Origin of the sequence: Rhodopirellula baltica SH 1, assembly GCF_000196115.1 — a bacterium.
In the GTDB taxonomy this organism is placed as follows: domain Bacteria; phylum Planctomycetota; class Planctomycetia; order Pirellulales; family Pirellulaceae; genus Rhodopirellula; species Rhodopirellula baltica.
This window is the reverse complement of sequence record NC_005027.1, coordinates 4,440,706-4,498,376: the sequence shown is the minus strand read 5'-3', so window position 1 is coordinate 4,498,376 and position 57,671 is coordinate 4,440,706. Positions and strand designations below refer to the sequence as shown.

At 55.6% G+C, this 57,671-nt stretch carries 41 protein-coding genes (2 of these 41 only partly in view); 26 read left to right on the top strand and 15 right to left on the bottom strand.

Going from position 1 to position 57,671, the window contains the following annotated elements:
• On the top strand, nt 1–245 hold the 3' portion of the coding sequence (locus RB_RS17220; protein ID WP_007329482.1) for a hypothetical protein. 382 nt of this gene lie to the left of the window's left edge; 245 of the gene's 627 nt are visible here — the last part of the coding sequence; the start codon falls outside the window, past its left edge; its stop codon occupies nt 243–245.
• Entirely contained in the window at nt 242–1,249 is a 1,008-nt protein-coding gene (locus tag RB_RS27895) for a hypothetical protein (RefSeq protein ID WP_193427740.1), read from the top strand. Before RB_RS17220 ends, RB_RS27895 begins: the two co-directional genes overlap by 4 nt.
• Here RB_RS27895 and RB_RS17210 read toward each other — a convergent pair.
• Nucleotides 1,197–2,240, bottom strand: a complete 1,044-nt coding sequence (locus tag RB_RS17210) for a helix-turn-helix domain-containing protein (protein ID WP_164922145.1) — start codon at nt 2,238–2,240, stop codon at nt 1,197–1,199. The two genes, RB_RS27895 and RB_RS17210, sit on opposite strands and share 53 nt — an antisense overlap.
• Nucleotides 2,241–2,903: 663 nt before the next feature.
• Here RB_RS17210 and RB_RS17200 point away from each other — a divergent pair.
• Nucleotides 2,904–3,677 (top strand): endonuclease/exonuclease/phosphatase family protein, encoded by a 774-nt coding sequence (locus RB_RS17200; protein ID WP_231845727.1) that lies wholly within the window; start codon nt 2,904–2,906, stop codon nt 3,675–3,677.
• A gap of 140 nt (nt 3,678–3,817) precedes the next feature.
• The gene (locus RB_RS17195) at nt 3,818–4,777 is read left to right on the top strand and encodes an SRPBCC family protein (protein ID WP_164922143.1); all 960 of its coding nucleotides are present in this window, start codon (nt 3,818–3,820) and stop codon (nt 4,775–4,777) included.
• Here RB_RS17195 and RB_RS17190 read toward each other — a convergent pair.
• From RB_RS17190 to RB_RS17180, 3 genes are all read right to left on the bottom strand, one after another.
• On the bottom strand, nt 4,759–5,478 hold the full coding sequence (locus RB_RS17190) for an SIR2 family NAD-dependent protein deacylase (RefSeq protein WP_011121842.1): 720 nt from the start codon (nt 5,476–5,478) through the stop codon (nt 4,759–4,761). The genes RB_RS17195 and RB_RS17190 overlap by 19 nt on opposite strands.
• A 211-nt stretch (nt 5,479–5,689) precedes the next feature.
• Nucleotides 5,690–7,984 carry a ribonuclease R family protein gene (locus RB_RS17185; protein WP_011121841.1) on the bottom strand — a complete coding sequence of 765 codons (2,295 nt, stop codon included), beginning with the start codon at nt 7,982–7,984 and terminating at the stop codon, nt 5,690–5,692.
• Nucleotides 7,985–8,062: 78 nt separating this feature from the next.
• On the bottom strand, nt 8,063–8,698 hold the full coding sequence (locus RB_RS17180) for a thymidine kinase (RefSeq protein ID WP_007334933.1): 636 nt from the start codon (nt 8,696–8,698) through the stop codon (nt 8,063–8,065).
• 82 nt (nt 8,699–8,780) lie between these two features.
• Between RB_RS17180 and uvrB the strand changes: the two genes are divergently transcribed.
• The 6 genes from uvrB (at nt 8,781) to RB_RS17150 (ending at nt 18,148) form a co-directional block, all read left to right on the top strand.
• Nucleotides 8,781–10,907 (top strand): excinuclease ABC subunit UvrB, encoded by a 2,127-nt coding sequence (uvrB, locus tag RB_RS17175; RefSeq protein WP_007329492.1) that lies wholly within the window; start codon nt 8,781–8,783, stop codon nt 10,905–10,907.
• Nucleotides 10,908–11,066: 159 nt separating this feature from the next.
• Nucleotides 11,067–12,248, top strand: coding sequence for a DEAD/DEAH box helicase (locus RB_RS17170; RefSeq protein ID WP_011121840.1), 1,182 nt, complete (start codon nt 11,067–11,069; stop codon nt 12,246–12,248).
• A gap of 189 nt (nt 12,249–12,437) precedes the next feature.
• Complete coding sequence (locus tag RB_RS17165) at nt 12,438–13,562, top strand: DUF932 domain-containing protein (RefSeq protein WP_011121839.1); 1,125 nt, start codon at nt 12,438–12,440, stop codon at nt 13,560–13,562.
• Between the two features lie 125 nt (nt 13,563–13,687).
• Complete coding sequence (locus RB_RS17160) at nt 13,688–16,462, top strand: hypothetical protein (RefSeq protein WP_231845726.1); 2,775 nt, start codon at nt 13,688–13,690, stop codon at nt 16,460–16,462.
• A gap of 91 nt (nt 16,463–16,553) precedes the next feature.
• Nucleotides 16,554–17,417 (top strand): hypothetical protein, encoded by an 864-nt coding sequence (locus tag RB_RS17155; protein WP_007329496.1) that lies wholly within the window; start codon nt 16,554–16,556, stop codon nt 17,415–17,417.
• A gap of 215 nt (nt 17,418–17,632) precedes the next feature.
• A complete protein-coding gene (locus RB_RS17150; RefSeq protein ID WP_011121836.1) occupies nt 17,633–18,148 on the top strand; it encodes a DinB family protein in 516 nt (171 codons plus the stop codon).
• A 304-nt stretch (nt 18,149–18,452) separates the two neighbouring features.
• Here the strand turns inward: RB_RS17150 and RB_RS17145 are convergent, their stop codons facing one another.
• The 6 genes from RB_RS17145 to guaA form a co-directional block, all read right to left on the bottom strand.
• Nucleotides 18,453–19,733, bottom strand: a complete 1,281-nt coding sequence (locus RB_RS17145; protein ID WP_076611259.1) for an IS701-like element ISRba4 family transposase — start codon at nt 19,731–19,733, stop codon at nt 18,453–18,455.
• Between the two features lie 173 nt (nt 19,734–19,906).
• Nucleotides 19,907–22,399 (bottom strand): glycogen/starch/alpha-glucan phosphorylase, encoded by a 2,493-nt coding sequence (locus tag RB_RS17140; protein ID WP_011121835.1) that lies wholly within the window; start codon nt 22,397–22,399, stop codon nt 19,907–19,909.
• A 420-nt stretch (nt 22,400–22,819) separates the two neighbouring features.
• Nucleotides 22,820–27,016, bottom strand: coding sequence for a hypothetical protein (locus tag RB_RS17135; protein ID WP_007334944.1), 4,197 nt, complete (start codon nt 27,014–27,016; stop codon nt 22,820–22,822).
• Nucleotides 27,017–27,143: 127 nt separating this feature from the next.
• Nucleotides 27,144–27,491 (bottom strand): hypothetical protein, encoded by a 348-nt coding sequence (locus RB_RS17130; RefSeq protein WP_007329502.1) that lies wholly within the window; start codon nt 27,489–27,491, stop codon nt 27,144–27,146.
• Nucleotides 27,492–27,577: 86 nt separating this feature from the next.
• Nucleotides 27,578–29,257, bottom strand: a complete 1,680-nt coding sequence (gene ettA, locus RB_RS17125) for an energy-dependent translational throttle protein EttA (protein ID WP_007329503.1) — start codon at nt 29,255–29,257, stop codon at nt 27,578–27,580.
• 192 nt (nt 29,258–29,449) lie between these two features.
• Entirely contained in the window at nt 29,450–31,042 is a 1,593-nt protein-coding gene (gene guaA / locus RB_RS17120; RefSeq protein ID WP_052028878.1) for a glutamine-hydrolyzing GMP synthase, read from the bottom strand.
• Between the two features lie 266 nt (nt 31,043–31,308).
• On the opposite strand from guaA, the gene RB_RS17115 reads away from it, so the two are divergent.
• From RB_RS17115 to RB_RS17095, 5 genes are all read left to right on the top strand, one after another.
• On the top strand, nt 31,309–33,357 hold the full coding sequence (locus tag RB_RS17115; protein WP_164922915.1) for a c-type cytochrome domain-containing protein: 2,049 nt from the start codon (nt 31,309–31,311) through the stop codon (nt 33,355–33,357).
• A gap of 18 nt (nt 33,358–33,375) precedes the next feature.
• Nucleotides 33,376–34,347 (top strand): oxygen-dependent tRNA uridine(34) hydroxylase TrhO, encoded by a 972-nt coding sequence (gene trhO, locus RB_RS17110; RefSeq protein WP_011121830.1) that lies wholly within the window; start codon nt 33,376–33,378, stop codon nt 34,345–34,347.
• A 126-nt stretch (nt 34,348–34,473) separates the two neighbouring features.
• Nucleotides 34,474–34,746: a hypothetical protein gene (locus tag RB_RS17105; protein WP_011121828.1), complete on the top strand. Its 273-nt coding sequence runs from the start codon at nt 34,474–34,476 to the stop codon at nt 34,744–34,746.
• 38 nt (nt 34,747–34,784) lie between these two features.
• A complete protein-coding gene (locus tag RB_RS17100; protein ID WP_011121827.1) occupies nt 34,785–35,990 on the top strand; it encodes a M20/M25/M40 family metallo-hydrolase in 1,206 nt (401 codons plus the stop codon).
• A 266-nt stretch (nt 35,991–36,256) separates the two neighbouring features.
• Nucleotides 36,257–37,690: a PP2C family protein-serine/threonine phosphatase gene (locus RB_RS17095; RefSeq protein ID WP_007329509.1), complete on the top strand. Its 1,434-nt coding sequence runs from the start codon at nt 36,257–36,259 to the stop codon at nt 37,688–37,690.
• 233 nt (nt 37,691–37,923) lie between these two features.
• Here the strand turns inward: RB_RS17095 and gatC are convergent, their stop codons facing one another.
• The gene (gene gatC, locus RB_RS17090) at nt 37,924–38,247 is read right to left on the bottom strand and encodes an Asp-tRNA(Asn)/Glu-tRNA(Gln) amidotransferase subunit GatC (protein WP_007329511.1); all 324 of its coding nucleotides are present in this window, start codon (nt 38,245–38,247) and stop codon (nt 37,924–37,926) included.
• Nucleotides 38,247–38,519 carry a 50S ribosomal protein L28 gene (rpmB, locus tag RB_RS17085; RefSeq protein WP_007334954.1) on the bottom strand — a complete coding sequence of 91 codons (273 nt, stop codon included), beginning with the start codon at nt 38,517–38,519 and terminating at the stop codon, nt 38,247–38,249. Before rpmB ends, gatC begins: the two co-directional genes overlap by 1 nt.
• Before the next feature lie 699 nt (nt 38,520–39,218).
• Between rpmB and RB_RS17080 the strand changes: the two genes are divergently transcribed.
• Together RB_RS17080 and RB_RS17075 are read left to right on the top strand one after the other, a co-directional pair.
• Nucleotides 39,219–40,439, top strand: a complete 1,221-nt coding sequence (locus tag RB_RS17080; RefSeq protein ID WP_164922914.1) for a porin — start codon at nt 39,219–39,221, stop codon at nt 40,437–40,439.
• Nucleotides 40,440–40,793: 354 nt separating this feature from the next.
• On the top strand, nt 40,794–42,137 hold the full coding sequence (locus tag RB_RS17075; protein ID WP_011121818.1) for a porin: 1,344 nt from the start codon (nt 40,794–40,796) through the stop codon (nt 42,135–42,137).
• Nucleotides 42,138–42,242: 105 nt separating this feature from the next.
• On the opposite strand, the gene purB is transcribed toward RB_RS17075, so the two are convergent.
• Nucleotides 42,243–43,679 carry an adenylosuccinate lyase gene (purB, locus tag RB_RS17070; protein WP_164922913.1) on the bottom strand — a complete coding sequence of 479 codons (1,437 nt, stop codon included), beginning with the start codon at nt 43,677–43,679 and terminating at the stop codon, nt 42,243–42,245.
• A gap of 150 nt (nt 43,680–43,829) precedes the next feature.
• Here purB and RB_RS17065 point away from each other — a divergent pair, with 150 nt between their 5' ends.
• Complete coding sequence (locus tag RB_RS17065) at nt 43,830–45,929, top strand: hypothetical protein (protein ID WP_011121814.1); 2,100 nt, start codon at nt 43,830–43,832, stop codon at nt 45,927–45,929.
• A 1,112-nt stretch (nt 45,930–47,041) separates the two neighbouring features.
• Here RB_RS17065 and queC read toward each other — a convergent pair.
• Together queC and RB_RS17055 are read right to left on the bottom strand one after the other, a co-directional pair.
• On the bottom strand, nt 47,042–47,779 hold the full coding sequence (gene queC, locus RB_RS17060) for a 7-cyano-7-deazaguanine synthase QueC (protein ID WP_164922142.1): 738 nt from the start codon (nt 47,777–47,779) through the stop codon (nt 47,042–47,044).
• Nucleotides 47,776–48,741 (bottom strand): 3'-5' exoribonuclease YhaM family protein, encoded by a 966-nt coding sequence (locus tag RB_RS17055; protein ID WP_007334964.1) that lies wholly within the window; start codon nt 48,739–48,741, stop codon nt 47,776–47,778. Before RB_RS17055 ends, queC begins: the two co-directional genes overlap by 4 nt.
• A gap of 28 nt (nt 48,742–48,769) precedes the next feature.
• Between RB_RS17055 and RB_RS17050 the strand changes: the two genes are divergently transcribed.
• The 8 genes from RB_RS17050 to RB_RS17015 all read left to right on the top strand — a co-directional run.
• Complete coding sequence (locus RB_RS17050) at nt 48,770–49,039, top strand: hypothetical protein (RefSeq protein ID WP_011121809.1); 270 nt, start codon at nt 48,770–48,772, stop codon at nt 49,037–49,039.
• Nucleotides 49,014–51,230 (top strand): serine/threonine-protein kinase, encoded by a 2,217-nt coding sequence (locus RB_RS17045; RefSeq protein WP_231845724.1) that lies wholly within the window; start codon nt 49,014–49,016, stop codon nt 51,228–51,230. The genes RB_RS17050 and RB_RS17045 overlap by 26 nt, the downstream gene beginning before the upstream one ends.
• A gap of 117 nt (nt 51,231–51,347) precedes the next feature.
• Nucleotides 51,348–52,238: a hypothetical protein gene (locus RB_RS17040; RefSeq protein WP_011121807.1), complete on the top strand. Its 891-nt coding sequence runs from the start codon at nt 51,348–51,350 to the stop codon at nt 52,236–52,238.
• A 211-nt stretch (nt 52,239–52,449) separates the two neighbouring features.
• Nucleotides 52,450–54,501: a flagellar biosynthesis protein FlhA gene (flhA, locus tag RB_RS17035; protein WP_007326477.1), complete on the top strand. Its 2,052-nt coding sequence runs from the start codon at nt 52,450–52,452 to the stop codon at nt 54,499–54,501.
• A complete protein-coding gene (flhF, locus tag RB_RS17030; RefSeq protein WP_164922141.1) occupies nt 54,501–55,892 on the top strand; it encodes a flagellar biosynthesis protein FlhF in 1,392 nt (463 codons plus the stop codon). Before flhA ends, flhF begins: the two co-directional genes overlap by 1 nt.
• A gap of 178 nt (nt 55,893–56,070) precedes the next feature.
• Nucleotides 56,071–56,340 (top strand): hypothetical protein, encoded by a 270-nt coding sequence (locus RB_RS17025; protein ID WP_231845723.1) that lies wholly within the window; start codon nt 56,071–56,073, stop codon nt 56,338–56,340.
• 121 nt (nt 56,341–56,461) lie between these two features.
• Nucleotides 56,462–57,280, top strand: a complete 819-nt coding sequence (locus RB_RS17020) for a FliA/WhiG family RNA polymerase sigma factor (RefSeq protein WP_007326480.1) — start codon at nt 56,462–56,464, stop codon at nt 57,278–57,280.
• An 8-nt stretch (nt 57,281–57,288) separates the two neighbouring features.
• Nucleotides 57,289–57,671: the 5' portion of a glycosyltransferase family 4 protein gene (locus RB_RS17015; RefSeq protein ID WP_011121802.1), read on the top strand. 862 nt of this gene lie beyond the right edge of the window; 383 of the gene's 1,245 nt are visible here — the first part of the coding sequence; the start codon lies at nt 57,289–57,291; the stop codon falls past the right edge of the window.

Sequence of the window (57,671 nt, the reverse complement as noted above, 5' to 3'; positions counted from 1 at the left end):
TCTATCGGCGGATGGGATTCACTTACCTGCCGGGCTTTGATTTTATCCATCCAGAATTGAAAACGCAGAGCATCGTGTTGCTGATGGCGGCGGATGCGAGGGGGCGTTCGTATTGCCAGGACATGTTTGCAGAGCTTGCCAAACAATCCGATCAGCCGGCACTCGTTGAGATGTGTTGCGGTTCGTTTGGCGAAACAGGCTCGCGACCACGGGTCGGCTCACTTGGATTGGCGGCGGTAGCATGAACGGCAAAATCCTTTCCTATTCAGCTGGTTCCACCTCGTTGGACCCCTTTAAGTTTCGCGTCATCGACAGCCAGAAACCGACGGACAAAATGAAACGTCTGGCGACCATCTTCCCGGACCTTCAACCATTTTTTGTCGATCCGTCTCAGTCATTGGTGGTGGATGCTTATCCGGCGGCGTTGGGTGGCATGGAAGCGATGACTCGTGTCATCACTTATCTGCATCCACCAACCTGCATTCGTGCTTTGCGTTTGGCGGCGGCAGAGAATCGGCGGGTGGTGTTCATCGCTCAGCCTTTGGCGGGAGCTGACTTATTATTGCAGGCCATGGAAACTCAAATGGATTGGCCAACCGAGTTGCTCTGGGCAACAGGCGGCTACCCCTTGCCGGCTTCTTTGGAAAGAAGTGTCGAAGCTTGGTTGGCAAATCGTGGTTGCCGGCTCACGGTCTTGCAGGCTTACGGGGTCGCTGAGCTGGATCACACGCTGATGGCGTCGATGCATCGTGGTTCCGATTCTCATCCCATCTATCAATTGATCGATCCACGATTGGAATTGGATTCATTTGAAGATGGTTGTTCATTGAACAAACACGTTCGGTTCCAAGGGATCAGAACGGCCAACCAGGATCGCATCGAATCATGCGGCAGTGGCTATCGAATCCACGGCAACCCATCGTTGTATGGTGACGGTGCTCTTCGATGGCTCGAGAAATGGCAACCGAATGACTGGTGGAATTGCACCGGCTATTTGAGCGATCGTGACGGTGCCATTGCGTTGCAGCAGCGTCGCGGACGAACCACGAACGCTGAGGTTTCGATTAATTGTTTGAGCTTACCGGCGATGGCTTCGTTGCCGCGTGGAGTTGCCTGTTTGCCGGTTGAACACTTTGACTTCATGTCAGACGATGGCATGTCTTGGATGGAAAAGCCAAAGTGGAATCCGGCAGCGTTCAAGCAGCTTGACGCGAAATCGATCGCTCGGCGGGCCGCTGCAGTCGCTTGACCATCGACAGTAGGTTTCGAATCATTCGACGGCGAAGGCCAGCCTTGTCGACGGATTTGATCAACATCGCGAAGTGCTTGAATGTGGCCCAGTTGGAGTATTCTTCTTTGGCCAGTATTCGTGGGTCTTCTCCGAACCAGTAGATCGGGTAACTGAATTCGGGTTCTTTGGTTGGTTCTGGGATGAAGCCGATCGTACCCAATCTGCGTTCGTTCAACGGACTGGCCGAAAACGAAACCATCTCGAAGTCGGATTGATTGGGTGACTGCGCCAATGATGCGACTTGGTTGAACGTGATGAGGCTGAGCGATTTGGTGACTTGGTACCATGGGCGGCGACACTGCTTGGTGAATTCGGTGACCGAATCGAGAAGCAAGTACTGGGATTGATCCGCTAAGTCGTCAGCAGAGATATCGAGCCAGGCCAATTTTCCATCGCGGAATGCATGGAAGGACTCGGCCGTCAGCGGCAGCACAATGCTGACTCCACCGACAGTGTCTTCGAAGCGGTCCAAGCGAATGCACTCTGGGTTTCTGCGCCATAGATCGACGTACCGTTGTTCGTACCGAAAGTAGACCTCATCGATCGCTGAGTTCTTCTGCAACGCTTGTTGCTGGTCGTGGGACGTGCCCCATTTTTGAATCTGAACGCTGAAGTTCTCTCGCAGTTGTCGGACAACCTCAATGACGTCGGCTTCGTTACGGCACATGCTGCCTTCGTCGAAGCCGCGATTGCTTCGGAACTTGTCTGCGACGGACCAAGGGAGTTCCGCGAAACCATCTTGGCCCGTGCCGGGATCGATTCGGACCAATTGGTCCGCTTGCATTCCCAATGCACCGGCGATGCGCCGCATCGTACCGATCGAAACGTTCTGACCGGATTCGGCGAATTGGACGGTCCGAGATGAGACACCTGCCCGCATCGCAAGCTGCAACTGGGACAACCCTAAACTTTGGCGAGCTTGCTTGAGTTGAGCGTTGGCCTGAGCCATTCCAAAACCTATTTTTCTTGTTAAAAACGAAGCCGTTTGCGCCAACTTTGCGCATCAGGAATCCTGACGGCAGCTAACGTTTGATTGCCAGTCGCTCCATCCGAGGCGAATCGTCATTCGCAATGCGATTACGGGGCATCGTCTCGCATGTGAGCGACTGGCTTTCAGAGCTCCCTGCTAACTGGCCAGCGGAGGGGGGCAACGGCCGTCGCGTGGAGCCTTCAGTGTAACTTGGCTGACCTGCGAATCGAAGCCTATTCAATTGCTCTCGCGTCTTCAATGCTCCGATTGATCTCTCACCGGTCCCAATTTTCGGGCTGGTGCGGGATTTTCTGCGATCGCCAATTTTGGATTGAGCATCGCGACTGCTCTGTAGAGAACAAAGCGTCATCTTCGTTGGTGCTCCTCTTCAGCCCGATGCAACGCAAGTCAACGTCGGCAGTCAAGACGCCGGCAGTGAAGACGCCGCAGCGGTCGGTGGATTTCGGTATCGTTCCGAAGTAACCTCCGCCTGAAAAGTCTTGGTGAGTCCAAACCGGACGACGCACCGTCGCAGCCGTCTCGGACGGCTTGCTTTTTGAATCAAACAACGTGCATTGGATGTTGATTTTGTTCGTCAGGAAAATGCTCTTCCTCGCAATTGCTTTTGCATCGTTTGCCTTCATGTTGCGCTCGCCGCTTGTGCTTGCTCAAGAACAAGAAACAAACTCAACGATCCGGTTGAGAGTTCTGAGCTACAACATTCACCACGGTCGGGGAACCGACGGGAAAATTGATCTGGATCGTTTGGCGAACGTCATCCGATCGGTGGATCCTGATTTGGTAGCGGTCCAAGAAGTGGATCAAAACACCCGTCGAAACGGGATGGTCAATCAAGTCGAAACGCTTGCCGTCCAAACCAGTCTGCACGGAAAATTCGCGAAGCAAATCGACTATGACGGCGGCGAATATGGGCAAGCGGTGCTATCAAAGTACCCCATCGAATCGCTCGAAGTGCATTGGTTACCCGGTGATCCCATTCGGGAACGCCGGATTGTCGGGGTGGCAGAAATTTTGATTCACAAAACTCGGCTGCGTTTCGCGACGACGCATCTGCATCACTCGCGTGCTGATTTGCGGGAAAAGCAGGCCACTGAACTCAATCGGCTCCTGGCCTGCGGAAGCACCCCGGTCATCATTGCGGGTGACTTCAATGCGAAACCGGCCTCACTTGCCATGCAAACACTGCAAGCGAAATGGCGGATCGCGACAACTGAATCAATGCACACCTTCCCCGCCCGATCGCCCAACCGACAACTCGACTATGTTGCGATGTACCCCGCCAACTCCTGGCGAATCGTCGAATCGGAGGTTCTGGACGAGCCGGTCGCTTCGGATCACCGACCGTTGCTGGTCGAGATTGAATTGGAAACGCACTCTGGTTCGCTTCCCAAATAAGGGGCGTTCAATCGGGGGGGGCAGGGTTGTTGGCGTGCGTTTGCGAGAAAGTGAAAACTTCTATCGTAATGCTGTTACTAGGCGAGTTTGCTAGGATATCCGCCTCGGTACGTCAGTCACCCTGTAGGGATGAATTCACCATGCCCGCGTTTCATATTCAACGTTCCCAAACCATCGACGCTGATACACGCGATGTTTATGACGCGGTCAGGGACTATTCGACTTGGACTCGCTGGTCGCCTTGGTTGCAAGTCGATCCCGATGCGGAAGTGACCGTCAGCGATCCGTCGAATGAGTTGGGGGCGACGTATCACTGGAAGGGTGAATTGGTCGGCGAAGGTTCGATGACCCATCGCCAACTTCAGGCTCCGAAGAGTTTGTCAGCAAATGCATCGGTGCAAGCCGATTTGGCGTTCGTCAAACCGTTCAAGTCACAGTCAAAGGTGGAGTTCGAAATCGAACCGGTGATGACGGATGGTCGACCGGGATCCAAGATCACCTGGCACATGCGAGGCAAGTTGCCGTGGTTCTTGTTTTGGATGCGATCGATGATGGAAACGTTCGTGGGCATGGACTACGAACGTGGGTTGCTGATGTTCAAACAGTTCGTTGAAACCGGCGAAGTGCTTTCGAAGTTGGAGATCAAAGGTGTGGTCAGCGAGCCCGATCGCATGATCATCGGTCAGCGTGGCGGTTGCACGATGGACGACATTGGTTGTCACATGGCCGCGACGTTGGAACGAGTCAAGTCACACTACAACGCGGACGACGAACGCGTTCACGAATGGGCCAGCCTCTATCACACGACCTCGGATCTTCGCAAACGATGGTTCGATTACACGGCCGGTTATTTGGCCGATGCGGGCACGCCGGTGCCGGATGGCTGCGTTGCGGACACGGTTCCGGCCGGCAAGTTTTTATTGGTCCGGCACATCGGTGAGTACGCGCATCTTGGCAACGCGTGGTCAGGCGGGATTCAATACATCCGATACAAGAAACTGAAGATGGCCAAGGCGATCGGATGTGAGGTGTATCGCAACGATCCAGAAACGACCGAAACCAAAGATCTGATCACAGACGTTTACATCGCGCTGAAGTGATTCAGTAGCTTCGGGATTTCGACACTGGCCGCACCGCGAATGGTTTCATCGAATGCACTCGACGCGGGCGTGTCATCCAGGTTGACTTCGATGCGGCGGCAGTGCGGTGGCGTTTGAGCCACGATGCCGGCGGCGGGATAGACGACACCCGATGTTCCGATGGCGATGAACAGATCGGCTTTCGTCGCGGCCTTCTCAATTTGTGTCAGTCCGATCGGCATCTCGCCAAACCAGACGACATTGGGACGCAAGCAGCCTCGCATGGAATCGTCGTCGGGAGCTTCCGGGTGCGGCGTGTCGACGCTCAGGTCACCGGTCCAGTCGAAGATCTCTTCGGAATACACGCAGCGAACTTGCAGCAATTGACCGTGCATCGCCAGCACGTTTTGGCTGCCAGCACGTTGGTGGAGGTTGTCGATGTTCTGCGTCACCAACAGGAAATCGCCGCGTCCATTTTCAAGATGTTCGCGTTCGAAATCGGCCAGCGCGACGTGCGCTGCGTTGGGTTGAATCTCGGGGTTCAGTAGCGCCCGTCGGCGCTGATTGTAGAACTCGTGCACCAAATTGGGATTGCGAGCGAAACCCTGGGGTGTGGCGACTTCTTCAACGGCGTGCCCTTCCCACAAGCCGTTAGCGTCGCGGAAGGTGGGAATACCGGATTCCGCAGAGATTCCGGCACCGGTGAGAATGAGAACGTTCATGGCAACGATGGAAAAGATTCAAAACCTGTGGCACGGTGGTCCCCACCGTGAATTCAAGCGTTCGGCCGCATGGTGACCAAGCATCACGGACCTAACAGGCTGTTGATTTAGTCGCATACCGAATGACAATCATTAGCCGTTGGGCGTTAGCCCCGGTTGGCGTCTAATCAACCGCTGCTAACGCGGTGCGGCTCAATAAATCAACAGCCTGCTAACGCCGCCGTCGCTTTTTCTTTTCGCGTCGATCGGACTTCTTCTGATGCCGCAGAGGTGACTTCTTTGACTTGCTGCCAGAAGGTCCTCGCGGATCACTTTTGGCGGCCGAGTGATTTTTGACGACTTCGAGATACAACTGTCGGTCTTGCAGGTCGACCTTGCCAATTCGGACCGTCAGGTGGTCACCCAGTCGGAAGCGGTTGCCTGATTTGAAGCCCGTCAAACTTTGCCCGCGACGCTCGAATCGATATTGATCGCTGGGCAGTTCCGTGACCGGTATGAAGCCATCGACGGGAAGTTTTAAGCAGCGAGCATGAATGCCATCGGCAAAGACGCGGCTGATCACCGCCTCAAGTGTTTCGCCTTGCTTCTTTTTCAAGAAGTGAAGCAACTTCAGTTGAATCAATTCACGTTCGGCTTGAGCGGCGTTGCGTTCGGCGTCGCTGCATTCGTGCCCGAGTTTGACCAACTCCGCGAAAGATTCGTCTGGCGTTGATTTTTGCTCGATCAGCCGCTGCACCAAGCGGTGGACGCTGAGGTCGGGGTACCGCCGGATGGGGCTGGTGAAGTGACAGTAATGTTCTTTGTCGAGCGCGTAGTGTCCTTCGCGGTGCGGCCCGTAAACGGCTTTGCTCATGCTTTTCAGCACAGCGAAATTGACAGCGTTTTCGAGCGTCGTGCCGGCGACCTTGTCCAGGACCGCTTGGATTTCAAAGCGGCTTTCCACGTTGTCAAAACCCAATCCGAGGTCTTTGACAAAACTGGTGAGCTGTCGCAGCTTGCGTCGTTCAGGCGGTGCGTGAATGCGGTGCAGGAAATTGAGTTCCTGATCATCCAGCCAAGTGGCAACGGCTTCGTTGCCGAGCAGCATGAACTCCTCGATGATCTGGTGGCTTTCGGTGTTCTCGGTTTGGTAAGCACCTTTGACCTTGCCCGTTCGATCCAGTTCGAGCTTGATGTCTGGCATGTCCATCGACAGCGCGCCATCTTTGAAACGCCGCTTGCGAATTTGCATCGCGAGCGTGTGCATGTGCGTCAGCAGTTCGCAAATGGAATCTCCCCAGTCCTTTTGAAAGGCAGCAGGGGACGCGATGAACTGGTCGATTTGTTCGTAGTTGAATCGTTTGTCACTGCGGATGGCAGCGTTGTGAACTTCGCTGTGAGTGATGGTCAAATCATCCAGCATTTCGATCTCGACCGTCTTCACCAAACGCATGCGTTCGGGTTGCAGTGACGCAAGGTGGTTGCTGATGATCTCGGGGATCATTGGGATCACGCGGTCGGGCAGGTAGACGCTGGTTCCGCGACGACGCGCTTCGACGTCCAGCTTTCCACCGGGCGGAACAAAGTGACTGACATCGGCGATGTGAACCCACAATCGCCATCGGCCATCTTCGCGCTGCAGTGAAATTGCATCGTCGAAGTCGCGTGCATCGAACGGGTCGATCGTGATCGTCAGCATGTCCGTCAGGTCTTTACGATCCGTTGGCACGACATCGTCGTCGAACGCATCGGCTTGCTCACGAGCTTCGTCCAACACGTCTTCCGAGAACTCATCAGGTAACGCGTATTGCCGCATGATCGTCAGGGTGTCGATCGCCGGGTTCTTGCTGCTTCCCAAGCGTTCGAGAATGACGGCTTCTCCGCCGCCGCTTTCTTCATCCGGGAAATCGACAATCTCGACAAAGATCTTGTCGCCATCTTGGAGCGGCAAACCTCGTACGTCGCCGACGCTGACCGGAGCTTCGTAGTGGACACCGTCCAAGTAGACGACGGGACCTTCGATCGTGTCGGATCCAGGTTGGTCGGGCTGCGGTGAGGAAAAGAACGTGCCGGTGAATTGGCGTCGTGCCCGTTGCAGCACTTCAACCACTTTGCCTTCGATGCCACCGCGGCGACTGGGTTCGATCGTCACGGCAACGAGGTCGCCTTCGAGGGCGCCGGCGGTCATCCCCGTGGGCACGAAGACATCTTCGGGGACATCAGCGTCCGCATTGCCACCACCGCTGGAGGGGCGGACGAAACCAAAGCCGCCACCCATCGCGCGTCGAAATGTCCCGCGAATCTGGTCGGTGGGACCACCAACGGCGGCTGCCGCGACGACCAAGTGATTTCCGCCGTAAATCAACCGGCCTTCGAGGACCAATTGTTTGATCACCCGGCGGACTTCGCGATAACCATCCGCGTCCAGCTCGAGAAGGGCGGCGATTTGTTTGGGTTTGCTGGGACGGTATTCCGCCGCGTGAACGAGTCGCAGAACGCGATCGATCAATTCTTGTGAGACTTGCATGGCCCCAGAATAGTCGACCGAGGCTCGCGCGGGGTAGGACGTGTCGTCCGCAGTCGTGGCCGCCAGGATGAGACGTTCTCAGCGTTCGGATTGGCGGGGTTCGTTCGAATCCAGCAAAGGCAGTTCGTCTTCCGCGCGTTGGTAGATCGCTTCTTTGAAATGAAGGCGGCAAACCGTTTGGTACCGTTCGTTGCCTCCGATTTGAACCTGCTCACCGTCACGAATGACCTGGCCGGATTCACTCACTCGCAGCACCATGGTGGCTTTGCGGCCGCAATGGCAAATCGTTTTGAGCTCTGTCAGGGTGTCGGCCCACGCCAACAAGTGTTCGCTACCTTCGAACAGATTGCCTTGGAAATCCGTTCGCAAACCGTAGGCCAGCACGGGAATGTCCAGGTCGTCGCAAACATCGCTGAGCTGTCGGACTTGGGTTCGGGTCAAAAACTGAGCCTCGTCAACCAGCACGCAGTGGAGCGGATTAATGCGTGTCTCGTTGCGAACCAGGTTCAGCAGATTGTCGGACGTGTTGAATGAAACGGACTCCGATTCAATCCCAATTCGCGAGGCGACTTTGCCACTGCCGAACCGGGTGTCGATCTCAGGAGACAAAATCAACGTGTTCATCCCACGTTCGCGATAGTTGTAGCTGGACTGCAGCAATACCGTGGATTTACCGGCATTCATCGTGGAATAGTAGAAATACAGCTTCGCCATGGCAGTGCGTTGAAATTCAGGGGCGAGAATCGAAGACGTTGGGTCTTTGCCGGATGATTCGACAGTTTGCTAAAGTGCTCGCATGAGCATCACCAAACTTGCGCCGGCCGCTTTTGATTTGCATCAACCGTTCCCGCCATCGGGGGACCAACCGGCCGCGATCGCCAAATTGATCGAAGGCATCCAAAGCGGCAAGACCGCTCAAACGTTGCTGGGAGCCACCGGGACGGGGAAAACGTACACGATGGCCAACGTGATTGCGTCGGTCCAGCGACCCGCGTTGATTCTCAGCCACAACAAAACATTGGCCGCTCAGTTGTACGGGGAATTCAAAGAGTTCTTTCCTAACAACGCCGTCCACTACTTCGTCAGCTATTACGATTACTACCAACCCGAGGCCTACATCCCGCAGCGAGATGTTTACATCGAGAAAGATTCCTCCATTAACGAGGAAATCGATCGGCTGCGATTGGCAACGACCAGTTCTTTGGTCAGCCGTCGTGATGTCGTCATCGTGGCCTCGGTCAGCAGCATCTACGGCTTGGGATCCCCGGATGATTACCGGCAATTGGTCGTCGATCTTCATCAAGGCGAACAGACCCGCCGAGATCACTTGCTGTTGAAGTTTGTCGACCTTCAATATCAACGCAACGACATCCAGTTCGAACGGGGCAAATTTCGTGTCCGAGGGGATTCGATCGAGCTTTGGCCCAGCTACGAAGAGTTCGCTTATCGGATTGAAATGTGGGGCGATGAGATCGAGAAGATCTCGCTGATCAAACCAACCTCCGGCGAGACGATTAAAACGGTCGAGCATCTCTACATCTATCCATGCAAGCACTTCGTGATGCCAGAGGACCGCATTCAACGCGCGATTCGACTGCTTCGCGAAGAACTGACGCAGCAACTGGAGATCTTCCAGTCACAAGGCAAGTTGCTGGAAGCTCAGCGTTTGTCGGCACGGACCAAGTTCGACTTGGAAATGTTGGCCGAAGTCGGACATTGTCCTGGCATCGAAAACTATTCTCGCCCACTATCGGGCAAGGAACCTGGCGCGACCCCGGACACGCTCTACGACTTCTTTCCGAAAGACTTCATCACGTTTGTCGACGAGTCGCACGTGACCGTGCCTCAAGTCCGCGCGATGTACGCGGGTGACCGAAGCCGAAAAATCACATTGGTCGAACATGGTTTTCGGCTTCCATGCGCACTGGATAATCGGCCATTGAAGTTTGATGAATGGGAAGAACGGACCGGACAAATTTGCTTTGTCAGTGCAACGCCCAGCGACTACGAATTGGAACGCACCGGCGGCGAAGTGGTGGAGCAAATCATTCGGCCTACGGGATTGCTCGATCCGGAAGTCGAAATCGTTTCGGCTCGCGGACAAGTGACGCATTTGTTGGAACAGGTCCGGATCCGCGCCGAGCGAGACGAACGTGTGCTGGTCACGGCGCTCACCAAACGTTTGGCAGAAGATTTAGCGACCTATTTCCAAGAACAAGGTGTCAAGTGCCGATGGCTGCACAGCGAACTGAATGCTTTTGAACGAGTGGATTTGTTGCAGGAACTCCGGGCCGGCCAGTTCGATTGTTTGGTCGGTGTGAACCTGCTTCGAGAAGGTTTGGACCTTCCCGAGGTTTCTTTGGTTGCAATCTTGGATGCTGACAAAGAAGGGTTTTTGCGGAGTGAGACGAGTTTGATCCAAACGATCGGTCGTGCGGCTCGGAACGCGAACTCACGCGTGATTCTGTACGCCGACAAGGTGACCGATTCCATGCAGATGGCGATCGACGAAACCGAACGTCGTCGCGTGATCCAAATGGAATACAACGCCAAGCACGGAATCGTGCCCAAGACGGTTCGCAAGTCGATCCGGAAAGGCATCGACACCGAGGCTGCCAACCACAAAGAGTCGACTCGCAAGGCTCAGGACAGCGGCGAAGCGATTTACATCACGATCGAGTACGTCGACAAACTCGAGCAAGAGATGTTGGCCGCGGCGGAAGATCTCGAGTTCGAGCGTGCCGCTCGGCTGCGAGACCGTGTGCTGCAACTGAAGGAGCACATAGGCAAACCACTTTCTGAGGTGGAGATTGTCGACGAGAAATCGGCGGGCAAATCGGGCGGTCGAGGACGCGGTCGCCGCGGTGCGAAGAAAAAGGGAGCCAGCAAAGGCACCAAAATTCCAAGGCCAAAACGCGGCTGATTGCTCGCTGCGTCGGCGGATTCACCTCAAGTCCGATCAGTGCCCGTTCGCTTCTGCGAATAGAAGTTTGGGCGTAGCATTCGCTCGGTGACCGAACGTGTCACCGCTTTCCCTATCACTACAGGTGTTCAACTTTGACACCTGCAGAAAGGGAACACGATGTCCACTGCGATCTTACCAGCGATCCCATCCGAACCATCATCCGAGTTGGATTTGGACGGTTTCGCGATTCAGCCTCGCCCGTATCAACACCGTATCATCCGGCGAACTCTCAATGCGTTTGGGTGTGGCGAACACGAGTTTTGTTCCGCGATCGACGGGGCAGGGCAGGGCGTTTCACGCCCATCCAGCGTTCTGATTGAAAGTCCCACCGGAAGCGGTAAGACGGTGATGGGGCTGGCCATCGCCGCGATCATGCAGCGAACGTTCGGTATCCGAGTTGGTTGGGTCGCGATGCGGAGGAATCTGTTGGCCCAGGCTCAAGCCGAAAACATTCGCCGTAAGTTTGGTCTCGACATGCAATTGATCAGCATGTTTGACAAGGACCCGCCGGACGTGGATTTGTTGGTGATCGATGAGGCACAACACGATGCAGCGACCAGCATGGCCAACTTGCACGGGCAAATTCAACCACGATGGACGCTGGGATTGTCCGCGACGCCATATCGCACCGACCGCGTCAAATTGTGTTTCGAAAATGTGATTCGCGACGCTGGCATCGCTCACTTGATCGCGGATGGATTTTTGAGTGCGTACCATCACTACACGATTGAAGAGTACTCGCCGCAGTCATTGTCTGAATTGTTGATTGATGAACCAGAGCGATGGGGCAAGTCGCTGGTGTTCTTTCACAAGCAAACGGAATGTGACGAACTGAAGTCACGTTTGGACCAAGCCGGTATTCGCAGCGATGTGGTGACTGCAAAAACAAATCGCGACCGCCAGTTGGCCGACTTCATCGAAGGTCATACCGACGTTCTGATCAACATGGCCATCCTCACCGAAGGTTTTGATTGTCCAACGTTGAAAACCGTGTTCTGCCGGCCGAGTGGCCAGGGAACCACGATTCAAATGGCTGGACGAGTGCTTCGCAAATGCGAATCGGAACCGATCAAACAGGTTGTCCAGTGTCGGCACACACGACACCCAATGATGCGAACGGCGATCCCCGCTGAGCAGTATCTGTGGACTGAATACGGTTGGCGAAGCATCGCTGGCAACCGTCAGTTGGATGCAATGGCCATGGCAGCACGTCAGCGAGTCGCGAAGGCCAATGTGAGTCTGCCGAAACTCATCGCTGCTCACCGGCCACGTCGTCGTATGCACCGGTTGGCTCGCTAAGCACGTAAGCGGAAGTCATCGGGCTTGATCACGTAGCGGCGTCTCTCCGAGACGCTGTCATTTGCGAGTCTCAAAGAGTCTCGCCTACGTGAGGTTCTACCCGATCATTCCTGCCGACCTGCTTAGCACCGGACTTCGCAGCTCACTGATTCAATCGAAATTTCAAAATCCCACACTCGGAAATCAATCATGTCGACTTCAGCATCTCTCCCAAGCGAATCCCAAACCTCTCCCCGTTTCAGTTATGCACTGGCCAGTGTCGGTGACATCCAAGTCGGGACGGTGCATCGTTCTCCCGGCGGACGGATCAGTCTGCGTGAACTGGAAATCGATGGGCAACCGGTTGTCGCCACCCGTCGGTTCTGGCGATCGTTCTTCACCCGATTCGGAATCGCGGAAAACGTGTTCCGCTACTTCCGTCCGGATGAAGTTTTTTCACGCATCCAGTCGCAACGGGACGATGTGACGTTCCGCTACTGCATCGCTCGGTCGTCGAGTGCTTCATCGAAGCGATCCGATCAATTGTTGGCTGTGACCAATCCCAACCGACCAATCATCCGCTACGACGACATCCGCGGCTTGCTGGATGGAAATGGAGGCGAAGACATTCGGTACCACAACGGAGTTGTGACCAGCACGCATGCACCTCGCGGCGGCAGTCGTCAATTTGCAATTGGTGGTGATCAGTTTCGCGATCGGTTTTGTTTGGAGACTCCGGTCGATGGCTACGGGCATCCCAGATTGTTTTTGTCGATGCTGCGGTTGGTCTGCAGCAACGGCATGATCGGGCACGCCAAAGCATTCCGCAGCGATGTGCCGGTTGGAAAGAACATGGAGCATTGCATCGTGCGAGCGATCGAGTCGTTCGACAACGGAGATGGCTATGCGGCACTCAGGCAGCGATTCGAATCAAGTCAGACTTCTTGGGCGTCGGTGCACGAGTGTCTTCGACTGAACGAATTGCTGGAGTCTCTACGTCGGGACAAGCAGCTGACGCAGGATGGACTGATCGGGCGGTTCCGTTCGCTGGCTGGCGACCTGAACGAGCTATATGGGTTGGCAAATCTGGACGCGCTGAGCGACAAACGTCGCCGGATTCTGCCCAGCAAAGCTCGAGTTTACGATTTAATCAATTACGCCAGCGAAGTTGCAACTCACCACTCGCACGCCGACGGTGCCAATCGGATCCAAGCTTGGTTGGGAACATTGGTGTCCGAAGAGTACGACTTGGAGGGAACCGCTAATTCTGGGGGCGACTTTGACGCGTTCTTTGTCACCAGCGACGACGGACTGCCGGCGCAGAGCCGAAATTGAGTCCAGAATGTGCGTCCTCGGTCGCTGATGCTGGCTTCTTGCAATTGACGGCGGGATTCGAGAGATAGTATCGAACGTTTATGAAATTTTCGTGTTCGATTCGTTCTGTCCATTTGAGTTCCCCCGTGACGAGATTATCGAACACCCGTCAGATCGGCGAAATTCCGGAGAATTCCGACGTGGATACCGGTCTGGATCCGTATCGGTGCCAGTCCGAGGCCCCGGACGACGTGCGCCTGATTCGCACGCTTGGGAACGGGCGAGCTGCCACGGCGGAGTTGGTGGAGGCTTCGTGGAACGACGGACGGCGTCATCTCTACGTAGAAAAGGTCTTCGCCCCTGGTTTATTGACCCGCAGTATCTACCGATTGGCCTTTGCGGCCCCGTTCGCTTATCAATCGAATCAACACGCGATCTTGGCGTGTTTCTATCGCCGGCGAGTGGTTTCGCGAATGTTAGAAGCATCCGCGATCCGCGATGAACGCGATTCTTCTGTTGATGTTGCGCTGCCCGCATACGTTCGCTACGATCGCGATCGCGAAGCCTATGTTCTCGCCGCGAGTTTTGTCGAAGGTCGTGGTCCGATCCCGGCGTGTGCCAATCAGAATCCGGCGACCGTCGAAAACGAGATGGCTGGTTTGGTCGCCGAAATGAGGCGGGTGGAACGGCAGTTGTTTGATTTTGGGTTGGTTGGATCCGGTTGGCAGGTGTCGCCGGGAGCCATGGTTTCGACCGCAAACCTATTGCTGTCAGAGCATGCGGGGCTGCGCGTCGTTCATTCGGATGAATCGGAAGCCGATTCGCCAAGAAGTCTTCGCTATACGATCATTGACCTGGAGTCCGGGATACCGGCGATTCTGGTTTGGCGGTACTTGTGGCAAAGCTGGCGTCGAGGGGCCGTCTTTCCCTTCGATGATTTGGATTCGCAAAAACTTCGAGCTTCCTGCGCTGATTTGGTTGATCAGCTTGTGCAGAGAGGTGAGCAAAATCTGGCTGCTGAACTTTCGGCAGACGTGGAAGCTTTGGTTGCCGCGGACGAGCAATGGAAAGCGGGGGAGATCGCTCCTTTCCGTCGCCCATGGACCTGGTTTTCTGCTCAACGACGAGCCCACTATCGTCGAACCTGTATCGATCGATGGCAGCAACAACGTTTGGTCGATTCGGAAAACGTGCCCGCTCTGGAGACCAGCGTTTGGTTCTTCACATTGATGTGGTTGCTGGGTGTGTGCCCGCCCGGTGCAATTGGCCGATGGTTTCAGTCGTGCCTTGCAAACCGATCTCATCGGGAACGTGTTCGTCGATTTGCAACGGACAAACGTGTACGCTCCGCCTTCTGGATGAAATATCGACGCCGGCAGGTGAAAGCTCTTCGTGAACAGCAACGATGTTCCAATCGGACCCGTCCTGCGTCGAGTTTAGGGTTCATTGGTCACCGCTTGCTTCGCTATACAACCACGGCGGGTGTGCATCGCTATTTGGTCGATCCAACTCGACGTGCCCGCCGAAACAACCAGATGCGAGCTTTGTTGTTCCGCGGCAGCTATCAAATTGCTTTTGGACGCAAGGCATTTCGAGCTGCTACGCGGCGGTGGCAATCTCGCGAATGGTTGACTGACGACGAAGCAATGAGACTTGATTCCCAGTTCAGTGGTCCCCAGTTAGCGATCTATTCGCGCGGTTTGGGAATGCACTTGGCGATCAAGTTTTTCTACCCGCTGATCACCCCTTTGAAGGTTGGTGGAATCGCGATGGCACTGACCGGCGGTAGTGTCTGGTTTGCTATTTTGCCAATCATGATTCTGCCTGCGGCAAGAACTCTGGTCACGCTTTTCAGTTTGCTAGCAAATCGATCTCATGATGTCCCGCATCGGCATGCGATGTTTGTTGGGGCGATCCCGGTAGTTGGTTCGGCCGCATTCATCGTTCAAATGTGGACTGCAAACCCGGCCGTTTCAAAATTTCTATTGCGGGATTTCGCGTCCCGGTTTGCAAGGAAAATTCCAATTTATGGTGGCCCCGACTCTCGCACCGAACATGCCGTACTCGCCATTGGCGAACGGTTGCTTCGTTTGGTCGCCGTTTTCCATCCAACCTCCAATGAAGTAGCCGAAGCGATGCCATCGAGAAGCGAATCAAAAGACGTTCAAACTTCAATCGCCAAAGAGCAATCGCACTGGATGCGGTGGCCATACCTGAAAGTGATGAGAGATTCTTTGTTGGCAACGGCCGTTTGCTGCGGTGGATTGTGGGCAGCGAACTACATGCTGGCTGACTCATTATCGAATCAGTGGTTGACCGGCGAAAATGGGGCCCTTGAGTCTGTCCAATTGTTGGTGCTGGTTTGCACGGCGATCGCAGGTTGTTGGGCGTTACTTCGAGTGAAGGCTTCCAGCTGGCAAAGTATCGCTGTTGCTTTGGTTTGCGTCGCGGTTGCGGGAGCAGCCCGAGAAATCCCATCAGCTGTAAGCCAAGCAAGCCTATCCGATGGCGCCTATCAAACCGCTGAGGCGACCGGCTTTGCAATTTCAGCAGCCTGGAAGCATGGCGTCATTGCTGTTGCAGTTTGCGTTTGGTTGTCGCGTGTTGCATACGCCTGGCTGAAGTTTCCTGAGGATCGCAAGTTGTGGTTTTCGCCGATGTTCGTTTGGCCCGCGATTCCGTTCGCTTCTTGCTTCGTTCTGGCCGAATTGTTCGAGCGATCGAAGTGGGTTACCGCAGAGGAAACGGTTGAGGTTTTTGGTTACACGATGATGATGACGGTTGCGATCTGGATGATTCGAAATGCGAACGTCCTTCAAGACTGGCGTTCTGAAGAAGCGAACCGTGACGGTCGTTCCGCCGATATGATCGTCTCAGAAAGAATGGATCCCTCAGCAGAAGGAATGAAACGTGCAGCATAGAGGGTAGATTTCGGTCTGGATTCCGATTTGCTAGTTGAGTATGGTTCGACGGAAACCTAGAAGGGGAACCGCCCCCCAACTCAACTCAATCATGGATGGCGAAATCATCATGGCGACCGTTGTCTGTACCCGGTGGTTGGACGCGTTCCCAGCATCGTATGTCACAGTGTTGAGGAACGCCGTTGCGGCCAACTTGAATCGTCCTCACCGTTTTGTTTGCGTCACCGATAATGTGGCTGGTTTGACGGATGGTGTCGAAGGAGTCCAAATGCCCGATTTGGGGATTCCTATGCAACGGCAGCAAAAAGGTTGCTGGCCGAAGTTGTCAATCCTTGCACCGGGTGTGTTGCCGGCAGACGAGCCAACGCTGTATCTAGATCTCGATGTGATGGTCAATCAGAACCTTGATGGGTTCTTTGATCGTTTGGAGGCCGAACGAGGCTTTCATGCACTACGAGAGTGGAATCCGACGCTATGGAATTTGGCTCCTTTGAAGATGCGTCCCGATCGCGGCGTTCAGGGATCGATCCTGGGTTTTTTTCCTGGTGAACAAGCTCAGTTGTTCCATCGATTCAACGAGAATCAACAAGAATGCTTCGAGCGTTTTCCACTGGACCAAGATTTCTTGACCGAGAATGTCGAAGATGTTCGTTATTGGCCGTATGAATGGACCGCGAGCTTCAAATGGCATTGCCTGAAGTACTATCCATTCAATCAGCTTTTTCCCGAGATCAAGCGTCCAGCGAAAGCGAAGGTCGTAGTATTCCACGGCAATCCACGGCCAATCGATGTGGTGCCTCAAGGCGATTATTACTGGGGAACGAAACGCAAATTCGGTCGTGGTCCCGTCGATTGGGTCCGCGCTTATTGGTTGCGGCACGACGCCAGTTGGGCTGAGAATCTTTGGTGGCGGAAGTCATCGCACCAACACCAAGCAGAATCTCAGGCTGCTTGATCAACGGCGTGCCCGGCCAAATGCTTGTCTGGGTTCGCAACGGGGTTGTCGTTTGGTAGGTGCCTCGCGAGATCGTCACTTCGAGTCGCACAAAACACCGTCAACGAGAGAGCCACCAAGTGTGCATGCCGCGTCTGGGCGGTGTCGCTGGCTTACCTTCGGTTTGGAAGGTAGCTAAAACAGAAGGATTGATTTGCACCTCTTAGAGAAACAACATGATCGGACAAATGATCGCTGACTCTGGTCAGCTTTGCATCGGATACGCCAAACGACTGATGACGGGAGTGACGCAGGAGCAGTTCGCTCGTTTTGCCGTGGTCGGCGATACTGTTATCGAGTCGAATCATCCGGCATTCATCCTTGGGCATTTGTCGCTGTATCCATGCCAAGTGCTTGAGCAAGTTGGAGCCAACACCTCGGCTGTGAAGCCATCGGAAAAGTACGATGCATTGTTCTCGAAGCACGCGAAGTGTTTGGATGATCCCAATGGCACGCTGTATCCGCCAATGGAAGAAGTGGTGGAGAAGTTCTTCTCGTCGCATGGCGCAGCGATCGAGGCATTGCTGAATGCCGACGACGCGGTGTTTTCAACGCCGAACCCGACTGAACATCTTCGCGAAAAGTTCAGCACGGTTGGATCGCTGCACGGTTTCTACCTGAGCGGCCACATGATGCTTCACATCGGCCAATTCAGTGCTTGGCGACGTGCGATGGGGCTCGGGCCAGCGTAGGTTTGTCCTAGCAGGCTGTTGATTTATTGAGCCGCACCGCGTTAGCGGCGGTTGATTAGACGCCAACCGGGGCTAACGCCCAACGGCTAATGATTGTCAATCGGTATGCGTCTAAACCAACAGCCTGCTAGTACTACAGCGCTAAGTTTTGGGCCATCGGCATCGTGTGATGCTTTCGGGGTCGATACCGAGTTCGGCGTATCTGTCGAGCTTCGTTTGCGTATGGCTGATGCGAGCCGCTACGTTGCGTGATTGATGGTAGTTGATCCGTGAGGCGACCTGATCAAGCAACATGCGACGACTCTCACGAGGGAGTGACCAGCTGACAACGATTGCGTCGACCGCGTCGCGAATTTGCTGAATTGTCCACTCCGGATTTTTTTTCCCGCTCCTGCTGGCAGGTTTGCGAAAGAAACAGATAGCTCAACGACGTGATGATCAAGTGGCGTTTCAGACCCAAGTATCGGCGCCCCTCGTAACAGTCTAAGCCGACCTCTTGTTTCTGATCCTCGAAACAACGTTCCACTCGCCATCGCTGAAACGCAACCTGTAGCAGCATCGCCATCGAAGCGAACTCGCTCGCGTTGCTGACGAAGAATTTCAGTTCGCCGTCAAGCACGTTTCTCGCGACCACCAACCACAGAGACAGCCCCGGTAGTCCGTCGCTGCCTTTGAGTGTGACGCGAACCCGCTTGGCTTCCCAGATGATGGGACCTTTCTCGCCGTCTTTGACGCGGTAGCGTTTCCAGCGTTTCGCTTTCATCGCTTCGCCGTGCCAGAACACTGTTTCAACACTTCGCGGCGAACTTTCCCCGCTCTTGACGCGGGGTGTCTTGCGACCTCGGCCGCGGCCGCCCTTGCGATAGGGCTGCTCGGTCACTTCGGGATGCTTCTCCCAAACCGAAAACGTTCGCGGCACTTCAAGCACAAACTTCTGATCGCGGTCGGCAAGAGCTTCCAGGAATCCAGGTTTACCGCCGTAGCCTTCGTCAGCGGTTAGCCAAGGATATTCAATCCCCTCCTCCTTACTGCGATCAAGCAATTCCAACGCGATCTGCCACTTGGGGCGATAGACCATCTCATCGGGAATGCCGGCGGCGGCACAACGCTCGCGGTCGTTACTCCAGCTCTCGGGGAGGAACAGTTCACCATCGACCATGCAGTGAAAGTCTTCGTTCGCCGCAGCCAGATGAACCGTGACGATACAGTTCTCCTGCTTGCCGACTTTGCCGCACCACTGTCGTTGCACGCCAGGCGTTTTGTCGCCCTTCTTGACGTCGCTGGTTTCGTCAATGATCGCGACAGTGTTCTTGTTGACATGCTCATCACGGACGATGTGGATCAGCCTCCTGCGAAGTCCATCTTCGTCCCACCGATGCTGGGCGATAAATTCCTGCAAGGTTCGCACCGGTGTACCGGCTTGCAACGCAATCGGCTCCACACTCTTGGCGTCCAGGTCGGAAAGTTGACCACGGACATAGGTCGTCAAATGAGCCCTCGTGTCGCTTCGTCGAAAACAATCGCCAAAGCGAGCCAAGTAAGCATTTAACCGATCTTCGAGTTGTTCCAGTTCAGCGACATCCATGCCAAGCTCTCCGTGCAGCAAACAAAATCTCCAGCTGCTATTCTCAGCGAAAAGCCCGGCCCTCTACAACACCAGTTAGCGCTGTAGTACTAGGCAATTCGTTCTCAACAAACAAAAAAGGGCTCGGTGATTTCTCACCGAGCCCTTTTCGTTTGGACCAATCAGGTTGGGGCTTACGACAGTGGTCGCACGTCCCAGATGTCGTCGGCGTATTGCTGAATCGTTCGGTCGCTGCTGAACCAGCCGCTGCCTGCGGTATTTAGGATGCTCATCTGATTCCAGTGATCGACGTCTTGGTATGCCTTGCCAACTTCGGCTTGAGCGTCGATGTACGCACGAAGGTCGGCGATGGTGACCCAAGGATCCTGAGGGTTGCGTAGGCCGCTGGTCAACAAATCGAACAAACCTGGATTGTCAGGATTGAAGTGTCCGCTTTCCAGCAGGTTCATGATGCGAACGATGTCCTCATCAGCGGCGATGATTTCGTTGGGACGATAGTCCTTCTTCAATTCGGTTACTTCGGCAGCGTCCAAACCGAACAAGAAGAAGTTCTCGGCACCCGCGTTTTCTCGGATTTCGATGTTGGCACCATCGAGCGTGCCAATCGTCAACGCACCGTTCATCATGAATTTCATGTTGCCCGTGCCGGAAGCTTCTTTGCCCGCGGTTGAAATTTGCTCAGACAACTCGGTTGCTGGGCAAATCACTTCCATCGACGAAACGCGATAGTTCGGGAAGAAGACCACCTTGAGCAGGTCATTGGCTGCGGGGTGATTGTTGACCTTCTTCGCAACATCGTTGATCAGCTTCACGATCAATTTGGCGACGTGGTAACCGGGGGCTGCTTTGCCGCCGATCAGGACGCAACGTGGGACCATGCCCGCGGTTTCACCACGCAAAATGCGATCGTACAGGTGCACGATATGCAAAACGTTCAAGAGTTGACGTTTGTATTCGTGAATCCGTTTGACTTGAACGTCGAACATGAATGACGTGTCAAAGCGAACGCCGGTTTCCGCGACCACCAAGTCTGACAAGCGAGCTTTGTTTTCTTGCTTGACATCGATCCACTTCTTGCGGAAGTCGGCGTCGGTCGCGTAAGGAGTTAACTCTTTGATTTTGGTGAGGTCTTTTTGCCAACCTTCGCCAATGGTTTCGTTGAGGAGGTCACGAAGGCCTGGGTTGCAGTGCGACAACCAACGACGTTGGGTCACGCCGTTTGTCTTGTTGTTGAACTTGCGGGGCCACAGCGTGTTGAAGTGTTTGAACAGGCCTGATTCCAACAACTGTGTGTGCAGACCGGCAACACCGTTGACCGAGAAACTTCCGACAATGGCCAGGTACGCCATTCGGATGTGCGGGTTGTCACCTTCTTCAATCAACGACATTTCGCGACGCATCGCAACGTCACCGGGCCACTGCTGATCGACGAGTTTCAAGAACCGAGCGTTGATCTCGTAGATGATGTCGAGCAAACGCGGCAGCAAGCGACTGAACAGACCGACGGACCATCGTTCCAACGCTTCGGGAAGCAACGTGTGGTTGGTGTAAGCCATGCAACGTGTCACCACGTCCCAGGCGTCGTCCCATTCAAGTCCATGCTCGTCCATCAGCAATCGCATGAGTTCGGGAACAGCACAGGCGGGGTGAGTGTCATTGAGTTGGAAGCAGTTTTTGCGTCCAAAGTCACTGAAGTCCTCACCGTGCTGTTCAACCCAACGGGCGATCACGTCTTGGAGCGATGCTGAGACAAGAAAGTACTGTTGTTTCAGTCGTAGTTCCTTGCCATTTTCGCTGGCGTCGTTGGGATACAACACCATCGAGATTTGTTCGGCGTCGTTCTTTGCCGCGACGGCTTCGGGGTACGAGCCCGCATTGAATTCGCTGAGGTTGAAGACGTCGGTCGTCGACGCTTTCCACAATCGCAACGTGTTGACCGTGTCGTTGCGGTACCCAGGAACAGGCATGTCGAATGGAACGGCAAGAACATCGTACGAGTCGACCAAACGTGGTCGCAAAGTTCCGTGTTCGTCGTAGTAGTTTTCGGTGCGGCCGTAGAAGCGAACGCGGCGAGTGTCTTCAGGGCGTTTGATTTCCCAAGGATTGCCATCACGCAACCAGCGATCCGGGTCTTCGACTTGGCGCCCGTCTTCGATGTGCTGGTGGAACATTCCGTATTCGTAACGGATGCCGTAGCCAACGACCGGAAGCTGCAGGTTTGCACAGCTGTCCAGGAAACATGCCGCCAAGCGGCCGAGGCCACCATTGCCCAAACCGGCATCGAGTTCTTTGTCAGCGACTTCTTCCATTCCGACGCTGTAGGCTCGCAGAGCTTTGCGGACGTCTTCGTCCAAGTCGAGGTTTTCGACCGCGTTGGTGAGCGAACGGCCGATCAAGAATTCAAGTGACAGGTAGTAGACCTTGCGATCTTCGCTCAGGCAGGTCTTCTTCCAAGTTTCCAGCCAGATTGGCACCAAGCGGTCGCGAACTGTAATCGCCAAGGCTTGGTAAAGGTATTCGCTGTTTTGTTTGTCAGTCGAGTCGCCTGTGAAGTCGTGTCCTAGCGTGATCGTCAGGTGACGAGCTAGTTCCGATGACAAATCAAGATGTGGAAACGAGGTGTCGGTCGGAGAAGCATTCGGCGGAGCGGAAAGCGTGTTGGACATCGATTTTCAACGTTTCAAGGACGAGACTAGAAGCCGGGAGTATATCGGTGCGATAAGGGAGAGCCAATCTAGATCGGCACCCTGTGCGCTTCACTTGAATCACGCTGTTGAATGGTGATGCCGCGATAAAATAGGAGGGATGGGGAGGATTTGGGTCTTTAGAGGAGCGGATCATTCCCCTGAGTTCCTGCAATGTCTTTCGGGTTGACCTCTGAAACCTCGCCTCGCGACGCCATTTTCAGTCGGACTTGAGTCAAAGTTTTTTTGACTTTTCGAGATTCCGCTGAAAAATCATCGCCGTTTTGCTTGTCACTTTCGAAAGCGAGATGCACGCAACCGGGAGGCGAAGAAGTTTGCGGTTCGTTCACCCGTGCAGCGGTCACGCGCAAAGCCGACCGCGAACCAGACGGAACGCGCAACTTAGGATTTGCGGCGACGCATATGAGGCAACCGGCGGCCTTGGGTTTGAGCCGTCGCGAGTTGCGTTTTGAGTTCGTCCAGCGTCAGTGGGCTGACGGGAATGGTCATCAATTCTTGCGGGTCAATCTCGCTGATTAGATTTCGTTTCCCGATCTTTTCCACTTCATCTTCCAGAGCACTCAACCAAGGCGGCAGATCGAGTCCGACGCCAACGGGAGTTCGCGAAAGTTCGTTGGCTTCTGCTTCGAGTTGTTCGAACGCGGCACTAAAGCGGTCCGCTTCCGCATCGCCCATGGCGGGTTCGACAAGCGATCGCATTCGGTCGATCGTCATTGGTTGAACGAATCGTTCTTCGATGCGATCGGCAATCGTTGGCATTCGCATGGAATGTCGACGTTGCAATTCACGAAGCTTCTGAACATATAGCTCGGCTTCAGCTGCGATGCGTTCGTTGAGGCTTTCACGCCAACCCAGTGACGTTTGATCGAGGCCCATCCGCACGAGGACTTCGTGGGTCCACATGATCGGTTTTAAATTCCACGCGACGCGTTCGTATCGAGTTCGCAGACGCAAAAAATCGAGGAACGTGTAGATCAGTTCGCCGCGATCGCTTTGTGTCGTCGTGCTGTTGTAGTCTTGGTATTCCGCGTGGTGATCGAGCAGCGATTCAAACACCAGCGTGATCCATCGCGAGGCTTCGTTGATCTTGATCTTGCCAATTTCGAGATCGCGAAATAGCTGGGTGTCTTCCAACAAGTCGTCGCCATCGGTCATGGCGCGTTCCAGCCATGACGAGACGTCTTGGTGCAGCACCGCGCGAACGTTGCTCAGTTGCAGGAAACCTTGGGTGAAGATTGGGTCGCCGTAAAGTTTGATGAATTCAACTAAACGTTCCCACTTTGCAGGATCACTGACGGCTTCGAGCGGTGACAGGCGAAGGGTTTGACTGTGGGCGAGCCAGCTGCCGAGCATCGTTTCGGTCAGTCGTTCCAGTAGTGGAATCAACCGATCGGCGATCGCGTCTTGGTCCGTGACGCTGAGCTCTCGCGTGGCGGATTGAGGTTCAGTCGGGGCAGGGGAGGGCGGTTCGCCGGCGGTCGCATGCAAAACGGCTTCGGCGATCGACCCCACCAAAGATCGATAACCAGCTCGATACAAGCCGTCAAACTCTGTCACGGCACCGGCACCGATTGGATGCCGTTGTTCCATTTGGCGAGCGGTTTCGATCAGCCGGCAGGTTTCTGCGAACAGGCCGCGACGTGGCAACCAGTGCAACAGGTGTCGGAGCACACGTTCTCGCAACCGGGTCACATAAATTTTGACCGGGTCACCGCCACGTGAAAGTGGGATGTAAAGCAAACTGCGATTGAGGATCGCTTCGATGAACGTCGGGAACCGCTCGCGGGCTCGTTCGGCGTCGCCGGCGATGAGCGCGGAGAACAGCTCGATCGCGCCAGCATCGTCTTCGGCAAATTCTTCGCCCACGTCTTCTGGCAGTTTGCCCTGGAGGGCACCGAGAGCGCTTGCGATCAATCGTCTCGCATCAGCCATTTCCACCGCGGTGGTGATGACCCGTTCCATCAGACTGTCGCGGAGGACGCGGCGGCGATCATAGATTCGCATGGAATCTTTGTCGGTGCCCGCCGGTTTGATTTTGTAAGCTCGGACATCACCAAGCAGTTCGAGCAACCCGATTCGGTTGGCAACCGCTCGGCGAGCCCATGCGGACAATGCTTCGATCTGTTGCTGTCGGCGTTGCGGGTCGGACGAGTCAGCTGAATCAGTCGACTCCGTCGCGGCATGAATTTCGGTCAGTGCAACATCGGCACCAACCGCCCACATTCGAGCCAGCGACTGCAAGAAGTCGAGACGGCTGGCGAGTCGTTTCACTTCGGCTTCGAGTTCGTCGACACTGCTGCTGTCGCTGCTAGTATCAAAGATCGAACCTTCGTTTCCGTCATCGGTCGTGTCGCGATAGCTGACGTTTTCGTACGCCGCATCAAACAGTCCCGCCTCGTCATCTTCTTCGGGTGATCCAAACGGATCTTCGTTGGCTTCGGCTAATTCTTGCTCCCAGTTGTCGCGATGCCGATCACGGGGCTCATCGTCGCCAACTTCGAAGCGAGGTGCGGACCAAAACGATTCCGCATTGGCTTCGAGATAGTCAAAGAACTTGTTGACACGTGGCCAGAGCTCGTGCGAGTCCTCCCGCATGTGATCGCGAAGTTGCAGCAACCAGCGTTCGGTCAGACGAGGCAATGAGTTCGCTCCGCTGCGCAGTCCCACCCGATCGGCTTGGCACAGCCAGTGGATCAAGAGTGCTTGGGCGGGGATGAAGTCTTTGCGTTCCAGCAGTGCGGAGATCACGAGCATGTAGGCTCGTGGTGAATCAAACAGATCCGCGTGAGGTGCCCAGAACGCAATGTCGCCTCGTTGTGCACCGCCACGGTGCCACAAACGCAGAGCTTGAGCGACCAAACGAGCGGACTCGTACGATTCCCAAGGATCCGTTGCTTCGACGGATTCAACCGTGTGAGCCGCGAATGTTCGCCACCACTGGGCAACTTCGCGGTATTGGCGATCCATTCGTTCGTAGGCAACTTCGTCATCGCGAGCGGCCGCTTCACTCCATACGCGAGCGATGTAGCCGAAGAGGTTCTCGATGATGTACAGCAACTCATCGAGTCGGCTGTCGTGGATCGAATTTTCGATCCCTGGATACAGGCTGAAGTTGCCAGTGAATCCGAGGATGTCCCACGGGTCCATCAGGGCGCCGCATTCGATGGCGCGGCGGATCAAATCGAATGTTTGTTCGGGGACTTCCACCGCATCGGGGAAGCGATCCGTGCGGAGGGCGCGTAGGCCGAGTGTCATCCCGCAGTCAATGCGGCACATCAAACGAGCGGAGGTGGCCGGTACCACGTCGGCTTGCTTCGTCGCTGAATCGGGATATCCCAAGCGGGCGTAGATGCGAGCGAGTTGAACGTGTTGCAACTGAATGGCACGACGGCGTGCCAAAGCGGCGTTTAAATTCTGGCGAGCTGCACCGAAGGCTTGATGTCGCGTTTTGACTTCGTCGAGCAAACGTTGGCCATGTTCACCACCGATTCGCGAAATTCGCCAGTTGTAAAACTCATCACGGAAGTTGGCGATCGGAACCATCAGTGATCGAAGCGTCACATCGCTGCTGTAGCAACCAGGGCCCCAACCGGAGATGCCCGATGCCATGAGCATTGTGCCGGCCAACACCGAAGCGGCTTCTTCGAGTAGTTCGTCACGAGGCAGTTCTGGCGTCTCGTTGACTCGTGCGAGCAATGAATCCAGGGTCACACTGCGAAGGATGAACCGATCGTAGCGTCCATCGGAATCGATCGCATGTTCATCCCATCCGCCAAAGTGATAGTTCGGTCGACGATTGACCGGATGGTCAAAGTCATACGCTCGTGGGTCCAAGCAAAGCTCCCGCAGTTGCTTTGGATCCATAGCCGCGGAACGCAGGATGTCCTCGGGAGCTTCTTCGATCGCTCGCACCGCGCGCTCGATCAATTCGCGATAGGGTCCGGCGGTGATACCAGCACCCTGGACCATTTGCGGGATCGGTCGAACGAATTCGTGTGCGTAAGGTTGGCACGCACGATTTTCGAGGACCGCGACTGGGCGGTAGCCGACGTAGTCGTTCAGCGTGCCGATGATTTGCCGCAAGCGAGCGGATTCGTCGTCCACGGTGCCAATGGACTCGTCTTCGCCGATTTGTTGCACCATGACTTCGGCACAACGTCCCAGGAAGAAACCGTTGAAGAGCAGTTCCGGCGGTTGGTGGAACAGCAGGTCGCGATGGAAATCCAAGTAGGCCGGCAACAGCCCCGACCAAAGGAGATTGATCAAACCGAGGGCTCGATCAATGTTGGCAAACGCGGGTGAGCTTTTCCGCAGTGACTGGGCGGCTTCTTCCAACCAGTCTCGCATGATCAAGAACGGCGGCGGCCCATTGAGGACGTCTCCGCCGGAAGCTTCGTCGTGAACTTGGTTCCAGGCCGAGAACACCGCGGTGGGTGCGGGACCAGAAGAAAAGTTCAGATATCCGATGAGGGATTGGAGTGCCGTGCGGACGTCTTGCGAAGGCGGCGACCAGGCTGCGGCGGCCAATTGATGGTCGGGCAGGTTGCCGTTGGGTTCGCGGGACGGTGAGGCAGGCATCAAGGGAACCGAAGATAGTTGGAAGGCGGGACGCTTGGCGGGGGCGACGTCATTGTGGAGGACGTGCCGGTTATGTCGAGGGGCACGGGAAAACGCTTGGCTTTCCCGGCCACTCCCCAAAAAGCATTCAGCTCTTCTTCTTTGCCTTCTTAGCCGATTTCTTCACGGACTTCTTCGCGGTCTTTTTCACAGATTTCTTGACCGACTTTTTAGCGGCTTTTTTGACTGCCTTCTTCGGCGTCGCTTTGGCTTTGACAGCCTTTTTAACGCTCTTCTTGGCCGCTTTTTTTACTGACTTCTTAGCCGATTTTTTCTTGGATTGAGCGGGCTGGGTCTTGGCCTTCTTGCTGGTTTTTTTTGCGGCCTTCTTGGTTGCTTTCTTCGCGGTCTTTTTCGAGGCGGGAGTTCCGCCACCGAAAGCGGCTTCAAAGCCCTCGGCGTACTTTTCGTTGGTGCCTGTGCGCAGAATCGTCATGAATTTGAAAAGGTGGAAAGGAAACAGATGGGTGAATGATTGAGATCCTCCGCGAGTGTCGCGGAGGTAGCGATCGCGAGGCTGGATCAGCCTGCGTGAATGCTCTTGTATCTGGATTTGGGCGAATCGTCGTCGGCGTCTTCGCCCATGCGTTCACGACGATTGCGTTCGTAGGTGTCGAAGTTGCCTTCACACCAAACCACTTTGCCGTCGCCTTCGAACGCAAGGATATGGGTTGCAAGGCGATCGAGGAACCAGCGGTCGTGCGACGTCACAACAACGCAGCCCGCAAAGTTCGCGATCGCTTCTTCAAGGGCACGCAGTGTGTCGACGTCGAGGTCGTTCGTTGGTTCGTCCAGCAGCAAGACGTTGCAGCCTTTGCGAAGCAGTGATGCCAAGTGAACTCGGTTGCGTTCTCCACCGGACAGCACACCGACCTTCTTCTCTTGATCGGGGCCTTTGAAATTAAATCGCGAAACGTAGGTGCGGGCGTGCATGACGCGGCCGCCCATCTCGAACGAATCGTGACCGCCACTGATCTCTTGGTAGATCGTTTTGTTGGGATCCAGTTTGTCGCGAGATTGATCGACGTAACCGAGGTCAACGGTTTCACCGATTTTGATTTCGCCACTGTCGACAGGTTCTTGTCCGGTCAGCATCTTGAACAAAGTCGTCTTGCCCGCACCGTTGGGACCAATGATGCCGACGATTCCGCCGGGGGGCAAACGGAAGTTCATGTCGGTCATCAGCGTCTTTTCGCCAAACGCTTTGTTGACGTGTTGAGCTTCGATGACCAACGATCCAAGGTGTTTGCCTGATGGGATTTGGATTTCCAAATCGTCTGGACGATCCTCGAACTGTTCGGCGGACATTTGTTCGTACGATTTGATCCGTGCCTTCGATTTGGCTTGGCGAGCTTTGGGGCTCATCCGGATCCATTCCAATTCGCGAGCCAAGTTCTTTTCGCGAGCTTTCTGTTGGCGTTCTTCCAAAGCCATTCGTTTGGCTCGGTTTTCCAGCCATGCGCTGTAGTTGCCTTCGAATGGGATGCCGCGGCCGCGGTCAACTTCGAGGATCCACTGAGCCACGTTGTCCAAGAAGTAACGATCGTGGGTGACGGCCACGACGGTGCCTTTGTAGTTGGCCAAGTGTTGTTCCAACCACGAGACGGATTCGGCGTCGAGGTGGTTGGTCGGTTCGTCGAGCAGCAGCAAATCGGGTTGGCGAATGAGCAACTGGCAAAGCGCGACGCGTCGCTTTTCACCACCGGACAGGTTGGTGATCTCGGCGTCCTTGGGTGGCAGGTTCATCACCGCCATCGACATTTCGACGAAACGATCGAGTTCCCACAGGTTGTTGGCGTCGATGATGTCTTGCAACGTTGCCATTTCGTCGCAGAGTTTTTGCATCTCGTCGTCGTCGGTGACTTCGCCGAGCAGGCCACTGATTTCGTTGTAGCGGTCGACGATGGCTTGGCGTTCAGCAACCGCTTCTTGAACGTTTTCAAAAACGGTCTTGGTTGGATCAAGCGGTGGTTCTTGTTCGAGGTAACCAACCGTGAAGCCTTTGCCCAAACGCGCGGTGCCTTCAAATTCGGTGTCCATGCCCGCCATGATTTTTAGCAGGGTGGATTTACCGGCACCGTTGGGGCCGAGCACACCGATTTTGGCGCCGGGGTAAAAGGCGAGGTTGACGTTTTCGAGGATCTTCCGTTGACCGTGTTTCTTGGTCAGGTCGGTGATTTGGTAGATGAATTGACCGGCCATGTTTTCGCTTGGTGGGCTGAAGGTGGAGGCGGAGAATACGGTTGCAGTTGTTTGAATTGCAAAGTGACAGAATTGTCAGTGCGTTCGTTTGTGGCGATCAGCGGTGAGAATTCATCCGCTTGTCTGATTGCACTTTTGGTAGCTCGTCTTGTTTGGTCGGAGCCGGGGTGTTGGCGTGTGCAGCGGTGTGCATCACTCCCATTCAATGGTCGCGGGCGGTTTGCTGCTGATGTCGTAACAGACTCGGTTAACGCCTTTGACTTCGTTGATGATTCGGGTGCTGATGCGAGCCAGCAGTTCATACGGCAGGTGACTCCAGTCCGCGGTCATGAAGTCGTCGGTGTTGACGCAGCGAACCGCGACGGCATTGTCGTAGGTGCGGGCATCTCCCATCACGCCGACGCTTTGGACCGGCAGCAAGACGGCAAACGCTTGGCTGGTTTCTCGGTATAGTCCCGCGTTTTCAATTTCTTCGACAACGATCGCGTCGGCTTCCCGTAGCACGACCAGCTTGTCTCGGGTGATCTCGCCGAGACAACGCACGGCCAGTCCAGGACCGGGGAATGGATGACGCCAAACAAGTTGTTCGGGCAATCCAAGTTCCAGACCGAGTCGACGCACTTCGTCTTTGAACAAGTCTCGCAGAGGTTCGATCAATTCAAACCCCAATTCTTCAGGAAGTCCGCCGACATTGTGGTGCAGCTTGATCGTGGCGGCGGGGCCGTCTTTGTCAGCACCGCTTTCGATCACGTCGGGATAGAGCGTGCCTTGTGCCAGGAAGTGAGCGTCTTCGATTTTGGCGGCTTCGTCTTTGAAGCATTCAATGAAGGCGTGGCCGATGCGGCGACGTTTCTCTTGCGGTTCATCGATCCCCGCCAAGTCTGCCAGGAATCGGTCTTCGGCTTCGACGATGTGCAGGTCGGTCTTGAAGTGGTTGCTGAACTCTTCCAAAACGATTTGTTGTTCGTTTTTTCGTAGCAGTCCATTGTCGACCAAGATGCAAGACAGCTGCGGGCCGATGGCTTTGTAAAGCAACGCGGCAACGACCGACGAGTCGACTCCGCCGGACAGGCCGCAAATGACACGTTTGTTACCGACTTGTTTGCGAATCGATTCAATCGCGGCATCGGCGAAGTCGCCTAACTTCCAACTGCCGTCGCAACCGCAAACGTCAATCACAAAGTTGCGAAGGATTTGGCCGCCGTGTGGTGTGTGCGTGACTTCCGGGTGGAACTGCATTCCAAAGACCGGACGTTCGTTGTGACGAATGGCGGCGTAGGGGCATGTCGATGTCTTGGCCATCGCGGTGAACTGATCGGCGATCTGTGACACTTGGTCGCCGTGGCTCATCCAGACCTGTTCCGATTCTTGCATGCCGCGGAAGATCGAATCGCGATCGGTGAACTCACACATCGCCCGGCCATATTCACGGCTGGGTGTGTTGTCGACTTTACCACCGAGCGCTTGGCAGGCGAGCTGCATCCCGTAGCAAATCCCGAGGACGGGGATCCCCAGATCGAACAATCCTTCGTCGCACTTCGGGGCACCTTCTTCGTAAACGCTGTTTGGGCCGCCCGAAAGGATGATGCCTTTTGGGGCCAGTTCCGCAATGCGTTCGGCCGAGATGTCGTGGCGAACAATTTGGCAATAAACGTTTTGTTCGCGAACGCGGCGGGCGATCAGTTGCGCGTATTGCGATCCAAAATCGAGCACCAGGATGCGTTGGTCGGTCAGCCAAGTGGTTTCAGCGATGGCGGGCGAGGTGGTGTTCGCAGAAGAGGTCATCGTGTTCTTGCCGGATATTGCGGGAAAGGCCAATGCGGCAGTGTAAAAGAGCAGGGGGGAAACGGGGAAGGGCCAAGGGAGTCGGGAGCGATGATCGAGTACGAAGATTGCGGCGGAGCAGGGCAGGGGAGGCCCGGATGGCGAGGGCAGGGTGATGCCGGTTGCAGGCATTCAACGTGGCGATGACCGCGCAACGAGTGAGTCTTTTTCGGGAAGAACTGCGTTTGTGGTCTATGATGGAGTGATTGGCAGATACTCGAACAAAGATGTTGGTGACGATGATTCAGGTCGTTTCAAAGGGGATTTCGATCGTTTCAAAACGGAACGTTCGCCGCCCGGCCCGTCGCATTTTCGCGGCGGCGATGTTGCTTGCTGGGACGGCACCGGTGACCTTTCCCGGTGGAATCGCTCCGGCCGCTGGACAAGAAACCGCTCCGCGATCGGTCGCCAAACCGCTGGATGCGAGATCGCGAACGATTGTTCAGTCGGTCGATATGCAGGTGAAGCGAGCCGGTGCCGCGTATGCCGGTGGCGACTACGAGACGTCCGGTGATGCTCTTCGCAAAGCGATCAAGCAGATCGAAGTGGCCGGCAACGCCGAGTCGTCTGACCTGCACGATGCATTGCTGCCGATGATGCGCCGAATCGTCAACGCTCGAGCGATGCTGGAGCTGGAAGGCGTCACGCTGCCACCATTCCGAATTCCGGAACGGCCCAAGGCAACGGCAGAGCCAATGGCCGAGGCATCGGGCTCGGATCCTTCAAGCCGGTCCGCCACTGATGGGGTCAGTTTCGTCTCGGAGGTTGCACCGATCTTGGTCGACAAGTGCGGCGGTTGTCACATTCGCGGCAGCAAAGGTGGGTTCGCGATGCCAACGTTTGCCAAGTTGATGGAAGGGCCCCCCGAGGGAGTCGTGATTTTTCCTGGTGACGTGATCGCCAGTCGATTGATCGAAACGATCGAAACCGGCGACATGCCTCGCGGAGGAGGAAAAGTCAGTAAGGAGCAATTGGACAAATTGAAGCAATGGGTGACAGAAGGAGCCAAGTTTGACGGCCCCGATCCCACCGCGATGCTGACCAGCCTGAAGAGCGGCGGGGAGCCTCCCGTCACGCCCGCAACGCCAGAGCCCGCTCAGCCCGCAATGGTCGGGAAGCCAACCGGCAATGAAACCGTATCGTTCTCGAAGGACGTCGCACCGCTGTTGGTTAAAAACTGCACCGGTTGCCACTTGGACGCGATGCAGACCCGTGGCGGTTTGCGGATGGACACCCTTGCTCAAATGCTTCGCGGCGGTGACAGCGGATCGGTGATGAAGCCCGGTGACGGAGAAGCAAGCTTGCTAGTTCAGAAACTTCGCGGGAGTGCTGGCGATCGAATGCCTGCCGGTGGGCGTCCTCCTCTTTCTGACAGTGATATTCAGTTGATTTCAACGTGGATCAGCGAAGGTGCCAAAGTGGACGAAGCTCTTGTGCAAACTCCAATGAAGGTCGTCACTGCTCAGGCTTGGTTGTCCGCGGCGGCTTCCTCCGAGGTCAGTCAGCGGCGTGCGGAAATTGCCGAAGATGAATTCCGGTTGGCGGGTGCCGATGTCAATCGCATGCAAAATCACCAGAGCGATCACTTCGCGGTTTGGGGGGAAGTTTCGCCGGCAACGCTCGAAACGGTTGCAGAGTCCGCGGAAGCCGCACTGCAGCAGGCTCGTAAGTTCCTGCCCCAGGCGGATGGCTCGCCGGAGGATTTCTTCCATGGCAAAGCTTCGATCTATGTTTTGCCGAAGCGGTATGACTACAGCGAGTTTGCGAAAATGGTCGAAGGTAGGAACGTTCCTGCCGAATGGCAGTCTCACTGGAAGTACGACGGTATCCGCGCGTATGTCGCGGTCGTCGCATCGGAACGAGCGAGCGAAGAGGAAATCGCCGAGCGGGTCGTGGCTCCGGTTGCCAGTCTGGCTGTGGTCAGCCGCGGCGAAGGCGTGCCCCGATGGTTTGCTCAAGGACTTGGGACCGCAATATCGGGTGGCGAATCCAAACGCGATCGAAATGAGAATATGCGACGGCAGGCCGAGTTGGTCACCGCGGTGGGGAGCTTGAAGTCGGGCAAGGATTTCCTCAACGGAAAGCTGCCGCCGGAGCGAGCCGACCGGATGGCCGTCGCGATCGCGGAGTCCTTGTTGTCCAGACAGAATCGCCGGGGCTTCGACGCCGTGTTGCGAAACCTGCAATCGGGGCAGCCGTTTCCGCAGGCATTTCAGGCGGGGATGAACATGACACCGATTGCCTACGTGGATGCTTGGCTGCAATGGGTCAAATGAATTGGTAAGTTTTCGGTCATGACCGAATCACACGCTTCTTCCGTACCCGCCGAATTGCCCGCCGAATCGCCTGCCGAGGCTGGTGCCGCTGATTTGCCGGTGGCCGTCGCGGCACTGTATTGCTTCACTCCATTGCCACAGTTTGAATCGCTGCGAGAGCCGTTCCGCCAGCGAATGTCAGATGATGGCATTCGGGGATCGTTGTTGCTGGCCGGCGAAGGCATCAATGGAACGATCGCGGGACCTCGAGAGTTGATGGAACCGTTTATCGACTGGCTCCGGTCGATGGAGCTTGATGACCAAGCCACTCCTTTTCGCGGAATGGATGTCAAATGGTCGTACTGCGAAGAGATCCCGTTTCGCAAAACCAAAGTTCGGCTGAAGCGTGAGATCGTAACGATGGGCGTGTCGAGCATTGATCCGCTGCGATCGGTTGGCACCTACATCGAGCCCCAGGATTGGAACGCTTTGGTCGATGATCCGGATGTCACGCTGATCGATACCCGAAACGACTACGAGATCGAGATTGGCACGTTCGAGGGTGCCATCAACCCTCATACGGAATCCTTTCGAGAATTCCCCAAGTTTGTCGAAGAAAACTTGGACCCGCAGAAGCACCCCAAAGTTGCGATGTTTTGTACGGGGGGGATCCGGTGTGAAAAGTCGACCGCGTATCTGAAGGAACGCGGATTCGAAGAGGTGTACCACCTGCGCGGCGGGATTCTGAATTATTTGGAAAAGATGCCCGAAGAGGATTCTCGTTGGCAGGGCGAATGTTTTGTGTTCGACAATCGTGTCGCGGTCGATCACCAATTGCAGGCTGGGGCGTATGAGTTGTGTCACGGATGTGGATGGCCGTTGACCCCGGAAATGAAGCAGCATTCCGATTACGAACGTGGCGTGGCTTGTTCGCGTTGTGCCGCGGAAGTGACCTACGAACAGCGAAAACGTCGACGGATGCGTCAACAACAGCTCGACCAGGGCGTATAATCAGTCGGCTGATCCGGCTCCACGATCCCGCTCATCGGTTGGCAGGTGCATTGGGTTTGGTCGCCGAAGGTGAAATCCGCCGGTGAATCGGCTCTTCTCATTTCTCTTGATTCTTGTGAGTTCATTTTGTCGCGTTCACTCATTGGCTCGATTGCCGCTTTGGTTTTTGCCGTTCCCGCTTCGGCTCACCCAGGGCATGGCAGCACAGAAGGTTTGACTCACTACGCCACGGAACCCGCTCACGTTGTTCCAATGTTGGCCTCGTTTGCCGCCAGCGGATTGCTGTTGGCCGTTGGGTGGTTCGCAATGGGACGTTTAAACCAGTCGCAAACTGGCACCGCAGCACAGCCAATTCGTGTGGAAGATCAGTCGCCTCGCCGTGCCAATCGCACGCGATGAGCCAGTCCGAAGCGATAAATGATGGCGGGAAGGGTGCTATGTCTTGGGCTGCGATCGATGAGTCCGCTGCCTTGGATCGCTTTCTCGAGCTAACGCGGATTCCTGGTAAGAGTGGCGACGAAGCCGCAATTTCGGCCGCGATTGAGAAAATGCTGGTGGATGCGGGAGTGGATCCGGATTGGATTCAATCCGATGACGCTGGCACCAAGACTCGTTTGGATGGCAACGCGGGCAATTTGATTGTCACGTTGCCAGGCGACGATTCGTTGCCGCGGACGTTGCTTTCCGCTCATATGGATACGGTTCCGATCTGTGTTGGTTGCAATCCACAGCTTCGAGACGATGACCAATTGGGCCGAATTGTCGTGGCCGATGGGCCGACCGGCTTGGGTGCCGATGACCGCAGCGGTTGCGCGGTGATTCTCAGTGCGATCGTCGAGCGACTATCACGGCAGGCAAAGAACCCTGATTTGAAACTGGCTCCTGCCGCAGTCACATTCCTGATTCAGGAAGAGGTCGGGTTGGAGGGGGCTCGTCATTTGGACGTGTCCAAAGTCGGCCATGTTGATCGAGCATTCAATTTTGATGGCGGAGCACTCGATAAAATCCGTCATGGAGCGATCGGTGGCGAACGAGTGCAGGTGACCATTCACGGCCACGCTGCTCATGCCGGCGTGGCTCCCGAGAAAGGCGTCAGTGCGATTGTGATTGCATCCGAAGCGATCAGCAGTCTGCATCGCAACGGTTGGCTGGGACTGGTTGAAAAGGACGGGCGTCGCGGAACCGCGAACGTGGGGGTTTTTCAGGGTGGCGACGCGACGAACGTGATCACGCCAGAAGTACAGCTACGGGCGGAGGCTCGCAGTCACGATGCCGAGTTTCGGGCCGAAATCGTGTCTCAGATGCGAACGGCGATCGAAAATGCGGTTCAGTCGGTCAAGGACGTTCAGGGCCGAACAGGCAGCTTTGAATTCACCAGCCGAGTCGATTATGAAGCGTTTCGATTAGCGGAGGATCATCCGTCAGTTCTGGCGGCAACGGAATTGATTTCGCAATTGGGGCGCTCTCCACAGTGTGAAGTCGCCAATGGCGGTTTGGACGCGAATTGGTTGATGCTGCACGGAATCGAAGCGGTCACATTGGGGTGTGGTCAGGCGTCCATTCATACGGTCGACGAGTACCTGATGGTCGACGAGTTCTTGGACGCGTGTCGATTGGCTGCGGAGTTGATCGCCCCTGCCTGAGCGGCGTGCATCGGAACGGTCGGGAAACGAGTGTCAGCTCATTACTTGGTCGGTTTTGTGGATCCAGCGATCCGCGTGACGCCCAATCGAAGGCGAAGCTCATCAAAATCGTGGCGTCAGAGCCTTCAATACACTAGGTTCAACGCACGTGGCGACTTACAATTTGCCAAGTAGTCTGTAAGAGGCGTGTAAGTTCGTCGGTTGAATGTGTTCTCGGTCACAAGTTCTCGGTCACAAATCGTTTGTCAGGTTCATGGCGCCCCGGAGTGAAGTTCGCTGAGCAGACCCATGTCGGGATGCGACGTGCGAACAATCAAGATTCATCGGCGGTTTTAATCGCTGAGTCCGCCGAACGTCTGAACCAACGCGGCCACCTGTTCGTTGTCGCCGACGGAATGGGAGCCCACGCGGCCGGTGAGTTGGCGTCGCAGATTGCCAGTGAACGCATTTCGATGCACTACTATCAATCGCGGGAAGAGGCTCCTGAGCACGCGATTTCCGAGGCCGTGCATCTGGCCAATGCCGCGATTTACGAGCGCGGACAGAGCAATCCCGAGTTCCTGAACATGGGGACGACCGCCAGTTCGCTGGTTCTGGTCAATGGTGCCGCCTATGTGGCACACGTCGGAGATTCGCGAGTTTATCGACTTCGGCAGGGCGTGCTTGAGCAATTGACGTTTGATCACTCGCTGGTTTGGGAAATGCAAGCCAGCGGCAAAGTTCACAGCGACAGTGTCTTCAGTAAGTCAATTCCCAAAAACGTGATCACTCGGTCGCTAGGGCCTTCGCCAGAAGTGTTGGTGGATCTGGAGGGGCCGTTTGACCTTGAAGTTGGCGACCGCTTCATGGTTTGCAGTGATGGGCTGACTGGGCAAATCGAAGACGACGAGCTCGCAGTTCTGCTGGATTCGCTCGATGTCGATAAAGCGGCACGGGTGATGATCGACCTGGCCAATTTACGGGGCGGTCCGGACAATATCACGTTGATCGTGGTTGAAGTCGATGATGAGCATCTGACTCAGAATGACGGTGCGCCGCGGAAAGCCCGTTCTCTGGGAGCGGATGAGGTTTCCTCTCGGGCGCTCATTGGAACCACCGCATTTTGTTGGACGGGAGCAGTCGGTTTTGGTTTGGCGGCCGCTCTGGTCAGCCCGCGGTTTGTGGGCTCGGCAATCGTTGCGTTCATCCTGGGGTCAATTTCGGCCGCGGTTTGGGCGAGTGGAGTCTTCAAGCCGAATGAACGCAGGCGACCGCTGAAAACGCGTCGCGTGCGGGACCGGAATTCGGCAGGTGCGTCATCGAACCCCGGGATGCCCGGTCAGTCCGGGGCAGGGCAGGGTGGTTCGAGCGATCCGGCCTTGGCTGGTGATGCCTGGGATTCGGGTGAATCGCTCGATATCGGAAGCGGGGAAACCGCTTTGGGGACCGGGCCTTACCGCCGTTTTAAAGCCAATTCGCATGAAGCGTTCTTGCTTCGAATGGACGATGTGATCACTCAGCTTCGTCAGACTTCCGAAGAGCGAAATTGGATGTTGGACTGGCAAAACGTCGACCAGCTTTTGCAGCAAGCTCGCCAGGCGACGAAAGAACAGGCCTGGGGAACAGCCGTCTCATCGTATTGCGACGCTACTTTGGCGGCGATGGAGCAGTTGCGGAAGCATCAGGACGATTCGGCGAGCGATACGGTCGTCGATCTATAAAAGATTCGCGTCTGGTGCCTTCGTCGTTCCCGAATGAAATCTAGGTGTCGCTTCGCTTGCGTGATCAAGCAGCCTGGGTTTTTGTCCAATCCATATGCATCATTCACGCATGAGTGGCATTTATAGCCGTAGCGATTTATCGATTGTCCGCCAAGTTCGCAGCGATGCTTCCGGCCCGAAGTTCGCGGGATTCCTGGAAATGAATCCTTCCCGCAAACGTTGCTCGTGATGCTTCACTTCTTGGAAGAAGTGTTTCCCAGGACCGGCGGCACCAGAAACGTGCCATCTTGAGAGGCGGGCGCCGTGCGTGTCGCCACTTCGGCTGACAGGCTTTGGTCAGGAACGTCGTCGCGGAATCGATTCTCGACGTCGAGCGCACTCGTCATCGGCTCGACACCGGAAGTGTCGAGTTCGGACAATTGTTCGACGAAACCGAGAATGTCCGTGATTTGCGGACCGAAATCGGTTTGCTCCTGCTCCGTAAGCTGAAGGCGAGCCAGTCGAGCCAATTTTTGGATGTCGACCGAGCCGCCGTTGCTACTGCCGGAACTGGACATCAGGACTTTTTGCTGCCGCTGACGTCAAACGGTTTTGTTTTCACCGTTTTGCGAACGACACCACTGCGGATGCACTGCGTGCAAACTCGCATCGATTTGTTGGTGCCGTTTGGCAATGTCACGTGAACTTTTTGCAGGTTGGGGACAAATTTACGGCGGGTACAGCCGGTGATCTTGGTACCGACACCGCCCAAGTACTTCGCTTTACCCCGGGTTTCGATACGGTTGCCCATTTGGACTTTTTTGCCGCACGCTTCGCACTGTCGTGCCATCTGATTCTCCGCCACCGCTCGCGGTGATTGTCATGAATGTGATTTGAGACGGTCAAAATCCCTGATTTCAGGGAGAAGCCCCGCAGGATAGCGGGTGGAACGTTTTATTGAAAGCAGGATTTTCAGATGCGGGGCGTGTTCGGGTCGGGAAGCGTCAAAGTTTGCCCAGACGGAACGTTGGGAGCGACCCGCAGATGAGGATTAACAGGCGCGTTGCGCACCCCGCGGGCGGTTTCTAAGTCGTTTTGAGCACCGGTTGAGGACAGATCTCGCAAACCCACCGATGAATTCTCCCGACGACATGATGGATTGCTTTCAACTCACTCGAAATCTTTCGAGGTGATTGATTCGAATTCCGAAGCGATTGCCTGGAAGTTTCGATGTGCCATCGGCGGCAGGCAGCGTGTGCGTTGAAAAAGCGATGGACTGCGTTTGTTTCATCGTTGTGAGCGAGAGATCGGCCCTCCCCACATTTTGGGGGCACAGCTTCCCGTTCTAACAGCATCCATTTTGAATCTTGGTGACACGAAACGACCCAATTGGATTGGGATATCAACGGAGAAAGCAATGAAGCTTAGTAAACTAGCTCTGATCGCAGCGGTTGCATGCGGCGTTAACGCCACGAACCTGACCGGCGCTTCAGCAAATGATATTGGATTGGTCTCTTGCACCTCGTCGCTTTGCGATTGTGGTGAGCCCGTGTGTGGTTGTGAGCCTGTTGGCGGCTGCGACACCGGTTGCGAGAACGAAGTGACTTGCGGTTGCGAAACCGTCGGCTGCTTGGGCGACTGTGGCTGCAACGCAGGTTGCGACAGCGGTTGTGATTCGCTCTGCGGCGGTGGCCTCGGAAGCTGCTTGCCCGGTTTGGGCGACTGCTGCTTGGATGACCCTTACACGCTGTTCGGCGATGTTTGTGGCATCGAAGTCGGTGGATGGGCGTCGATCGGCTACCACACGAAGGCGTTGCCTTTGTTCAACAGCCGTCCCGACAACGTTCAGCTGCACCAAGCATGGTTGTACGCTGAAAAAGCCATCGACACTTCGTGTGGCTTCGACATCGGTGGACGTATCGATTACGTCTACGGTACCGACGGACCTGACACGCAAGCGTTCGGGATCAACAACGGTCACTGGGACAACGACTGGGACAACGGTGGCGACTACGGTCACGCCATTCCTCAGCTGTACACAGAAATGGGCTACGGCGACCTGTCGGTCAAAGTGGGTCACTTCTTCACGATCATCGGTTGGGAAGTCGTTGCCGCTCCGGATAACTTCTTCTACAGCCACGCCTACACGATGTACAACAGCGAGCCATTCACCCACACCGGTGCATTGGCAACGTACAACGTCTCGGATGACCTGAGCGTCTTTGGTGGATACACCATGGGCTGGGACAGCGGATTCGAAGACAATGGCGACAACTTCCTGGGCGGGTTCTCGGCCGGTTTGACCGACGACCTGACTCTGACTTACGCAACCACCATCGGTCGCTTCGGCGAAGACAACGCTGGTGGAGTTGAGCAGGGCTACATGCACTCGATCGTTGCTGACTACGCTGTCAGTGACAACTTGCAGTACATCATCCAGTCCGACTTGCTGGACACCGAAGACGAAACTGGTGCCACCGCACGTGACACGTTCGGTATCAACCAGTACTTGGTTTACAGCGTCAACGATTGCTTGTCCTTGGGTGGCCGCTTCGAGTGGTACCAAAACGAAGGCGTCTTCGATGATGGCAACAACACCGGAAGCGACGTCTACGCTCTGACGACTGGTATCAACTACCGTCCTCACGCCAACGTCTTGATTCGTCCCGAAGTTCGCTGGGACTGGGTTGATGGCGACACGACCGGAATCTTGGAAAATGATGACGACGATCAAACCACCTTCGGTTTCGATACGATCTTCACGTTCTAAGCTGCCCCGAACGAAGATTTCGTGAGATCCAAGAGGCCGGTTCACCGCAGAAATGCGATGAGCCGGCTTTTTTTCGTTTGCGCTCAAGATCTCAGGCCGATCGGCCGACGCCTCGTGGATCGCCGGATCAATCCCCTAACCCGCAAAGTTTAACGCTGTGCCGGATTTTCCGGTGATTCGGGCTGGGGTTTCTATGGCGATGGTCTCAATTGCATCGCGCCGCGAGGACGATACTTCCCAGCAAGGACTCGCCTCTACTTGGCGGTCGACACGGTTGACTGGTTTGCTGCCATGGAAGGTGGCAGTCACTGTGGACGCGGCGAATCCATTTGAAATCGATCAGGGACGAGCAAGATGAAATCGAAACGAGCTGCTTTGTGGTTGGCCCTCGGTGGCTTGGTTGGATTGGGAAGCCTCAATGGCGCTTCTGCTGCCGACCGATTCGTGGCCGACGCAAGTTACCAGGGCGGAATGCCAACCAGTCAGGCCGAAGTCGTTCCAGTCGGGCACTTTGATGCCAGCTGTGATGAATCCTGTGACACATTTCCTGAAATGGAATGTGGCTGCGGTGAGTTGGCCTGCGATGGTGGTTGCGGCGACATGGGCTGTGGCGACATGGGTGGCGGCCTGTTTGATGACGGCGGTTGCGGGATGTTTGATTGTGACCTCGGCGATCCGTTCACGCTCTTCGGTGAAGCTTGTGGCTACTCCGTCGGCGGTTGGGTTCAAATGGGCTACCACAACAAAGCATTGCCTTTGTTCAACAATCGTCCCGACGAATACAACCTGCATCAAGCTTGGTTCTACGCTGAGAAGGCCATCGACACCTCGAACGGTTTCGACTTCGGCGGACGCATCGATTACGTCTACGGCATCGACGCTCAGGACACACAGGCGTTCGGCATCGACAATGGCCACTGGGACACCGGTTGGAAGCATGGCGAGTACGGAAGTGCACTGCCACAAGTCTACGGTGAAGTTGGCTACGGCGACCTGTCGGTGAAGTTTGGTCACTTCTTCACGATCATTGGCTACGAAGTTGTTGCCGCTCCTGACAACTTCTTCTACAGCCACGCTTACACGATGTACAACAGCGAGCCCTTCACCCACACCGGTGCATTGGCGACCTACAACGCTAGCGATGACTTGACCGTTTACGGTGGTTACACCTTGGGTTGGGACAGCGGTTTCGAAGACAACGGCGACTCGTTCTTGGGCGGTGTCTCGTTAGCCATGAGTGACGACGTCACTGTGACCTACGCAACTGTCGCTGGACGTTTTGCGGATGAGCCAGCCGGCACCACGTCGCAGGGCTACATGCACTCGATCGTCACCGACATCGCGTTGACCGATCAACTGCAGTATGTCTTGCAGTCGGATTACATGGACGCAGAAAACGGCAATGGTGGCAACTTCAAAGAAACCTACGGCCTGAACAACTACCTGATCTACACGGTCAGCGATTGTTTGGCTTTGGGCAGTCGCTTCGAGTGGTATGACGCCGACGCGGGTGTCTTCAACGGCAACGTTGACGTCTACGCATTAACCTTGGGTGCCAACGTCAAACCGCACGCCAACGTCTTGATCCGTCCCGAAATTCGCTGGGACTGGGCAGACGGAGCCGACGTGACCGGCATCTTGGAAAACGACCAAGACGACCAAACCACATTCGGCATTGACACGATCTTCTTGTTCTAAAACTTATTGTTTCTAGAACAGACGATCCAAGAAAGACATTTGATCTCGCCGGCGATATGACACGCCGGCGAGATCTTTGCGTTTAGGGGCAGTCGCCCGTCGAAATCAGACCGTGACTTCAACGCTCAAGCTGTCGCTGCCAGAGTAACGCTGGCGGATGGGGGTGATGATCGCTTCCATGAACTCGTCGACTTGTTGGGGAGCTCGCCCCACGTAAGCGTGCGGATCAATCGCAGCTTCCAAGTCGATGCCGGCGAAGTTCTCGTCGCCTTTGAGACGTTCCAGCAGGTCGTTGTCGCCAGCGTTCTGTTTGACTTCTAGTGCTGCCGCTTGGCTGTGCACGCGAATTTGCTCGTGCAAATCTTGACGGTCACCGCCCGCAGCGACCGCTTGCATCAAGATGTTCTCGGTCGCCATGAACGGAAGCTCGGCACCCAAGTTTTTTGCGATCGTGGCTGGGTAGACGACCATTCCGTCGGCAACGTTTTGCATCAACACGAGTGCCGCGTCGATTGCCAAGAACGCTTGCGGGATGACCAAGCGGCGGTTGGCGCTGTCGTCGAGAGTGCGTTCCATCCACTGGGTCGCTGCGGTCATCGCGGGGCTGCTTTGCAGGCTCATGACAAATCGACCGAGTGCACAGATTCGCTCGCTCCGCATCGGGTTGCGTTTGTAGGCCATTGCCGAGCTGCCGATTTGCTTCTTCTCAAACGGCTCTTCGACTTCTTTGCGACCGGCCAGCAAGCGGATGTCGGTGGCGATCTTGTGCAGGCTTTGCCCGATCCCGGACAGGGCGTCGAGCAATTGAGCGTCGACTTTGCGAGGGTAGGTTTGTCCGGTGACGGCGTAGACCGACTCAAACGAGAGCTTTTCAGCGATTCGTTTTTCCAACGCACGGACCTTGTCGTGGTCGCCGGAGAACAATTCCAAAAAGCTCGCCTGGGTTCCAGTGGTGCCTTTGGCTGAGCGTGCACGCAGAGTTTCGAGACGATGTTCGATCGCTTCGAGATCAAGAACTAGGTCGTAGATCCACAAACATGCTCGCTTGCCGACCGTTGTGGGCTGGGCTGGTTGAAAGTGGGTAAAGGCGAGACAGGGCAGGTCGCGGTGCTCGGCCGCGAATTTTGCCATTTGGTCGATCGTGGCCGCCAAGCGTTTAGCAGTGAGCTCAAGGGCTTCGCGAATCAGCAGCAGGTCGGCGTTGTCGGTCACGAAACAACTGGTCGCGCCGAGGTGGATGATCCCACGGGCGTCCGGGCACTGATCGCCGTAAGCGTGGACGTGGGCCATCACATCGTGGCGAAGTTCACGTTCGTATTTGGCCGCCGCGTCCAGATTTAATTTGTTTTCGAACGACTTCAGTTGTTCGATTTGGGCATCGGTGATTGCGATTCCGAGCTCTTGTTCGGCCTCCGCTAGCGCAATCCAGACCTTTCGCCAGGATGCGAATCGCCGCTGGGGACCCCAGTGAAACGCCATTTCTCGTGACGCGTAACGCTCAATCAGGGGGTTTTGGTACGGAGTTTCCTGCGTTTCGGTCATTTTGGTCTCTTGCAAGGGCACAAATCAGGCGATGGATGGTGACATCGGCATTTCGGCCCGAAATGGAAGGGTTTACGATATCGGCCGGCTGAGCCAGTCGCGCAGAGACGCGGGCTCGGATGGATTCCGATGATTTCAGACGGATCTTGAATGAATTTTCAACGGGTGCAAGTGGCGGACAAACGAGTGATCAATCCCACGCGAACATATTTTTCCAACTTCGACGGTCGAACACAGGCTTGCCGCCTCGCGGTGCTCCATGTGATGACAGCCGTTCTGGCCGTGTGTTTGATTGGATCACATTCGATCGCCCAAGATGCGGCACCCGCAAAGGAAGCCGGGCTCGAAAAGAACGCTGGGCCTGCGAAGCAAGCCGGGGCAGAGCAGGGCGGTGCCAAACCCGTTTTGATGACGGCGTTGAAGTTGTTGCCCGACACGGCCGCTGGTGTAGTACGTATTCCCAACCTGACCGTGCTGTGTGATTCGTGGAAGAAGACAACTCTGTCTGGCATCACGGATGATCCCTCGATGAAGCCATTGATCGATGCCAATTTCGGCAGCCAAGGTGCCGTGTGGGAAAAACTGGGTGACAAAGTCGGATTGCGTCCGAAGGAACTGTACGAGATCGCGACCGGAGAAGTGATCGCGGTTTGGTTGCCGTTTGAAAACGACAACCGCCGACCGTCTTCCGTTTGCGTTGTCGCCGACATTCGCGGAAAGCACGCGGAAGCGGAAGCTGTCTTGAAGCGAGTTGATCAAGATCTGAAAGCCGACGGCGCGACCCGGACCGATGTCACTCATGCTGGTGAAACCGTACGCGTGTACCGACCAAAGACGCGACCTGGGCAACTGAAGATCGAACAGGTTGTTGTCTGTCTGACCAAGGATCGCGTGATCGCATCGGATCGTGATTCGGTGGTGCTGGAAATTCTGGACGCGATTGCAAACGATGGCCGGGAAGATTCCTTGGACAAGGCACCATTGTTGCGAACCGTTTGGAAGCAGGCTCTTTCACGTAGCGAAATTGAAGTCGAAGGTTCGCAGGTCGAATGGTTTGTCAAACCTTTGACGATGGGCCGGATCATTCGCGACGTCGCCAAAGTGGATCGAGGCAACAAGGTTCGCATTTTGAATCTGTTGGAGAATCAAGGGTTCGATGCCTTGCAAGCAGCTGGCGGTATCGCGGTCGTGGGTCAGGGCAAATTCGACTTGCTGCATCGTGGCTACGTGCATGCTCCTCCGGTGACCGACAAACCCAGCCGCTATCGTTTGGCGGCTCGAATGCTCCAATTTCCAAACACGCCGCTGGAAGGAATTCCGGCATGGGTTCCTGCCAATACAGCCAGTATCACGCGAGTGAACTGGAAAATCGAAGAAGCGTTTTGGGCGGTCGAGACTTTGGTCGATGAAGCGTTCGACAATGAAATCTTTCGGCCCAGCATTGAAGGCATCCGCGATGATGAGGAAGGGCCGCAAATCGACATTGAAAAGAACGTTTTGCCGAATCTTTCTGAGCATCTGTTGTTGCTGACCGATAACACATTGCCCGCAACAGTGGATTCGGAACGTGTCTTGGTTGCGATCGAAGTTCTCAATGCTGATGCGATCGGAACGGCGGTTCGCAAAGCGATGGAGGTCGAACCCGACGTCTTCAAAGTTGACACCGTTCCCGGCGTTGAAATTTGGCAGGTCAAACACGGCAGTGGTGATGACGAGCTGGATGACGAGTTCTTCGATGACCTAGGTTTCGAAGAAGAAATCGATGAAGAGCAAACTCCGCTCTTGAACACCTGGGCCATCGCCATGGTTCCTGCTGGCAAGGGTTCCAAAAAGTCACACCTGGTGTTTAGCAGCCATGTGGAATGGTTGGTCGATGTGGCGAAGCGAATGCAAACCGGCGAGGGCGACAAGCTGGCCGACTTGGACGAAGTCAAAGACCTCTTGAAACTGACCAGCGAAATGGGAGCCGATGAAGTGGCTTTTCAACGCGTGGTGCGTCTGCGTCAGTCGCTGCGTGCGAAGTACGAACTGCAACGTCAAGGCGAATTGAAGAACAGTGACTCGGTCTTGGCGTCGTTGGTCCGGCGGATGTTCGAAGGCGACGAGCCCAAAGCGGACGAACCCATCGAGCGTTTGAACGTCAGTAAATGGCCAGCGTTCAGCGAGGTTGAAAAGTACTTCCGCAACGCGTTCGGATTTGTTGAAACCACCGAGACCGGTTGGAATCTCAACGGGTTCCTGTTGAAGTAGGGAAAACCTGCGGGGGGCTAACGCGGAAACACGCGAGATGCGATGGGGCGATTGCAAATTGCAAAGTAAACATTGCAAATTGGCAATTGCAGGTCGGTGAAATCATGTGACTTGCCGGGCCGGAAATACTTTGCAATTTGCGTTGATCAATTTGCACTTTGCAATCCACTCACCGAGACCTCAGTAGAAGAGATGTCGGTGAATCGCGATCGCGTTGAAATGGACCGCAGCAGAGTAGAACAGTTGTCCTCAACTGTCCCGTCGGGCCACTCTCAACAGCCAAGGCACATCGCAACCAAGTCCAGGTCCAACCGCTGACGTCGTGCGGCTGGACGATACCGGAGCAATCACGACGGCCCCGTCCGGGGCGGTCTGGCGTGATGCCATGAGAGGAATGGCGAGACGGGGCGATTGCAAATTGCAAAGTGGACATTGCAAATTGGCAGTTGCAGGTCTGCGTTGTCACGTCAGTTGCCGAGCCGGAAATACTTTGCAATTTGCATTGATCAATTTGCACTTTGCAATCCACTCACCGAGTCCTCCCCGGGGCAATGTCGGTGAATTGCGGCCGCGTTGAGATGGGCACCTCCAGAGTAGAACAGTTGTCCTCAACTGTTCCGTTGGGCCACCCTCAATGCCCAAGCCACATCGCAACCAAGTCCAGTTCCAACCGTTCGCGTCGTGCTTTTCAACAACGCGGGAACGCTCACGACGGCCCCATCCGGGGCGACTGATGGTTCTTCTCGTTCGGTCTCGGGGTTTCCACCCCGAGCTAAGGACGACGGCTCCGTCCGGGGCGGTCTGGCGTGACTGCCATGAGAGGAATGGCGAGACGGGGCGATTGCAAATTGCAAAGTGGACATTGCAAATTGGCAGTTGCAGGTCTGCGTTGTCACGTCAGTTGCCGAGCCGGAAATACTTTGCAATTTGCATTGATCAATTTGCACTTTGCAATCCACTCACCGAGTCCTCCCCGGGGCAATGTCGTTGAATCGCGACCGCGTTGAGATGGGCACCTCTAGAGTAGAACAGTTGTCCTCAACTGTTCCGTCGGGCAGCCCTCAATGCCCAAGCCACATCGCAACCAAGTCCACGTCATCCAGATCGTTGTCTCAGCCGATTGCCGGATCGGCGATCTCGTTTTCTGCGAAGCCTTTCGCTCTCAGCAAACAGGCGTCGCATTGACCGCACGGACGCATTTCGTCGCTGCTGCCTTGTGGGTCATAGCAGGACAGCGTTTGTGAGTAGTCCACTCCCAGTTCGATTCCACGCTGGATGATTTCGGCCTTGGTCCAGTGAAGCAGCGGCGTGTGAATGGTAAGCGAATGTTCGTCTTCCACACCTGCTTTGGTGGCCAAGCGTGCCATCGTTTGAAATGCGTCGATGAATTCCGGACGGCAATCCGGGTACCCGCTGTAGTCGAGTGCATTGACGCCGATGAAGATGTCTCGCGATCCCAACGTCTCGGCAACCGCCAAAGCGTACGACAGAAAGATTGTGTTGCGGGCCGGGACGTACGTCACCGGGATGTCGCCCGCGATTTTGTCGACATGATCCGATTTTGGGACGGCGATGGACGAGTCCACCAGAGCGGATCCACCAAGCTGTGCCAGGTCAATGTCGATCACGCGGTGCGATACGACGCCCATCAGGCTGGCTTGTTTTGCTGCACGATCAAGTTCGCCGTCATGGCGTTGGCCGTAGCGGAAGCTGATTGCATGAACTTCGAATCCTTGGTCGCGGGCGATGGCCACACACGTGGCGCTGTCCAGTCCACCGGACAGCAACACGACGGCTTTGCCAGCATCTTGTTGGGCGGATTCCGTTTTTGATTGCGAGGTGGAATTCACGAGTCGCCTTTCCAAAGTTTGCGTCCGATCGATGGGGTGTAGTTCGTCCAGTTTCCATCAGCAGCGATGTCGGAATCAATGATCGAAGAGTACGAAGCGAGCTTTGCATCGAGGTTGTCGATGTGATGCAACGCAACCGCTTCGAGCGTGACTGGAATCTTGGGACTGCCGTATTCCAAGACACCGTGGTGACTGACGATCAAGTGTTCCAATTGGTGCCGCAGTCCGGTCGAAAACTTTTGGCCGGTAGAGGCTTCGGTTTCTGCGATCTTTTCGCCCAAACGCTGAACGCCGATGACGATGTGTCCAACGAGTTGACCTCGGTCGGTGTAGCTGATCTCGCCGCTGGCTCGCAGTTCATCAATCTTCCCCAAGTCGTGAAGGAAGGCTCCCATCAACAACAGGTCCGTGTCGACTTTGGCGTATCGCGGTGAGATCAGTCGGACCAATTCCATCATGTTGACGGTGTGTTCGAGCAGTCCGCCCGGATAGGCATGGTGATTGGAGACCGCGGCGGCGGCCTGGCGAAACGATTGAACAAACGAATCGTCGTTCAGGTATGACTGAGCCAACGCATGCAGTGCGGGTTGTGAGATCGTGGCCAGCAACTCTCTCAGACGCGTGAAGTTGTTGTCCGCTTGGTTGGCATCGAAGCGGTCGAAATCGCTTTGGTCGACTTCCGCCGGGTCCATGCGCTGGATCTCGGTGAGGATCACCTGCAGGGAACCGTTGTGCACCTGGGTTCGACCGGTGCAATGGATGTAGTCGCCGCGGTCGAAGGTGTCGAAGGTGGTTTCGTCCGCATTCCACATCATCCCGACGATCGTGCCCGACCGGTCGGATAACTTCAGCAGGATGTACTTGCCACCCTGACGATTGACTCGCAGTTGTTTGTCAGCAGCTTGGAACGGCTGGGCCAACGTCATTCCGTCGGCGAGATCATGGATAGCGGTTCGTGACACGGGCTCGTCGCGGGTAGAAGGCGAATAGATGTTCAGAGCGGGACAGGGCAGGGCGGTGGTCTCGGCCCAATCCAGCGGCCAATCGTATCAAGACCCGGCATGGATTCCATGGGGACAGATTTCCGTGGCGGAAGAGTTGTTGGGCGATGTGCCAGTGTTTACCCTGCAGGGTTGGATTCTGCCGAACGAGTTGGGCGGGGCGGCTGGCCAGCCGGTCAACCGCATCGACGACCGGTGGAATGCATTGGTTTCCCATCGCAACCCGGCACCTCATGACCGATTCACCGCCCGCACCTGATTCACCCCCTGAGTTTCTGGATCCCCCAGAAGCAGCTGGCGAATTGGGCCGACTAGGGCCGTATCGCGTGATCGAATTGCTGGGCCAAGGCGGCATGGGGCATGTCTACCGAGCGCAAGACACTCGGTTGCAGCGCACCGTGGCTCTGAAAGTGATGAACGAGCGATTCGCGAAATCGCCGAATAGTCGCAAGCGGATCGTCGAGGAAGCTCGCTCGATGGCCGCGGTCCATCATGACAACGTTGCGACGCTGTTCGAAGTTGGGCAACGCAATGGCACACCATTCTTGGCGATGGAGCTGTTGCAGGGAGGAACGCTGGAGCAGTTGCTGCAATCCGGTCGCCAATTCAGCTCGGAAGAAGTGATCGCGATCGCGGATCAAGTCGCCTTGGGATTGGAAGCCGCCCACGATCGAGGAATCATTCACCGAGACATCAAGCCGGCGAACTTGTGGATTCAATCGCCTTCCGAACGGGTCAAGATTTTGGACTTCGGCTTGGCGGTCGCAGGATCTGCGGTGCAAGGCTTGGCTCGCGGTGACAGCGTCGTCGGCACACCGGGCTACTTGTCACCCGAACAGGCTCGCAATGAGACCGTTGACGAACGCACCGATCTCTATTCACTCGGGGTGGTGATGTATGAGATGTGTGCGGGGAAAGTTCCATTGCTTGCTTCCAACACGCCCACTCAACTGGTCAACATTCTCTGCCGTGAACCGTTGACGCTTTCCCAGCGAAAGCAGAACGGTGAATCCGTCGAGGTGCCCGAGCCGCTCGAACGACTGATTATGCGTTTGTTGTCCAAAGAGCCCGGGCAGCGATACGAAACGGCGGGGCACTTTCGCAAAGCATTGTTGGCGGTGTCGGAGCAGATTCAACAATCCAAGCAAGCGGGATTGGCAATCGATATCGATGCCAATTCGAGCAACGGCTCGTCGGTGCCAGCGGGGGCAGAACCGGCTGCGACGACAAAGACAACAAGTGGTGGAACAGGCAAAGCGTTCTTTGCGGCCGTTGGTTTGGCCGTTGCTGCACTGATTGCCGGTGGAGTGTGGTGGATGCTTCGCGATGGAACTTCGAAGAGTACGTCGATGGAATCGGTGAAGTCGGCTTCGACGCCCGACACCTCACCCGCGGTGTTGGCTGCTGAACTGGGCGCATTGCAGTTAACAGGGAAGGTCATTGCTGATCCGGAAATTCCCGTTGGCGAAATGGCCAGGTTTCGGTTGCAGTTGACCAATCAGGCGGACTCACGTGAAAGCGATCCGCGGATTCGCTATTCGCAAGCGGGGCAGGTGGCTCGCATCACCACCTATTTGCAGCAAGAGGGGCAGCTCAAACGCAAGGCTCCCGCTTTTCCCCGATCGTTTTCGCCAAGACAGTTGCCGGGGCCAGGCGAGACGCAATCGATTGAGATTCAGTTCCTGACCAACAACTTGGCTCAGGAGCGTTTTGATGTGATCTTCGAATTGCAATCACCGGCGGGGGCACATGTGGACTCGTTGACATCTCAATTTGAAGTCACTGAAAATTTGCAGACCGGCGATCTGTTGGGTTTTGAAACCATCCGAACGCGTGCTGGGAAAGGTGCCGATACCTATGTTCGCGAAGGAAGCAAGGAAGACTTTGGAAAGCAGCCCGCCGTTATGGCTCATCGTGATGGGGCGAACGATCAGAATGTTTTGGCGATCGCTTTTCTAAGGTTTGATCTGACGCAGTTGCCACCGCCGTCGGGTGCCGGAGCTGATTCGGCAAGCGCCGTTCTGAAGCGAATCGATCGTTCCGCATTGTTGCTGAGTATGGCTCCGAACTCGCACCCAGGTGTGGGACGGATTTTGGTCCACGGTTGGCCATCGGATTTGACGACTCCCGGTGGCATCGGATCACTAGATTGGAGCGAAACTGGAGAAGCGTCGCTCACGTTCGAGACCAGTCCGGTGGCCAATGGCGTGGGTGATCTGGTGCCGCTTGGGGAATTGAAGTTCGATAATTCTGGGGAAGGCCTGAAGGATCAGCCCGACGGACTCCGCTTTGTTTCCAGAGCGTTGGATGATTTTCTGCGATCATCCCCCGGTGTCGTCACCCTGGTGTTGTCGCAGGAAGGTTGGTTGGGAGATCCCACTCGATTCAACTCGCGAGACCGTTCGCCCGAATTGGCCCCCGGTTTGGCGGTTCGTTGGAAAACGGACTGAGAGGAGGCTGGTTTCTTGAAAGTGGGAACGTCATTGCGAACCGAATTTGGCAACAAGATGCGGGGTTTCGGGGAGCTACACGTCTACCTGGCGACCGGACTGAGTTAGAATACGAGGATGAATCCTCCGGCCGTTACTCATCCCAACACTTCGACTGGCACTGACGCTTCGGCTCGGCAAGAGCAAACGAAGTCAGCGAATGCGGGCGATCTGTCGGCTTCATCGCTGACCGGCTCTTCGGAGGTTCGGCTCAGTCGATCTCGGCAGACATGGACCGGTGCGGGCAGCGCCGCCGGGTTTGTGCTGCGTTACTTGCCGCCGATGCGTCGGTTGCTGACGGATGTATTGGGCAGCGAATCGGATGCGGATCGGGCGTTGGCGATACTGATTTCACATTTGGTCAAAGCTGGGTATTCCGGGCACGCGAAGGGTCGATTGCGAGATTTTTTAATTCTGGGGCTTCGCTCCGCCGCGAAGGCTCGGGTAACCGAGATTGAGAGCAAGGCGAAGAAAGCAGGCGAATCGTGCCGACCGCGTGACTTGGATTTGGATTCCGCCAAAACGGAATCACGCCGGTGGCTCAGTTACTGGCGAGAAGGATTGCTGCAGAGGACTTGGCGGGCTCTCGAACGTGAACAGCATCGCGAAAGAACGCGATCTCACCAAATTGAATCGGGCGAAGTCGATGCGGGCGATGCCGATGCCGATGCCGATGTGGTGGCCGACGAGCCGATCAATGATTTGGTTCACGATGTGATGCGAATGGTCGCGGACCATTCGGGGGAATCCTCCGAGGTGATTGCTGGTCGAGTCGCTGAGTTGGCCGAACGCAGCGTGTCCGCCGCCGAGGTGAAGCGTCAGTTGCCGATCGCCCGGTCACTGTTCGCTCAGCTGTTGGCCGACGAAATCTCGTTGACGTTGGAAAACGCTGATGCAAAAGCGATCCAAGCCGAAATCAGCAAACTAGGGCTGCAAAAAGCGTTTTCTGGATTGCAAGTGAAGGCTTGAAGCCGCTCTGGCTTGGCACCACGGCGTGAAACTGGTCCGGTCAAAAAGGACGTGTGCTCTTTCGGTTGTTCATCTTCCTAACTTGAGTCGGATTCTTCACTTTCGACGAAAAAAGAGTTTTGATACCGTCGGGCTTGGGTAGCACCGGGAAGGTGCCGCCATCAGAAGAGTACGCTCAAGCCCGAAGGAACGACCGGCGATGCAGTTATTGATGCGCTACCGAGATTTGGTGTTGCCGATTGGCATCATCGCTTGTTTGGTGGTCATCCTCGTACCGCTTCCGCCATTTTTGATGGACTTGTTGTTGGCAACCAACATCACCGTGGGTGTGATTGTTTTGCTGACGACGGTTTACGTCTCGACGCCGCTTGAATTCAGCATTTTTCCATCGTTGTTGCTGGCCACAACACTTGCTCGGTTGGTGTTAAACGTCGCTACGACGCGGTTGATTTTGACCAGTACCGAATCCGGCAGCGGCGGTGCCGCCGGCGGTGTGATTCAAGGTTTCGGTGAGTTTGTTGCCGGGGACAGGATCGAAATCGGGATCATCATCTTTGTGATCATCGTTTTGATTCAATTCATTGTGATCACCAAGGGTGCGACTCGGATCAGTGAAGTTGCCGCCCGATTCGCGTTGGACGGGATGCCAGGTCGCCAGATGGCGATCGATGCCGACATGAACGCGGGTTTGATCGACGAAAAAGAAGCACAACGCCGTCGCGAAGAGATCGCCAACCAGGCCGACTTTTATGGGGCGATGGATGGTGCCAGCAAATTTGTTCGTGGGGATGCCATCGCTGGCATCGTGATCACGTTGGTCAACGTGGCCGGTGGTCTGTACATCGGGGTGATGCGATACGGCATGACCGTGTCGGAGGCAGCCGAACTGTTCACCAAACTGACCATCGGTGACGGTTTGGTCAGTCAGGTTCCCGCGCTTTTGATCTCGCTGGCCGCGGGTTTGTTGGTCACCCGGAGTGCTCGCAAAGCCAGTTTGCCTGAGCAGTTCTTGCAGCAGTTGTTCAGCAATCCAAAGGCACTCGCTGTTGCCGGTGGATTTCTGTCGTTGTTGATTTTGACCAGCTTGCCAGCCCTGCCGATGGCGACGTTGGGAGCCAGTTGCATCGGTTTGGCCGTTGTCATGAACCGACAAAACAAACAAGACGAACAAGATGAGTTGGACGCTGAAGAAGCCGAGCAGGCGGCCGCGTCCGCGCCGGCTGAAAAGCGAGTCGAGGACTACTTGAACGTGGACCCGATGGAATTGGCCATCGGTCTGGGATTGTTGTCGCTGGCGGACCCGAACCGTGGCGGTGATTTGATGCAGAGGATCACGGGTGTCCGGCATTCAATCGCGGGCGACATCGGTGTCGTGCTGCCCAAGGTGCGGATTCGCGACGACATGAATCTGCACGACTACGAATATGAAATTCGAATCGCTGGAAACCCACTGACCAAACAACGCGTCCTGCCGGATCGCTTGCTAGCAATCGACAGCGGGCACACGACCGGTGTCATCGACGGCGAACCGACAAAAGATCCAACGTTCGGCGAACCAGCGGTTTGGATTGATCCGATCCGCCGTGAACAAGCTGCGATTTATGGTTACACAACGGTCGAACCTGGTGCGGTCTTGGCGACTCACTTGCAAGAGTTGGCTCGTCGTCACGCGGACGAATTGCTGACCCGCGATGCAACGAAGCATTTGATCGACGAATTGAAAGACGCGGCTCCCGCAGTCGTGGAAGAATTGATTCCTGGCATGCTGAAGATCAGCGATGTCCAACAAGTCCTTCAGACATTGCTTCGTGAAGATGTGCCGATTCGACAATTGGCAATCATTCTGGAGACGCTGGGTGATCACGCGGGGCGGACGAAGGATCCGATTTGGCTCAGCGAATACGTTCGTCACCGTTTGGCGCGAACGATCAGCACACGCTATCGCGACGAATTGGGCCAACTGCACGTCGTGGCGCTCGATCCAGCAATGGAAGACCGAATTGCGGCAGGAATCGAACATACCGAGCGAGGACTTTTTGTTCGGATGAGTCCTCAAGCGGTGGACTCGACTTGCGACAAAATCTCCCAAGCCGTTAAGAAACTAATCACGTTGGGACATACCCCGATCATTTTGGTCAGTCCGCGGATTCGTCCGGGACTTCGCCAGATCATCGCAGGATCGATGCCCCGCGTTCGTGTGTTGTCGTACAACGAAATCACACAAGACACAAAAATCCAGTCACACGGCGTGGTGAGTGATTGATGCATATCCGAACTTTTCGAGCAGCGAATCTGCAAGCAGCCCTTGCAGACATCCGAGATCAAATGGGCCCGGAAGCTTCCGTGCTTCATACGCGGCAGGTCCGCAATGGCTGGATGGGCTGGCTTGGCCGGACTCATGTGGAAGTCACTGCGGGGTTGCACAGCGGTCCTGAGGATGGAACTTCGCACGATGCATCCGGCAGTCGCGTTTCAGCGAACTACGCGGACGAACCGTTGCAGCCCGCTGATGTCCGTTCGGTCAACTCCGTCGCGGCATCCTCTGGTTATGGCACGTCGCCGACCGGGACACCCAATATCAACGCCGGCACAATCAATCCCGGCGCAGCACCGGTTTCTTCGGGACAGAATCCCATGGATGCGGCGTATCAAAATTATGATGCGTCACACCAACATTCCTCAAGCACCGGGATCCAAGGTTTTGGAAACGCGGGCAATGGAGCAGGGCAGGGCGGTTTCTACGGTGCCGGTTACGCATCGGGTGAACTGAGTCCTGCAGATTCGCTTTCGTTGCGATTGCTTCAGGCTGGAGTGGAAGAATCCACCGCTCGCAGATGGATGGCTTCGGCGTCCAGTTTTGCTGCGGGAATCGCGAATTCTGAATCAGCGGTTCAGTCTGACCAGCGTTGGATGGAACACCTGCAACGAGCAGTGGCTCGGGAGTTAAACCTGTGTGGACCCATCCGAACTCAGCCAGGTGATCGTCACGTGGTCGCGTTGGTTGGACCAACAGGCGTTGGCAAAACAACGACGGTCGCCAAGCTCGCGGCAGGTTTTCGTATCGAAGCCCGACGGCGTGTTGGTTTGCTAACGATTGACACCTACCGAATCGCGGCGGTCCAGCAACTGAAGGCCTACGCCGAGATCATGGACTTGCCAATGCAAGTCGTTGAGAAACCCGAACAGATGGAAACGGCGCTCAGTGCGCTCGGCGATGTTGATCTGGTCCTGATCGACACCGCGGGCCGGAGTCCACGAAGCGATGCCCGCATTGAACAGCTTTCAGAGTTTCTGCGAGCGGCGCATCCTGACGAAACACACTTGGTTCTCAGTGCGACCAGTTCGGGTGAGAACATTCGAACGACGCTAGAAGGTTTCGCACCGGTGCGAGCCAATGCGGTCACACTGACCAAGCTTGATGAGACACCTTGTATGGCATCTGTGCTGGCTGCGTTGACGGGGCGTGATCGCGTCGTCGCGCCGCCGCTGAGCTATTTGACCAATGGTCAGCAAGTCCCCGATGACATCGCCGTGGCTGACGCTTCGGGTCTGGTGGCACAATTGTTGCCGCACATGCCTACGGCTGGATTGGGGGAGATGGGATTTGAAACAATGGACGGGTACGAATCTTTGCACTACGGCGAGGCGGCCTAATTTCGAAAAGTTTGACTGAAGTATCAACGGGAAGCTGACCGATACTCTGAACTGCGACGGCACGTGATCGACGAAAGTCACTTGAGACTTTTTTTGAAGTGTCCGTTTAACGAGTTTGGGATAGAAGAATTCGACCCGTTTTTATTTTCTGGCCTGCCTCCACTGTTTGGACGGTGACGTGACCCGATCATTGGCTCTATCGCTTGGATCCTTCGCCATGGGACTGGTTGTCCTTCGCGGAATCTGGCATGGAGAGATGGCCGGAGACGTTGCTTCCGAAGCGATCGGAACTCTGATCGTCTTCATGGGCATCGGAGGTTTGGCAGGGGCAATTGCGGATCAGTTGATCCGAGACGGAGTGGAAGATTTGTATCGCAAACGAGTGAAGTGGTTTCAGGAAGGTGTCGCCGAAACGGCATCGGAAGAAACCGAAAACCAAACCAAGTGACGGCGGACTGTTGACGGCACGGATGCTGATTGACTCGCACGTTCAAACACACCAAGACTTATTTCATTGCTAGTGACGGACACGCAGCGGATTTCCGATGCGGACATGAAGTTAGCAATCAGTGATCATCACGGAGGATTCTATGCCGGCTACCGCAACTGCTGACGACCCGATCTTGAAGGTATGGACTTCTTTCAAATCCACCACGAAAGATGCGCCTGATTACGAGCCGCTGCGGAATCAGTTGGTCGAACGCTACATGCAATTGGTTCGCTACAACGGCGAACGCATTTGGCAACGTCTGCCCGATGGCGTGGAACTAGATGACTTGATCAGTGCTGGCATGTTCGGCCTGATGGACGCCATCGACGCCTACGACACCGAACGCGGCGTGAAGTTCGAAACGTTCTGCGTGCCTCGAATTCGTGGGGCAATGCTCGATGAACTTCGCAAAATGGACTGGGTGCCTCGCTTGGTTCGCAGCAAAGCCAGCAAACTGGCCACCGCGACGAAGACCTTGGAAGCCCGCTTTGGTCGAGCACCAACCGTCCAAGAATTGTCGGCTCATATGGAGATCGACGTCAAAGAAGTGGAAAAGATGCAGAGCGAAGCCAACGCCGTCGGCGTCGTCTCGCTGAATAAAAAGTGGTACGAAACGGACAGCTACAAAGATGTTCGTGAGATTGACATCCTGGAAGACAAGAAGGGGGAAGACCCCACTCGTCGCGTCCAGAAAAACGATCTGATGCGTTTGGTCACCAAAGGGTTGAACCGCAACGAGCGTCTGATCATCATCCTGTACTACTACGAAGAACTGACGATGAAGGAGATTGGGGCCACGTTGGACCTGTCTGAATCTCGCGTCAGCCAAATGCACACCGCTATCGTCAATCGTTTGCAACAGCAACTCGGCGTTCGTCGCTTAGAGTTCGGGGCTTAAGACCTTTCATGCGTATCGCCCATGTGATCACCCGAATGATCATTGGTGGTGCGCAAGAAAACACGCTGCACAACTGCCAGGACCTCGTTCACCTTCATGGGGACGAGGTCTTGCTCGTTACCGGGCCTGCTGTTGGACCGGAAGGAGACTTGCTCTCCGAACGTGTTCGCAAAGACTCCAGTGACATTGGAGATTCGGCGAACGATTCAAAGGGCAGGGCAGGGCGGTTCGAACTGGACAGCCTGCCAATCGAGTTGATTGACTCGCTGCGTCGGGCAATCCATCCGCTTCACGACTGGAATGCCACGCGTGATCTGCGGCGGACTCTATTGGACTTTGATCCCGACGTCGTCCACACGCACAGCGCAAAGGGCGGTCTGCTAGGCCGACA

Bases quoted from the DNA above. Each gene is read 5' to 3' on its own strand.
- RB_RS17040 (WP_011121807.1), top strand. From the start codon at position 51,348: ATGAATCCTCCGGCCGTTACTCATCCCAACACTTCGACTGGCACTGAC.
- RB_RS27895 (WP_193427740.1), top strand. From the start codon at position 242: ATGAACGGCAAAATCCTTTCCTATTCAGCTGGTTCCACCTCGTTGGAC.
- RB_RS17200 (WP_231845727.1), top strand. From the start codon at position 2,904: ATGTTGCGCTCGCCGCTTGTGCTTGCTCAAGAACAAGAAACAAACTCA.
- ettA (WP_007329503.1), bottom strand. From the start codon at position 29,257: ATGGCCGGTCAATTCATCTACCAAATCACCGACCTGACCAAGAAACAC.
- gatC (WP_007329511.1), bottom strand. From the start codon at position 38,247: ATGTCCAGTTCCGGCAGTAGCAACGGCGGCTCGGTCGACATCCAAAAA.
- trhO (WP_011121830.1), top strand. From the start codon at position 33,376: ATGACCGAATCACACGCTTCTTCCGTACCCGCCGAATTGCCCGCCGAA.
- RB_RS17180 (WP_007334933.1), bottom strand. From the start codon at position 8,698: ATGGCGAAGCTGTATTTCTACTATTCCACGATGAATGCCGGTAAATCC.
- RB_RS17145 (WP_076611259.1), bottom strand. From the start codon at position 19,733: ATGGATGTCGCTGAACTGGAACAACTCGAAGATCGGTTAAATGCTTAC.
- flhF (WP_164922141.1), top strand. From the start codon at position 54,501: ATGCATATCCGAACTTTTCGAGCAGCGAATCTGCAAGCAGCCCTTGCA.
- RB_RS17140 (WP_011121835.1), bottom strand. From the start codon at position 22,399: ATGTCCAACACGCTTTCCGCTCCGCCGAATGCTTCTCCGACCGACACC.
- RB_RS17185 (WP_011121841.1), bottom strand. From the start codon at position 7,984: ATGCAAGTCTCACAAGAATTGATCGATCGCGTTCTGCGACTCGTTCAC.
- RB_RS17190 (WP_011121842.1), bottom strand. From the start codon at position 5,478: ATGAACGTTCTCATTCTCACCGGTGCCGGAATCTCTGCGGAATCCGGT.
- RB_RS17155 (WP_007329496.1), top strand. From the start codon at position 16,554: ATGGATGGCGAAATCATCATGGCGACCGTTGTCTGTACCCGGTGGTTG.
- purB (WP_164922913.1), bottom strand. From the start codon at position 43,679: ATGACCGAAACGCAGGAAACTCCGTACCAAAACCCCCTGATTGAGCGT.
- rpmB (WP_007334954.1), bottom strand. From the start codon at position 38,519: ATGGCACGACAGTGCGAAGCGTGCGGCAAAAAAGTCCAAATGGGCAAC.
- RB_RS17130 (WP_007329502.1), bottom strand. From the start codon at position 27,491: ATGACGATTCTGCGCACAGGCACCAACGAAAAGTACGCCGAGGGCTTT.
- RB_RS17045 (WP_231845724.1), top strand. From the start codon at position 49,014: ATGACCGATTCACCGCCCGCACCTGATTCACCCCCTGAGTTTCTGGAT.
- RB_RS17210 (WP_164922145.1), bottom strand. From the start codon at position 2,240: ATGGCTCAGGCCAACGCTCAACTCAAGCAAGCTCGCCAAAGTTTAGGG.
- RB_RS17135 (WP_007334944.1), bottom strand. From the start codon at position 27,016: ATGCCTGCCTCACCGTCCCGCGAACCCAACGGCAACCTGCCCGACCAT.
- RB_RS17195 (WP_164922143.1), top strand. From the start codon at position 3,818: ATGCCCGCGTTTCATATTCAACGTTCCCAAACCATCGACGCTGATACA.
- flhA (WP_007326477.1), top strand. From the start codon at position 52,450: ATGCGCTACCGAGATTTGGTGTTGCCGATTGGCATCATCGCTTGTTTG.
- RB_RS17150 (WP_011121836.1), top strand. From the start codon at position 17,633: ATGATCGGACAAATGATCGCTGACTCTGGTCAGCTTTGCATCGGATAC.
- RB_RS17115 (WP_164922915.1), top strand. From the start codon at position 31,309: ATGTTGGTGACGATGATTCAGGTCGTTTCAAAGGGGATTTCGATCGTT.
- RB_RS17165 (WP_011121839.1), top strand. From the start codon at position 12,438: ATGTCGACTTCAGCATCTCTCCCAAGCGAATCCCAAACCTCTCCCCGT.
- RB_RS17170 (WP_011121840.1), top strand. From the start codon at position 11,067: ATGTCCACTGCGATCTTACCAGCGATCCCATCCGAACCATCATCCGAG.
- guaA (WP_052028878.1), bottom strand. From the start codon at position 31,042: ATGACCTCTTCTGCGAACACCACCTCGCCCGCCATCGCTGAAACCACT.
- uvrB (WP_007329492.1), top strand. From the start codon at position 8,781: ATGAGCATCACCAAACTTGCGCCGGCCGCTTTTGATTTGCATCAACCG.
- RB_RS17065 (WP_011121814.1), top strand. From the start codon at position 43,830: ATGAATTTTCAACGGGTGCAAGTGGCGGACAAACGAGTGATCAATCCC.
- RB_RS17100 (WP_011121827.1), top strand. From the start codon at position 34,785: ATGTCTTGGGCTGCGATCGATGAGTCCGCTGCCTTGGATCGCTTTCTC.
- RB_RS17075 (WP_011121818.1), top strand. From the start codon at position 40,794: ATGAAATCGAAACGAGCTGCTTTGTGGTTGGCCCTCGGTGGCTTGGTT.
- RB_RS17050 (WP_011121809.1), top strand. From the start codon at position 48,770: ATGTTCAGAGCGGGACAGGGCAGGGCGGTGGTCTCGGCCCAATCCAGC.